Below are 57671 nucleotides of genomic sequence, written 5' to 3'. Positions count from 1 at the left end.
ACAAATGTCGGACTATGGAAAGACGGAAAAGTTTACAGTGTTCCTTATGAATCTGGAACTGGAAGTTGGGGACGAAACTCCGGAAAAGCTGTTGTACTTGACGACAAATATGTGTACCAACTAATGATTTTCAACGGAAATTCCGGAAATGACAACTTAAATGACAATGGGTTAAGACAATATCCTCCCAAAAATGAAGGAATAGAATGGCAATTAATTACTCGCTATTATGTCGAAACAGGGAATGCTGCTCCATTTAAGGAAGGCTATGGGCCATACGGGAATATGCTTATTGTTGCAAATCAGGAAGGAAGATACCTAAAAGGATTGGCTATCGCAGACAATAAACTAATTGTTGCCGTACCCGGTATCCCCGAATACAATATTCCAGATTCCATAAAAATTTATGATAAAAACGAAATGAGTACAAGTCACCCACTTGGAGGATTTAAAATATCAGAAGGTGGCGTAGGATACATAGCCGCAGATAAGCGAGGAATCGTTTGGATGTTACAAGAAGAAAACAATCAAATTGTCGGTATAGACTTAACAAATGGAGCTAAACGTTTTACCATCAACCTGCCCAGTGATGTTATTCCTAAATCTTTTTCTGTAGATACCCGTATAGGAGGACAAGAGCGAATTCTCGTCGCCAATAGTGGAAAAGATCTCAACGTGTTAATATATACAAATATATATTCAAAAAATCCAACTTTATCCGATACTTTTGGTGTCACAGGTGGAACCTTAGTAAAATCTCCCAAACCTGACGGAGGTGAATATCTCCAAGGAGAAATGGGTAACCTGCGTTTTCCCGGTCCTACAGGTGTAGGTATCGACGATAATGGTAATATATATGTTTCTAATATGTTTCCCGGCACCTCCACTTCAGTCTTATATTCTTACAACGAAAACACGAAAAAGTTAAACTGGAAACTGGAAGGGTTAGTATTTACCAGTACAGGAGATTTTGACCAAACTCAACATAATATCGTTTACGGAACGGATAAATTATATGAATTAGATTATTCAAAGCAAGGTAATCGAATGGATAAACTGATAGCTACAACTCATGACCCATTTACTTTTCCCTCTGATTTTCGGCAAGAAGAACCATCTCCTATAAAATGTGGTGTTTTCAAACGCAAAATTCAAGGAGAAGATTTCTTATTTGTAACTAATATGTACTCCAGTATATTAGGAGGATACCGTTTCGATAAAAAGACTCATGGTTACATTGCAATTCCCTGTATGGAACTCAGAGTAGACCAATTATGGGAAGATAAAAACGGTGATGGACAAAAAAATGACAATGAAATATCTCAATTTTCAAAAATAAATACATTTTCAATATTTCCAGATAAAAATGGTAATATTTGGATGACAGACCAAATAAGTACTCCTTCAAATATTCATTTCAAATATTTCAAACTGAAAGGTATAGACGATAATGGTGTTCTACAATACGAGTCACCTATCTCATATAAACTACCTGAATATATAATAGAGGTAACTCGGTTAATGTATGATGCGGAACGAGATGAAATGATTGTAGGATGTTATACTCAAGCGAATCCCAATCCTGCACCTTCCGTTTGGGGACAGGTCGGAACGACTGTATTAGTCTATAAAAACATAAAAGAAAAATTGGCAAATACCATCGCAAATCCAACTGAAAACTGGAAACATGATCAAGAATTAATCCTGCCTGCGAGTTCTAAATCAGGAACTGGTTCTGTCACCGACCCAGGAGTCGAGATCGGTACCAAATCAATTGCATTCGCCGGAGATTACTTTTTCATGTTCTTAGCTATGAACGGTAAAATAAATGTTTATAACAGAGAAACATGTGAATTTATTGGACAAATTACTCCAGGTACAGAAGTAGGAGAAAAAAGTGGTTGGACAGATTTTACTTATGCACTCAATGCTAGGAAAAACGACGATGGATCTTACGAGCTATTAGGTGAAGAAAATGGTTATGCTAAAATTATACATTATACGATCAAAGACTTTAACGCCAACATTAAAGTAGGAGGAGACTTAGCTCCAGAAAAAATTTGGGTTTTAGATGGAGCAAAAGGGAATATCGATGATATAAATATTCCAGAAAATCAACCTATTAGATTTAGAGTGAGAGTAAAAAATATAGAAAAAGGGATTGTATCTCCAACAAGACCATCAATCCCAGGTTGCTGTCTCGTTCAGTTTACTGTAACAGACTTAAAGACAGAGCAAATCGTATATGAAGCATTATCAAATGTACATGAAGAAAACATTTCCGGAGGTGAATATATCGATATGGATATAGATAATTCTGAGCCATTTTGGTTTTATACTCAAGGGACTTATCGTGTAGACGTAAATGTCAACTACGGTAAAAGAGGAAAAGAATGTACAGAAACAAACAATTACATGTCGTATACATTCGGTGGTGGGGATAATACCGGAGATATAAGCGGACCCACCGGCATATCTAAAACAGAGAAAAAAATAAGCCCTAAAATATTTCCAAATCCTGCAACAACAAAGTTTAAAGTTGTATTAGACGAAATAACAGAAAATCCATATATTTCTATTACTTCTATTGATGGGAAAAAGGTTTTTCAACAAAAAGTAAAAAACGGTTCACTAATTGATGTAACGACCTTTCCCCGAGGATGCTATATTCTAGAAATTATGACTTCAACAGAAAAACATTCTCAAAAAATCATTCTCAAATAATATTTACAACCTATAATTATATTATAAGTCAAACCGGGAATCAAAAATCAAGCTTGATTTTTGATTCCCGGTTTGACTTATATGGGTAACACACAACTTCATCAACAAACAGACAATATATAATAAACCAAGAAAACACAAAAACAGATTTATCTTTTTGTCTAAAAAACAATCTGTTTATATTTGCAAAAATATCATCTCTTTACTTTTATGAGAAAGCATTCATTTTTAATATTATCGGCTTTTATTCTTTTTTTAAATATAAGCTTTTCTTGTGGAGAATCGTTTAATGAAAAAGAGCCCGAAATTATAGATTTACAAAATATAGAAATCTATAATCTCAATAACGCCGGGGAAGAACCTGTCATCGTTGAAGATAATACTCCAATACCCCAAGAAGCATATGCCATACGTATAAAGCCCATCCCTCAACAAAAACTTTCAGAAAATGGATATTACCAATTATATGATAAAATAACTCGCATAGAAGTTATAGATATTTCCAACAATGTTGATATCTCTGAATATTTCCGTATTATACCCAACCAGTATAGTAGCGGAAATACAGAACTATCAAAGTATAATGTCTATATTTTTAATGGATTCCCTGCAGATATAGATATTGCATTATTAACTTTTCTTAAAACCGGCGAACAAAGATTTGCCATATCACTTATTCTCGAAAGTGGACGCAAATTATCCGCAGTAACCCCCATAACCACCTTATACTAAACATTATGCATATATATCATCATCCTAAATATACCGTTTGTTTACTCCTTATACTTTTCACCTCAAGAATTTATGCACAAGAAAATGCATCGAAACAACTTTCCCATCCTCGAGTCCTCCTCGATTTTAATGTCGGAAGCTGTATATACTTCTCCGATTTCAGTTCTGGAAATATTTCTGATTGTTTAATCGGTGACAAAAAATCTTCTTTATCAAGCCAATTACAGCTTACTTATTTTTTTAAAAAGGAATGGGGTATATTCGCAGGTTTGGGATTTACTTTCGGAAGTGGTTTCGATACAGAAAACTCAAATATGCTACAAACTGTATCTGCGCCATTCAAACAAAATTATTATATAACATCTAACTTGTACAATGAACGTGATAACATAGCTGAACCATACTTACAAGTCGGCTTCTGTTACCGTATCTCAAAAGGTAACTGGTTATTCTCTCCTCGCATTGCTGCTGGCATTACGACCATCAATATGTCACGCATTCTTCTTGATTTAAAAGGTATCGGTAACAACCAAATGGAAGAAGTTCAATATTTAATAAAACCAGGGACTTATACACCCTCAAGAGATATGGGCTATATAAGTCCAGGTATAGATATCAGCTACCGCATTGGCAAAATCTATTTGACTCTTGATATCAATTACCAACTGTTTCCAGGGAAATATCCTATATGGTATGGCCGTACTAACCGATACACCAATCAACTAATTGAAGAAAAAATGTTTTCGAACAATCATATTTCAGGTCGACTAATGGGTCAAATTGGTTTCGGAATACCTCTAAAATGGCAATAAAAGGCATCTGTACTTAAGTATAAATGCCTTTCATAAATTTTCTTCATATTCCCCTTTATTTTATCTCTTTCAAACGAATTATCATACTGGAATATTCTCTGTCCAGTGGTATATCAATGCCTTCTTCCATTAAATATTTACCACTTATTACATTCCCATGTTGCCGTAAATTAGTATTCACCTGATTTATTTCTTCCAATTTATACTTTTTCCCAGGATTCAGACCAGCCATGCGAAAACGGGGAATGGGTTGATTTCGAAAATGTTCAAGCTTGTACGCAAAGAATACGCTCTCACTTTTATCCGGAGTTACATACATCAAAGATGAAACACCTTTTTTATCATATGGAGAAATCAAACGGTACAGATCCCCTTGTTGTACAAGTGGGCGTATTTTTTTATATGTTGTAATTGCCTTTCGGGCAAACTCATATTCTTCTGGAGTCATATCTTTAGGTTGCATTTCCATCCCCAAACGAGCAGACATCGCAACATCAAATCTAAATTTTAATGGAGTAACCCTTCCAGTTTGATGATTGCGCCCTGCACTAACATGAGATGCCATTGTAGAAGCAGGGAAAAAATGGGATATCCCCCACTGCATATATATGCGCTGTAATGCATCGGTGTTATCACTCACCCAAAACTCGTCAAAATATGGGAGCAAACCATAATTTGCACGTCCTCCCCCACTTGCACAAGCCTGCATTACTAAATCGGGATATTTCTTTTGAATACGCTTCAAAACATTAATCAATCCTCTATGAAAATCTATATACAAATGTGATTGCTTATCCATAGGTAAATAATATGAACCATAATTGGCCAAAGTCATATTAGCATCCCACTTAATATAAGCAATATCCGGGTTTTCTGTCATTAAATTATCGACAACTCCAAAAACAAAATCTTGAACTTCTGGATTTGATAAATCAAGGACTAATTGTGCTCCTCCCCGACCTTTTTCTGGAATTCTGTTTTTCTGGCAAATAATCCAATCTGGATGTTTTTCATATAATTCACTGATATCATCAACCATTTCGGGTTCTATCCAAATACCAAATTTTATATGATTGTCCTGAGCAGATTTTACTAAACTGGTAATTCCATTAGGAAGCTTTTTCTTACACACAATCCAATCTCCTAAACTTGTTGAATCATTATCACGCGGATATTTCTCACCAAACCAGCCATCATCCATAACGAACAATTCTCCACCAAGGCCAGATATATCTTTCATCATTTGTTCCATCACCGGTTGATTGATACCAAAATAAACTCCTTCCCAACTGTTCAATAAAATATCTCGTAGCTGATTACCATGTGACACCTTATAATCTCGAGCCCAACGGTGGAAATTACGACTTACACCACCTTTTCCTTCCGTACTATATGTAAGGACCAGTTCCGGTGTTATAAATTCTTCTTTAGGCATAAGTATATAGTGAGATGCTTCTTCATTAATTCCTCCAAAAATACGTGTATTTCGATTATGATCTATATCAAATTTTAAAGCATAATTACCACTCCATGCCAGTGTTGCTCCTAATACAGTCCCGGTATTTTCCTCCGGAGATTTTCCGATGGACAACATGAATGATGGGTTGTCGGTCTGGGCATTTCTAACTCCGTCTTTATTCTTTATTACTTTCATTCCCGGTAATAGCAACTCTTCATCTAAATAAGATTCAGAAGCCCAGTTTCCATGCAGATGTGAAAGCCAATGTTCGCCTTGACGTATTGGAATATATCCAGATGCGAATTTATAAAGGATTACGGGTTTCTTTTCTTGATGAGAAATTTCCGTCCATGTTTCTATTACATCCACATCTTTGTACGCTTGATAACAAACTTTCACTTGAAACGGGTACACTGGATCATATAACACAAATTTCCAAGTGTTAGAAATTACATCGGAACTTTTTTCTACTCTGTCAAACAATAATTCCAATGACATATTCCCATCGTAATGGGTTACTTGTATAGCTGGTTCTGTAACACAATTTATACCAAACGCCGGATATACCGGCTCTCTCATTTCTGTTCCACTATTATAAACATCTTTTTCTGAATCAATATAGCTGCCATAATACTGGAAATACAACTTTTCACCCTTATTACCAGAAAGTAATAAAGACGTTTGTGGAGTAGAAATCAAATAATCTTCTGCTTTTACCGGTAAAGATAGAAACAAACTTATCGCTAATAATAAAAAAAAATAATGTTTCATGATGGTATTTTAATTTTTAGACTTATATCTTACTTTAGAACTATATCATTCTTTGCCGATAGCTCTTAATATGGCTTGTCCCCAATACTCAGCCAAACGAGACCCTCCCTTATCATTCGGATGCAAATAAAAAACTCCAGCATTTCCATCTTCAGCAACCATGTCTGTCCGATAATATTCTTTAAAATATTTATATGCTTCAGTATCTCCAGTTTTTACCTGTCCCGGAAATTTCTGCGCATACTCTCCAACTAATCGTCTTAATTCCGGTATATATTCCAACAATCGTTTTTGTCCAGCAACTAAATACATTGCTCCATTATAAGTATTAGGACTATACCAAAGCGGGTCATTTAAAACAATAATTGCTTTGGGATAAAGATCCAATAATTTATTTATTATTTTCCTCATATTTTCACGATATTGCCCAGCTTCGACCGGAGCCCCCTTAGTCCCGTTTATTGCACTATCATTCGTTCCCAGCATAATAGAGAACAATAAAACTCCCTTATTTTTAGCCAATTTGTCTGCCTCTATTTTCATCCAAGGAAACAGGCTGTTTGTTTCTGGAAGAAAATCTATTGTGGTACAACCACTCCGACCTGCATTGAAAAAAGAAATTTTTTCTACACCCAATTGAGTTTCAAGCCAGTTTACACATTTGACAGGAGGAGCCTGTTTTTCTGGATTTTCTAACAAGACACCTTGTGTAATACTATTTCCAATAAACATTATATTGAGTTTTTTCCCCTCATTATCACTCCATAATGTTAAACTAAAAAATGACAAACAAAGAATCAATGTCATACGCATAAAATAAAATCGTGCCTTCATTGTTATTAGCTTTTATCTTTTCAAATCATATATAGCAAATTTCCATTATTTTCTCTTTAACAGTGTAAATATAAATAATTCTTTACTTTTCCACCTTTCTTTTATAGATAAAATAAAAATCTTTCACAATATCTTATCAGACCCCTAATATGCTTAAAAATAACCGAAATAATTTACCGTACTTCAAATCGATATTTACCACCACAAACTTTATAAGACATTACATATCCTCCTGTAGTCCGTAACTGGATATCATTTGCTCCAATCCGATATTTTTTTCCTAAAGCTCTCACTTCCTGACCTATCTCAACAGGCAATTCGACATGTGCCGTTGTACCTTCTGGAACAACAATTTTCAGAACAAAAGTCTTTCCTTTTTTCTGAAAACTTGAACTTATTTTTCCCGAGATAGAAGGGACTTCAATAGAAGCAGAAGTAAAATGTACAGGATTAGGAGCAATCTTAAATTCTTTCCATCCTGCAGATAATGGAATAATGCCGCATAAATATTGGGCTATAACAATTAGTGGCCCCCCACTCCATGCATGATTTACCGTACCTCCGCCAAACCCTTTTAAACTAACATCCCAACCCTCAAATAAAGTAGTATAATTTTCATTATTTACCATCGGACCAAATCTTTTTTCTATCCGTCTCATTGCATACTCACCTTCTCCCATAATAAACAAAGCTTCCATAACGTATTTTTCCATATAAGGACTAGCATGGAAGTTTGCCTTAAGGAACTGAACTATTTTCTTATATTTAGATGAATCTGCTATTCCTGAAACTACGGCCAGAGCCTGCACTCTATCATCTGTTTTATCTTTATATTCAGGATGACGATATACTTCTCCATCCCAACAAGCATTATAGGCTACTTTAATTTTTTCCATAATTTGTTCATAACCTAGGGCATCCTGTTCCTTACCCAATAATTTAGCCATATTGGAAGCACCTTTTAATGCCAAATAATGCCAACCCGCTAAAATGAGGCGAATATCCTTGTTATCCCCCCAATCCCCCCAAGACCATCCACCAGAACGAAACCCTGTCAGACCGGTTTCATCTAAAGTCCACAAACCTAAATATTTTCTTACACCAGGATAAATATCACATATCGTCTGACGGTCACCCGTATTCATATAGTAATTCCAAAAACCATAAAAACCCACTGAAGCCAACATTTGCCCAGGCAATTCACTATCATAATTTCCTGCGGGTATCGGAGAAAACAAGCTACCATCTTTCTTTTGCCAAGCTATTAGTTCATGTATGCCTTTTTTCATTAACGCATGAACTGAACTCGAACACGTATAAAAAGATTCTCCCATCAAAATCACTTCATCACCCCACCATTGTGCACGTTCTCTTTCTGGACAATCAAAATATGTATCTCGCATGTTTACATACAAAGTTCTCAATGCTTTTGCCCAAAATTTATTATAAAACGTATCATCGCAAACAAAGCTTCTTGAAATTTCTGTATCATACCCCGTCTCCCTATACAAAAGCTGTTTCACCTCTAATGAATCCGGTAAAACAAAATAAACTTTATGTCCATTGAGCCACCCCAATGATTCATATTCTTGCTTCCCTTTTCTGCTAATATACTCTGCCCTTAAATTGATATCTCCCGCTGCATATGTATTATCTGTCCATATTTCAATTTTTGCCCCTCCATGTTTATCATTAATACTGAAATAAGGAGTCATTTGTGTATTATACGGCAAAACAGCAACAATTGTATCTCTTCCACTTCTCCCAGGAATACGCCTTACATCCTTAAACCTCTTCATCCCATAATCTTTCCATTGAGGTATCGGTCTTTCAAGTAATATATTCCATGGGGCATCACCCCATATACCCAACTCTTTTGCCGGTAAAAAATCACCTAAACCTATTTGCCATCCGGGGATATCTAATCTGGCATCGAAAAGAATATTTGACTCAGGCAATCTAAAATTTGGATAAGGGGCCGAAGCTGTACTGTAGGCTGGGTGTATCCTACACTTCCATGTATTATTGCTAATAATAGAAACATTGTTCCCCACGGCATTAAACAATAGTCCTGCCCTTCCACTACTTTTATGAGAAAAGCCGTCTTTCCCAAAATACCATAATAAAACTACTATCCGATTATTTCCTTTTTTTAAATAATGGGAAATGTCCACAACATCATAATACGTATCTTTAGGATTTGGTCCCCTTTTCAATCCTCCTTCAAAAACGACCAAATCACCATTAATCCATAGCCAATATTTACTATCAGCTGCTATTTGTGCAAATAATGTATCCGGTACGGATTTTAAATAAACCTCTTTTCTAAAGGCAATCCATGTATTTTGACTATCGACCCCTATTTCCGGTGACGTAATCCATCTAGCCGAAATTTGTCCGATTACTTCAACTGAAAAGAAAAAGGAAATCCAGAAAAAAAACAGTATATGCTTTCTCATGATATTATCGCTTATAAACTCGAAAACAAATCGTACCACACCTACCTCCGCCTAAAGACAGACAATAATAATACTATTTAAAATCAAAAACGATAATTGAATCCGAAGCTCAATAATTCTTTAAATTGCAAATATGTATCTTTATCTTTCTTAGGCTGCCTGTCATCATATCTCATATGCAAAAACAACCGAGTAGAAAAAAAACGATTCAAAATAAAATCAAAACTATTTTCAAAATCTATCTGAATACGATCATAATTGGTAAAATAGAAGAACCGAGAATTCCAAAGCATATTACGAATAAACTCCCACTTCACTGTCGTCTCAACAGAAGAACCATATTGACTAAGAGATTTTCCCTCTGTAATACTAAAACTGGCAGGATCTATACTTTTATCATCCAATACAAACCGGAGATTATACGAAAGTGGAGACAATATCGCAGACAATTCTAATTTACGTTTATCATTTTTGTATTGATACGACATACCAATACCTAAATTAAGCTCACCTGGAGAAAAGAATTCAGCTTGTTTATCATTTGAATTTGCTTTAAAACTATTTAGTAACTGAGTTTTAAAATACAAAGAAGCAGTATAATACCATCGGTTAAACGCTTTTACTCCAAATTTAGAATTAATCTGAAAAAGATCTTCACTCACCCTTATTGTATGTACTGTATCGTCAGGAGCACTACTCAAATTCAATTTCCATTGAATTGTATTCTCAAAAATTATTTTTTTGTAATCATCGTATTTCAAATTATAGACCTGATTACTTACCAAATTTAAATTACTTTCTCCTCCTTGATACCAATTTTCAGAGATATGCACCTGCGAAAACTGAATAGAACTCTGAAAACCCGAAATCCAATGTTTCAATTTTACTGTCCCCGTATTTATATTTCTGACCTTTTCTATCTTCGGAGATTCCAAGGTTATCAAATTTCGCAACGGATTCATTTTCAATTGTTCCACTTCAGGAATATCAGGTAGATTCTCATCATTATATTTTATCAAATCTGGGTGATTAACGATAAAATCCAATTGAGCCAGATTACCCAACGTTTCAAAATTCTCTGCAGATTTCAACCAATCTATACTATTTCCCAAAGATAATCCATAATCCATTTTCTTGCCTTTAACAAGATGTATAGTCGGAATCTTAACATCCTGATATTTAGAAAATATAATAGGCATAAATATTGGATTTATAGGTATTGTATCGGTATATATCATCAAGGAATCATAATCAACAACCATTTGTAATGCCCGTTCAACTTCAGGTGAAAATCTTGTAGTATCTGGTTCTATAAGACGCAATAGATAACTATTCAATATGCTATCATTTACCGGAGGAGTTACAGATTTCTTCAATTGCTTTTTCGTTTTACGAAGAGTATCTACACGCACAACAGTATCTTGTGGCTCAATTTTCTCTTGATAAATTAAAGAATCTACTACCACCCGCTGTATTTCAGGTATTGTGTCCGTTTGTGCAAAAGCCATAGAGAACCTGCACACAATAATAGAAATAAATAGGATAACTAAAAAAAAACACTTACTCTTCTTCATATTTTTTCACTCTGGTCATGCAAAGATAATTAAAAATAAATAACTTAATTCCCTTCAAAAGATATTACAAACAATATAATCAAATTTTTACAGGAAAATATACAAGTGTTAATTGATAATTAATCTAAGATGAATCTCCTAAAATTCTGAATATTTTTCATACTTTTGCAGTTTAAAAAATAATACACATATAATTAATGTATTAAATTATATATCATTGTGGATACAAAGTATATTTTTGTCACAGGCGGTGTGGTGTCATCTTTAGGAAAAGGTATTATTTCTGCATCACTGGCCAAATTGCTTCAAGCTAGAGGATATCATGTTACTATTCAAAAATTTGATCCTTACATCAATATTGACCCTGGCACACTTAACCCGTACGAACATGGTGAGTGTTACGTGACAGTCGACGGCCATGAAGCGGATCTTGATTTAGGTCACTACGAACGTTTTACTAATACACGTACAACCCGGGCTAACAATATTACTACCGGTCGTATCTATCAAAATGTAATTGATAAAGAACGTCGAGGAGATTATTTGGGAAAAACAGTTCAAATTATCCCACATATTACTGACGAAATAAAGAGAAATGTAAAATTATTAGGCAGTAAAAATGAATATGATTTTGTCATTACAGAGATAGGAGGAACTGTCGGTGACATAGAATCATTGCCATTTCTCGAAAGTGTACGTCAATTACGGTGGGAGCTGGGGAAAAACTGCCTTTGTATCCATCTAACTTATGTCCCATTTATTGCTGCAGCAAAAGAAGTAAAAACCAAACCAACTCAACACTCTGTCAAACAATTACAAGAAGTCGGAATACAACCCGATATACTGGTTCTACGCACAGAGCATGAGCTCAGTACCGACATCCGCCGAAAAGTGGCTTTATTTTGTAATGTAGAGCCTTCAGCTGTAATACAATCTATTGATGTACCGTCGATTTATGAAGTTCCGCTGAAGATGCAACAACAAAAATTGGATGAGATTGTATTGCAAAAAACAGGTATGCCTATAAAGTCAACGCCAGAACTAAAACCGTGGAAAGAATTCTTGGCACGCATGAAAAATGCAACAGAAAGTGTGCGCATTGGCCTTGTAGGTAAATATGTCGAGCTTCCAGATGCTTATAAGTCTATCAATGAGGCTCTTTTCCAAGCTGCAACATATAATGATCATAAACTCGATTTAAAACTGATACATTCAGAAAAAATAAACAAAGACAACGTTGAGGAAATGCTTGGATCAATGGATGGAATTATTATTGCTCCCGGATTCGGGCAAAGAGGCATAGAAGGTAAATTTATAGCTCTGAAATATGCCAGAGAACATGATGTCCCAACTTTTGGAATCTGTTTAGGGATGCAATGTATGGTTATAGAATTTGCCAGAGACGTATTAGGATATGCCGACGCCAACTCTACTGAAATGGAAGTAAGTACCAACCATAATGTTATCGACCTTATGGAAAGCCAAAAAAGCATTTCGAATATGGGGGGGACTATGCGACTGGGAGAATACGATTGTATCTTACAGGAAGGGTCAAAAGCTGCAAAAGCATACAATAGCACTCATATTAAAGAACGTCATCGTCATCGGTTCGAATTCAACAGTGATTACCGTGATGAATTTGAAAAAGCAGGAATGAAATGTGTCGGAGAAAATCCAGACACACATTTAGTCGAAGTCGTAGAAATACCCAATCTGAAATGGTTTGTCGGGGTACAATATCACCCAGAATATAATAGTACCGTACTAAAACCCAACCCGCTATTTGTTGACTTTGTCAAAGCTGCTATCGAAAACAAAAAGAAATAAAAACGGAATTAAAAGATTTAAACGAAAAATATGGATAAAAACACAATTATTGGTTTTATTCTCATTGGACTTTTGTTGTTTGGATACTCATGGATGAGCCGTCCAAGTCAAGAACAATTGGAACAGCAAAAAGCAATACAACGCTACAATGATTCTATCATGCAAGTCGAAAATGCCAAACTTTCGGCTGCACAAAATTCTCAATTTACAAAAAACTCACTATCAAATTCTAAGACTGACTCTTCGACATTGACAATAAATGAAGATTCATTACATCAACAACAACTTCAAGAAACATATGGTATTTTTTCCCGCTTTGCAGAAGGGCAAGAAAAAAAACTAAAACTGAAAAATGAATACATTACGCTTACTTTTGATAACAAAGGAGGTGTAATAAAAGAAGCTATTCTAAATAATTACAAAACATATGACTCTTTACCCCTGACTCTCTTCAATGGGGAAGAAAACAATTACGGTTTCATCTTCAAAGCTGGAGGGCGTATTGTAAAAACATCAGACCTTTATTTCGAACCTATAAAATCCGCCAATGGCAATTCAATAGCCATGCGTTTGAATTTTGGGAATAATCGATTCTTCGAGATAGCATATACTCTTGAACCCCAAAGTTATATGGTAAAAATGGATATTCATCAAAAAGGAATGGATAAAATATTACCTTTAAATACAACTAATTTAGATATGTATTGGGATCAAACCATGAGACGCCAAGAAAAAGGCCGCATGTTTGAAGAGAGAAACAGTGCTTTATATTATAAGTTTGTCGGCTCTGATGTAGATAATCTCAGTGAGTCAAAAGATGAACAGGAAAATATTAGTGTTGGAATAAAATGGTTCGGGTATAAAAACCAATTTTTTTCAACAGCAATCATTGCTGATAGTAAATTTAATGGTGGTCTAATAAAATCAAATATCGAACATTCCGATAAATATCTAAAACAATTCAGTACTGAAACAACTTTTGATTACAATCCTGCATCTGAGAAAGTTTCTGGATTCCGTATATTTATGGGGCCTAATTTATATCCTCTGCTTCATAGCTATGACAAGAAAGTCCCATCAAATGAACAACTTGATTTAGACAAATTGGTTCCACTTGGATATAAATTCTTCCGTTGGATAAATACATGGTTCATTATACCTATGTTCACCTTCTTTGGTAAATTTATTGATAATTATGGTATTATTATCCTTCTAATGACAATTGTCATCAAAATATTTTTGGCTCCATTAACATTTAAATCATACATGTCAACAGCTCGTATGCGCGTATTACGTCCTCAAATAGAAGAAATAAATGCTAAATACCCGGGGCAAGACAAAGCGATGGAACGTCAACGGGCAACAATGGATCTATATAGCAAAGCTGGAATCAATCCAATGAGTGGATGCCTCCCTATGTTATTACAAATGCCCATTTTATTAGCGATGTTTGCATTCTTCCCGTCATCCATTGAATTAAGGCAACAGTCTTTCCTTTGGGCCGACGACTTATCCTCATATGATGCGATATTCAGCTGGGATGCTTATATCCCCATCATTACTCCATATTTCGGCAATCACATAAGTCTATTCTGTTTATTAATGACTATAACGAACATTTTATATACCAAAATAAATATGGATAGTACAGCTGGGCAACAACAAATGCCTGGCATGAAAATGATGATGTATCTCATGCCTTTGATGTTCTTATTTATTTTCAATAATTATGCATCAGGATTGAGCTATTACTATTTTGTCTCTTTATTAATTACCATAATACAAACTTATGTATTTCGTAAGTGTATTAATGAAGAAAAGGTATTGGCCAAATTGAAAGAAAATCAGAAAAAACCACGCAAAAAATCAGGATTCATGGCCCGATTAGAAGAAGCTCAGCGGCAACAAGAAGCTGCATTACGACAACAACGAAAAAACCGTAGATAAAAAGAATTATATTTCCCATTGACGGGGCATCTCTTTTTAGAAATGCCCCGTTTATGCTAAAAATAAAAACAACATGAAGAAAAGTTTTCGTAATATGTCATTACTAAAAATAATAGGAATCGTAATATGCCTATTATATATCTTTCCTTCATACTCATATCACCACGGGAAATACTGGAATAATATAAAACTCGAAGGAAATCGTGCCGAACGTCATGAAAAAGCAGAGAACATATTCCTTGACTTTGCTAAGATGCTACAACAATTGCCTCTTGACTCAGGAAAAATACAAATACAACTAATGTTTAATGACTGGAACCGTAACAACAAGCACGATATAGACTTGCTAAGTAGTTTGTGTGAAGATATTTTAGGAGACCCGGATTCGCCTTTTTACAACGACGAACTTTATATCACATCATTAGAAGAAACATTAAAATCCGAAGCATTAAACGATGATGAAAAAATACGTCCCCAAATCTTACTCGAAACTGCATTAAAAAACCGGGTAGGAAGTCCAGCTCAAGATTTTCCCATTTACAAACGAAATGGAGAAAGAATATCTTTATATTCAATAGAAAGCCCCTATCTTATTCTTTTTTTTAACGATCCAGACTGCAATAGTTGTGAAAAAGCCAAAACAATATTGTCAGCAGATACAACACTAAGCTCTATGCTTAGCCAAAAGATGGTAGTAATTTTAGGAGTATATCCTTTTGGAGATATGGAATTATGGAAATCCCAAAAACTATATTTTCCTGAATCATGGATCGATGGATGTGATGAAAAACAATTGATAATGGAGAACTCATGGTATGACTTACGGACATCTCCGACATTATTTCTTTTGGATAAAAATAAGAAAGTAATTATAAAAAACGGTAAACCTGAAAATATCATCTCATATCTAAAAAACATATACCAAAAAATTTAAATTTAGAAAACTTTGCAATTTTAGATATTTATAAAGGCAATATTTGAAGTGCTAATAAATTTAAAATTTCGTATATAAAGATAATTTATTCTGTTTTTTATTACTAAAAATAAAGAATTAAGGATGATATGTATATGAAATAAACGCATTTATAATTATGTTTGTAATCTTAGAAAACCAAGCAGATGGAAGAAGCCTATTTAGAGATAGCTATCATTGCAGCCCTAAAAGCAGGGAATGATATTTTAAAGATATACAATGATCCTCAGTCAGATTTCGAAATCGAACGAAAAGCAGATAACTCTCCTTTAACGATTGCCGATAAGACTGCACACAAAACGATTATATCTTATCTGAGTCAAACTCCATTCCCGATATTGAGCGAAGAAGGACAAAATATCCCCTATCAAGAACGAAAAAACTGGGAAACTTTATGGATTGTAGATCCTCTTGACGGTACAAAAGAATTCATCAAACGTAATGGAGAATTTACTGTCAACATTGCACTAATCAACAACGGAACCCCAATATTAGGAGTTATATATATTCCCGTAAAAAAAAGTCTCTATTTCTCAACAGAGACAATCGGATCCTATAAAATTACAGGCATCGAATACAAAGAAAATTTTGACTGGCCCTCTATCCGTGCCCAAGGGGAAAAACTTCCTTTTTCAAATAAACACAAAAATACAATTATTGTAGCATCTCGATCTCATCTAAGTACCGAAACAGAGTCATTTATTGAGAATATTAAAAAGCAAAACAAAAATATAGAAATAATATCTAGTGGAAGTTCTATAAAAATATGTCTGGTAGCAGAAGGAACAGCTGATATATATCCGCGTTTTGCCCCAACAATGGAATGGGATACCGCTGCAGGACACGCAATTGCCAAAGGTGCTGGAAAAGAAATATATCAAGCAGGAGAAAATGATCCTCTAATATATAACAAGGAAAACTTGTTGAATCCATGGTTTATCGTCGAACAAAATAGAATTAAAATATAATATTATGACATTTGAAATAATATTCACCTTAATATTAATTGCAGGAATGATTACCGCATTAATTTATGATTTAATGCGGCCAGGAATGGTATTATTTTCAGTTGTCGTTCTGTTTCTTTGTGCAGGGATATTATCTCCTAAAGAACTTCTCGAAGGTTTCAGCAATAAAGGGATGATTACCGTTGCAATGCTATTCCTTGTTAGCGAAGGGATAAGACAGACTGGGGCGATAAGTCAATTAATAAAAAAACTATTGCCTGAGAAAAAAACAACTGTAACAAAAAGTCAATTACGAATGTTACCAGCAATAGCAGGTATCTCTGCATTTCTGAATAATACACCCGTTGTTGTTATATTCGCCCCAATCATAAAAAGATGGGCTAACAAAGTAAATCTGCCAGCTACACGTTTCCTTATTCCCCTATCTTATGCTACCATATTAGGAGGTGTATGCACTTTAATCGGAACATCTACCAATTTGGTTGTTCATGGTATGATTCTCGAAACCGGCCGTCCAGGGTTTTCCATGTTTGAATTAGGTAAAGTCGGCATATTTATAGCTATAGCAGGAATTACATATATCCTATGTTTCTCAAATAAACTACTACCTGCAAAACGCCCTGATGTTGTAAATGAGGAAGAAGAAGAGACTCCTGCAGAAGAACTACATCGAGTAGAAGCAGTTATTGGTCCCCGATTTCCCGGTATAAAGAAAACGGTAAAAGAATTTGGATTTGAACGACACTACGGAGCTACAGTTAAAGAAATAAAGCGAAGCGGTCAGAGTATCTCTAAAAACTTAGACAATGAGATTTTTAGGGAAGGTGATACACTCGTTTTGATGGCAAACGAGAACTTTATTCCCACCTGGGGAGAATCATCAGTCTTCCTCATGTTAGCAAATGGAAAGGAGCACGAAGAAGACGAAAAACAACGAAAGAAGCGCTGGTTAGCTCTCACTCTTTTAATTATAATGATTATAGGAGCGACCATCGGAGAACTCCCAAGTATGAAAAATATAATTCCCGGAGTTCAACTCGATATGTTTTTCTTTGTATCCATTACTACTATTATCATGGCGTGGACCAAACTTTTTCCACCCAAAAAATATACCAAATATATATCTTGGGATATATTAATTACAATAGCTTGTGCTTTTGCAATTAGCAAAGCTATGGAGAATTCCGGATTTGCAGATTTACTGGCATCTAAAATTATCTCTATGGCTGACAGCCTTGGGCCTCACGCTCTATTAGCTATTATATTTATTATCACAAATTTATTCACTGAGGTAATCACTAATAATGCAGCGGCAGCATTAGCATTTCCGATAGCATTGTCTGTAGCAACACAGTTAAATGTCAATCCTACACCTTTCTTCGTCGTGATTTGTATGGCAGCATCAGCAAGTTTCTCTACACCGATAGGTTACCAAACAAACTTAATTGTACAAGGTATCGGCAATTATAAATTTACAGATTTTGTCAGATTCGGATTACCCCTTAATTTTATAACATTTATATTATCAGTATTCTTAGTTCCCCTATTCTGGGAATTTTAAAAAAAGATATGGAAACGAAAAATAATATATATCCGATTTTCAATCGAATGTTACAACGCTCAGATAAAGAGAAGTTGCTTAAACAACGAAGTGTTATGATATGGTTTACTGGACTATCAGGTTCGGGCAAAAGTACTATCGCCATTGCTCTTGAACGCGAATTACACAAAAGAGGATTATTATGCCGTATCCTTGACGGAGATAATATCCGTTCAGGTATAAATAACAATTTAGGATTTTCGCCAGAAGACAGAATCGAAAATATTAGACGTATTGCAGAGGTAAGCAAATTATTCGTAGATAGCGGAATTATAACAATAGCTGCATTTATCAGTCCAAGTAATAGTATCAGAAAAATGGCCGCCGATATTATAGGCAAAGACGATTTTTTAGAAATATTTGTAAATACACCTCTTGCCATTTGTGAACAACGAGATGTCAAAGGCCTATATGCTAAAGCCCGGAAAGGAGAGATAAAAAATTTCACTGGAATATCTGCCCCATTCGAAGCACCAGAATGCCCAGCTTTAACACTAGATACTTCTGTCTTATCTATTGAAGAATCTATAAAACTACTTTTAGAGCTTATATTGCCTAAAATAAAATTAAATGAATAAATAAGATAATAATTAAAAATATATATAAGAATGGCAGAAAATTATAAATTAAGCCACCTACAGGAACTGGAAGCGGAATCGATACACATTATACGTGAAGTTGCCGCTGAATTTGAAAATCCTGTTATGCTTTATTCTATCGGAAAAGATTCGTCCGTTATGGTGCGCTTAGCCGAAAAAGCATTTGCTCCAGGAAAAGTACCGTTTCCTTTAATGCATATCGACAGTAAATGGAAATTCAAAGAAATGATTCAATTTAGAGATGAATATGCAAAAAAATACGGTTGGAATCTTATCGTAGAATCAAATATGGAAGCTTTCAAAGCTGGAGTAGGCCCATTTACACACGGCAGTAAAGTTCACACTGATTTGATGAAAACCCAAGCACTATTACACGCATTAGACAAATACAAGTTCGATGCAGCATTTGGCGGTGCTCGCCGAGACGAAGAAAAAAGCCGTGCCAAAGAACGTATATATTCTTTTCGAGATAAATTCCATCAATGGGATCCTAAAAATCAACGCCCCGAATTATGGGATATATACAATGGACGTGTTCACAAAGGAGAAAGTATACGTGTATTCCCCTTATCAAACTGGACAGAACTCGATATCTGGCAATATATCCGCCTCGAAAATATTCCTATTGTTCCTCTCTACTTTGCTAAAGAAAGGCCTATTGTAAATATCGACGGAAATCTAATAATGGTTGATGATGACCGAATGCCTGAAGAATATCGTAAAAAAGCAAAAAATATGATGGTACGTTTTCGCACCCTAGGCTGTTATCCACTAACCGGGGCTATAGAAAGTACTGCTGATACAATTGAGAAAATTGTAGAAGAAATGATGACAACTACAAAATCTGAACGAACTACCCGTGTAATTGATTTTGATCAAGAAGCCAGTATGGAACAGAAAAAACGGGAAGGTTACTTTTAATATATTGAACGACTATGGCAGACAAACTTAATATAAAAGAATTCCTCGATAAAGATGAACAGAAAGATTTACTTCGGTTTCTTACTGCAGGTTCTGTTGACGATGGTAAATCTACTCTTATCGGGCGCTTATTATTTGACAGCAAAAAAATATATGAAGACCAGCTCGACGCTCTTGAACGAGATAGTAAACGAATGGGAAATGCCGGAGAGCATATAGATTATGCTCTTTTGCTTGACGGCTTAAAAGCAGAGCGAGAACAAGGAATTACTATTGATGTAGCCTATCGGTACTTTTCTACTAATAACAGAAAATTTATCATTGCTGATACTCCGGGACACGAACAATACACACGAAATATGATTACCGGAGGTTCGACCGCAAACTTGGCAATTATATTGGTTGACGCGCGTACAGGCGTCATCACACAGACTCGCCGTCATACTTATCTGGTATCTTTACTCGGTATCAAACATGTCGTTTTAGCTGTCAATAAAATGGACTTAATACATTTCGATGAAAAACGATTCAATGATATTGTTACTGAATATAAGAATTTTATTACACCTTTAGGAATAAGTGACGTCACTTGTATCCCCCTATCTGCCCTCGATGGAGACAATGTTGTAGAAAAATCGGACAGAACACCATGGTATACAGGTCAGGCATTACTCGATTATTTAGAAACCGTCCCCATTGATCAAGATCGCAATTTCTCAGATTTTAGATATCCTGTTCAGTACGTTCTCCGCCCAAATCTTGACTTTCGAGGATTTAGTGGAAAAATAGCTTCTGGAATTGTTAGAAAAGGTGATGAAATTATAGCCCTTCCTTCAGGGAAAAAATCTCGTATTAAAAGCATTGTTACTTATGATGGAGAATTAGAATATGCTTTCCCTCCTCAATGCATCACAATCACCCTCGAAGATGAAATAGATGTTTCTCGAGGAGAAATGTTGGTACATCCCGACAATCTACCGATGATAGATCGAAATTTCGAGGCTATGCTAGTCTGGATGGACGAGGAAGATATGGATACTAACAAACAATTCTTCATCAAACAAACCACAAACGTAACACGTGCTCGAATCGACAAAATCAAATACAAGGTAAATATCAACACAATGGAACAATCTCCTTCTGAAAAACTTGTATTAAATGAAATAGGAAAAGTTGTTATTACTACAGGCAAAGAGATATTCTTTGACTCATACGAGAAAAATAAACATACTGGTGCATTTATCCTGATTGACCCGATTACCAACAACACAAGTGCTGTAGGTATGATTATTAATCGGGTCGATGCCAAAGATATGAGTATTGAAGAAAGTTTTGCAACATTAGACCTCCCGCAATTGGGTATAGGGCAAGAACACTACAATGCGATAATCAAAATTTGTAAAGAATTGGAAAGACAAGGAATTCCAGTAAAATGTATCACTGAAAAGAAATAAAATGGGACTACTTCAATTTGATAAACTACCCATTAATACTTTAGTGGGGGCTGACTGGAAAACGTTCAAGGCTATCACCGAGGGGCGAACAATAGACAAAAATTTTCAGCAAAAATTCCGATTGACAAAAGCTGTATGCCGGTTATTGAGTTCACTTACTCCGTTAGAAGAAAAAAAGTATAAAAAGATATTAGCAGACAAATCACTCGAAATGGATCCCGTCTTCATTCTGGGTCATTGGAGAAGTGGTACAACCTTTGTTCACAATGTATTTTCTTGCGATAAACATTTTGGTTATAACACGACTTATCAAACTGTTTTTCCACATCTGATGCTTTGGGGACAAAGTTTTTTCAAGAAGAATATGGCTTTCCTCATGCCAGACAAACGACCTACAGATAATATGGAGTTAAAAGTAGACCTTCCTCAAGAAGAAGAGTTTGCCTTGGCCAATATGATGCCATATACCTTTTACAATTTTTGGTTTCTGCCTAAACATACAATGGAGTATTGCGACAAATATTTATTGTTCAATAATATTACCGAAGAAGAAAAAAAAGTATTTAAAGAAACATTTCTAAAACTAATAAAAATATCACTATATAATACTCACGGACAACAGTTTTTAAGCAAAAATCCACCTCATACTGGACGTGTAAAAACTTTAGTGGAAATGTTTCCAAATGCAAAATTCATCTATTTAAAAAGAAATCCTTATACAGTATTCGAAAGTACCCGAAGCTTTTTCACAAATACGATACAACCACTACGATTACAAGATATAACCAATCAGCAAATAGAAGACAATTTAATCGAAGTATATCGCAAGCTTTTCTATAAATTTGAAGAAGAAAAACATCTCATACCTTCGAACAATTTAATTGAAGTAAAATTCGAAGATTTTGAATCCAATGCCTACGATATGACACAAGAAATATATAGGCACCTTAGTCTTCCTGGATTTGAAGAATCAAAAGTCGATATAGAAAAATATCTCAGCAAGAAAAAGGGGTATAAAAAGAACCAGTATAAATATGATGAGCGTACTATCAAAATTGTAGAAAAAAACTGGGGATTTGCTCTTGATCAATGGGGATATAGTTTGTAATTTGTAATTTGTAAAAAAATGGATCTTACTAAAAAGAGTTTATTGACTTGCGCCCTTATAGGCAGCTGTATTTCATTATCCTCTGCTCAAAAAAATGTACCTATAGCGTACGGAAACATGGATCAATGGGTTACCCGCCATATTCACGAATCAGGCATAATAGGTGGTAATACAAAATTACTATATGAATTAGGACCAACTGCTACAATAGATGGCAACACTCCTTATCATAACAGAGGCGGTTCTCCTTGGGCCAATTCAAATGTTATGGCAAAAGTAGCAGGAATCGTCAAAACGAATACTTCTGTTTTCCCTGAAAAAAGAGGGAATGGATACTGTGCACGTCTTGAGACTCGTATGGAATCGGTCAAAGTAATGGGAATTGTAGATATTACTGTCTTAGCCGCAGGCTCTGTATTTCTCGGTTCCGTATTAGAGCCTATCAAAAGTCCTAAAAATCCACAAAGCCTCCTCAATTCGGGAGTTGCTTTTACTCAAAAGCCCAAAGCTATCGAGTTCGATTATAAAGTAAAAATGGCTCCGGAAAAATATCGTGTCAAAGCTACCGGTTTCGGGAGGACTTCTAAAGTAGATGGTATGGATATGTCTGGCGTAATATTGCTATTACAAAAACGGTGGGAAGACAAAGACGGAAACATATATGCTAAACGAGTAGGAACAATGGTCACTTATTACACCAAAGATACAGATTGGATAAATAACGCTCAATATGAAATCTTATATGGAGATATAACAAAACATCCCCAATATAAAGACTATATGCGTATACAAGTAGAAGAGCGATATGCATTAAATAGCAAAGGTAAAAACGTTCCCATAAAAGAAGTCGGCTGGGCCGAAGCGGACGAAATACCAACCCATATGGTATTACAATTTACATCCAGCCATGGTGGGGCTTATATTGGAGCTCCCGGAAATATTTTATGGATAGATAATGTAAGCTTAATTTATTAAATTAATTGGATATAAATACAGGAATGGGGCTTTTATGCCCCATTCCTGTATTTATATCCAATTAAATCTTAACTATACAGCCGTGTACGTAATACAGCCACTTTTTCATCAGTAATATAATCATCATAATCCATCATTTTGTCAATAATGCCTTTTGGTGTAAGCTCTATCACACGATTGCATACAGTCTCTATAAACTCGTGGTCATGCGAAGATAACAAAATATTACCCTTAAATGTCCGCAACGTATTATTAAATGCTTGTATCGATTCTAAATCCAAATGATTGGTCGGTGAGTCAAGCACCATTGTATTAGCATTTTTCATCATCATCCGGGCAATCATACACCTCATCTTTTCACCCCCAGAAAGGACAGAAGCACTTTTTAATATTTCCTCACCAGAAAACAACATTTTTCCCAGAAAACCTTTCAAATATATTTCACTTGTATCCTCTGAAAATTGAGCCAACCAATCTACCAAATTCATATCCGTATTAAAAAATGAAGAATTGTCCAACGGCAAATAAGCAGTAGTAATAGTCTGTCCCCACTCATACGTACCATCATCAGCTTTAAGTTCTCCATTAATTATATCAAACAATGCTGTCATAGCCCGAGGATCACGAGAAATAAAAACAATTTTATCATCCTTCTCAACCGTGAAATTTACATCTTTGAATAGTAAAGTCCCTTCAATTGATTTTTCTAACCCTTTTACTTCTAATATTTTATTTCCCGGCTCACGATCTGGAGTAAAAATAATTCCCGGATAACGACGCGATGATGGTTTTATCTCCTCTACATTTAATTTTTCCAACATTTTTTTACGACTGGTTGTCTGTTTAGACTTTGCAACATTCGCACTAAAACGCTGGATAAATTCCATCAATTCTTTCTTCTTTTCTTCAGCTTTTTTGTTCTGCTGTTGTTGCTGGCGTAATGCCAACTGGCTCGATTCATACCAGAAACTATAATTTCCAGCGAATAATTCGACTTTGCCATAATCTATATCTACAGTATGGGTACACACCGAGTCAAGAAAATGCCGGTCATGAGAAACAACCAATACTGTATTTTCAAAATTAGACAAATAATTCTCCAGCCACATTACTGTCTCAAGGTCAAGGTCATTGGTTGGCTCATCGAGTAACAAATTATCTGGTTGTCCAAATAAAGCTTTAGCCAATAAAACACGGACTTTTTGTTTCCCACTGAGATCTTTCATCAACATATAATGTAAATCTTCTTTGATGCCTAGTCCACTCAACAGATTTGCCGCATCACTTTCGGCATTCCAGCCCTCAAGTTCCGCAAATTTTTCTTCCAACTCAGATACACGAATACCATCAGCATCACTAAAATCGGCTTTATTATACAATGCGTCTTTTTCCTTCATGATATCCCACAAAACTGTATGTCCCATCAATACTGTATCAATAACTGTAAAATCATCAAACGCAAAATGGTCCTGGCTCAAAACAGACAATCTTTCCCCTGCTCCCAAAGATATCGTTCCATGTGTAGGATCCATCTGTCCACTCAGAGCTTTAAGCAACGTCGATTTCCCGGCTCCATTAGCCCCTATTATTCCATAACAATTACCTGGTGTAAATTTCAAATTTACATCCTGAAAAAGTATTCGTTTACCAAACTGTATGGCTAAATTATTTACTGTAATCATATTTCCATTCTTAAATTCGAGCACAAAGGTAGTCATTTTTATGATAGAAAGAAACGATGTATAATACGCATCGATGTACTCATTATAATAGTCTGAATACCAATAATTAAAACCATTTGATAAAAACATTCGACCTAATGCGACAAAAGACAAAACTATATAATGTTAAAAAAACCAAACTCTCATTTCCCCTTATATAAGTAAATCAAAAAAATGTTCCATTTTTAAGAATAAGTGTTCTACTTTTAATAAAATCGACTGATTATTAACACATAAGGAAATCAAACATATTTATTTTTTCGCCGAATTCTCAACCTACTTAAAAAATAAAGATATACATTTGTAACGAAATTTGATTTTTATATGTATTAAAAATATTATAAACTTTTCTATATGATTAAATTATTACATTTTTTAAAGAAATATCTTTTACTTGCTTTATGCCTATTTACAAGCAATACTATTGACGCTCAAGTAGATTTAGTAAATGAAACCTCCGAAAGTACAAGTAACAGGACTATAAATATTCCGACTGAAATCGGGGAACCAGGAATATTGACTTTTAGCCATAAAAGGCAAACCGCAGGTTTAGGCAATATCGAAATTAAAGAAATCTTGAATGACGGAACCATAAATACATTAGGTAAAGTATCACCTGGGACCTCATATCAAACACAATCTTATAATTTAAATCGTAATGCAAAACAAATTACATTTACACTGAGCGGAACATTAAAAAAATACACTAAAGATATAAAAGTAACATTAGCTTATTATATAGAGCAAGGTTCGCAATTATCAGAATTTTCCGTAGGAACACCGCAACAAGAACAAAATCTCATAATCAATTATTCTGGATTGACTAATAATCTATCGGTATCATCTGACAACGAATTATTTTCCGTTACAGCTAAAGAAGAAAGTATGCAAGGTATTGGTCACGGTAGATGGAATATTACCGTCCGCTATAACCCGACTACAGAAGGCAGTCATTCTGCAAATATAAAAATTACTGATGGAAATACAGAACTTTCAATTCCTGTAACCGGATCTTATACCATAGCTCACGTTGAGGGATTGACATCCGGAATCACCAACTGCTCTCAGATACCCATCAGTTGGGACAGCTTAGGAGAAAATGCAACATATCATATAACAGTACTCGATGCAAATAATACGGAAATCGCTCATATAGAAAATATTCCCGACACGAACTATATAATCTCGAATTTAGCACCGAATACAAATTATACAATACAAGTCAGTGCTGTAATCGATGGCAAACAAACAGAAGCAAGCACCACAACAGCCAATACACAAAATATACCTATATCGACCGATATAAAAACAGAATCTGTCGATTCATATAATTTCACAGCCTCATGGGAAGTTATAGAAGGAGCCAATGCTTATCTCATCGAAACTTACACATCTGACGGTACTCTAATAAAATCTCAAGAATTCGAAACGACATCTGGTACAATAACCGAATTATCCCCTTACACAAACTACACATACACTGTTAAAGGTATTGTAAAAGCAAATGGGAATCTTTTTATCGGAAAAGCGTCGCAAACTCAGACATTAAAAACCCATATCGGAATTGCCGAAATTTTACCTAACACGAATTCAGATATTTATCCTGATGGATTTATGGCAAAATGGAATGCGGTAAATGGTGCTATTAAATATACACTAAACATATATGAGATCGGTGTATCCGAACCGATTAAAACTTCAGAAATAGAAGTTGGGAAAGACTTCTATCAAATATATACAAATGGCTTGATAAAGGATAGAACATATAACTATACTGTCACAGCTTATGAAGAAAATGGTTTCACAACTGTAGCGACATCCCCAAATATTACCGTAGAGAATATTGATATTTACATAATGAATGAAAATACTGAATATAACAAAAGCACAGTTTTTACTCTTACGATAAATATCCCTATAGAGAATGGAGAACCGGAACTTCTAACCTATGAACATTCAAAAAGTTGGGGAGGAATACAAAACGTAAAAGTCGCCGAAATCCTAAAAGACGGAACAGAAAATTATCTAGGATCTCCAGAGCAGTCTACCGATTGGCAAACTGCGAATTTCCAACTAAGCAGAAACGCTGTAAAACTAAAATTCTATACAACGACCGGAGCAACGATGAATAAATATATACGTAATATAAAAATAACGTTGGCTCATTATATTTCTAATGATAATGCACCTCAAGTATTCACAACGAACTCTTCCGAGCCGGACATAATAGAACAAACAGTAAATATCAATTATTCAAATGTAACTAAACTTATCGATGTTGAGTTGATATCCGATGACAAATCATTCTCTATGGAGATCAATGAAGAAACCAAATTGAAATCCGCTTATGGCATACTTCCGGTATTCATTAAATACAATCCTGTCTCTTCAGGAAAACACTCTGCCACTTTACGAGCTACCGACGGAAATGATACAATAAATATCCCACTGACAGGATATCGATTAGATATCAATAATTTACAGAGTAATAAAACTTCATATACAACAATTCCTTTAAGCTGGGATGTTATTGATTTGTCGGACATCATATATTCCATAACAGCCTCGAACGAAGAAGAAGGAATCGTTGTACAACAAGACAGCATAGTAAATTCTCAATATATAATAACAGGATTAAAGCCTGGTACAGAATATAAGGTAGAGGTATCAGCTCAAATAGATAAAATAAAATCGAAAGCAGAAACATTAACAATCAAGACAATGGCTCTCGCCTCTCCAGAAATAACAACTGTCGAAAATATAACTACCTCATCTTTTGAAATTCGATGGTCTGCTGTAGAAGGAGTCGATAGTTATAGAGGAATAATTTATAATGAAGATGGTTCTATCAAGGAAAGTTTTAATGTAAAAAATGGTATGACAGAGAATGTCGAATTAAAACATCTTGTCGAATCGGGACTTCCCAACACGACTTATTATTATACACTCGAATCGGTTGTTGAAGATCCAGTAAGCAAAGATACTTTATATAGTGCACCTCTTTTATCGACGACTTTTAATACAGAAACTTTATATGCTCCTACAACAATTATAGCAAATAACATAACGAACAATTCATTCGAAGCAAGATGGTCTGGAGTAGATTTCGCTTACAAATATTTTATACAATTATACATCGAGAAATTAAACGAAGATAATATAATGACATTCATTCCATTCGGAGATCCTATTGAAATTTACGCATCTTCTGAAAACACAATGTACAGCGAGACTATTCGAAATCTAGAAGCAAATACTCAATACTATTTTACAGTAAGTGTCAATGACAAAGCGGGAAATGAAGCAATATCTGATAAAGAATCTTTTACAACAGACGAAATAACGACTAAAATCGAAAATTTCGGTTCCATAGAAACATCGATTTATGCAACAAACGGAGAAATTCTCGTAAATACGACAAAAGATTCAATTATCTATATATTTACTTTAGATGGAAAGCTGACGAATACGATAAAAGCTCAGAATGGGTTGAACCATATACCTACAACTTTACAATCAGCTATCGTACGTGTCGGTCAAAAACAAATAAAACTGATCATTCGATAAAAAACTCAACAAATGAAAAATGCGTGTTTGGACAATAATATCCAACACGCATTCTTTATAACCGAAAATATATATCTCATCTGAATCCCCATTACACAACAGATTACCGAATATATCAAATATGCAACAAATAAGAAGCCTCATACCATTTCGGCACGAGGCTTCTTAAAATTATAAATAATAAAATTCTTTTAAATAATGTATTGAGAGCTAATAGACTCATTCTCATACACTCTTCGAATAGTATCCGCAAATATGTCAGCGATGCTTATAATATGCACTTTAGAACACCCTTTACAATAAGGAATGCTGTCAGTAAATACCATCTCTGTCATATTAGAAGACTCTATGCGCTGAGTAGCAGGATCCGACATTACAGCATGACTCGCAATTGCCCGTACAGACAATGCCCCTTTTGAAATCATCAAATCAGCAGCTTTCGTAATAGTACCTGCCGTATCTACCATATCATCTATCAATATTACATTCTTGCCTTCGACATCTCCAATTACAGTCATACTTTCTACCTCATTAGCCTTGGCTCTTGACTTATGGCAAAGAACCAAAGGAACTCCGAAATATTTCGCATAAGAATTGGCACGTTTAGATCCACCGACATCCGGAGTAGCAATAACCATATTCTCTAAATTCAAAGAAGAAATATAAGGACCAAATACAGACGACGCATATAAATGATCTACTGGAACATTAAAAAATCCTTGAATCTGGTCGGCATGTAAATCCATCGTTATCAAGCGACTGATACCAGCAACACTCAATAAATCGGCAATCAGTTTAGCTGCAATAGATACACGCGGCTTATCTTTTCTATCTTGACGCGCCCAACCAAAATAAGGAACAACTGCGATTATCGATGCTGCAGAGGCTCTCTTCGCTGCATCAATCATCAATAAAAGCTCCATTAAATTATCGGAATTAGGAAATGTTGACTGTACCAAATAAACTTGGCATCCTCTGATCGATTCTTCAAAAGAAACACCAAATTCTCCATCAGCAAAGTGCTGGATCTTCATGTTTCCTAATTCACAACCCAAACTATTACATATCTTTTCAGCAAGATAACGGGAGTTGGTTCCCGAGAAAATCTTAAAGGGGAGTTTCTGGCTCATTGTGCTTTTAGAATAAATTCTATTGGTTAATTTTCTGCAAAGGTATAATTTCTATTTTAAATCAAAGAACTAAATGTCTATTTTATTTGTTATTCTTTATCTTCGTCAAAAACTACTTTCCATATAACTGCTCCATGAGCTTTTATAGAAGTAGTAAACAGACTGTCAGGAGAAATATTATATAACAACGTTTCTTTGCTCAACAAATCTGTACATTTCCACTCTCCTTGAGGGATTTTCATGACATCAAATGCATGTTGAGGAATTCTTATTCCTACCGAAACATCAAACTCGTCAAAATTGGAAACAATAATCAACATTTCTTGCCCATATTTTCTTAAAAACGCATATTGTCGATTTGCATTAAAAGCAGGATTATCTAAATTTACATACATTAAATCAAAAAATGTCCCAGAGGAAATCGCAGATTCCTTATTGCATAATGTAAGGACTTTCTTATATAAAGCTCTTAATTCCTTCTGCTCTTTAGTCAACAATGCAGTATTACAATTCCCGCCATTATACCAGTTTCGGACAGATTCAATACTCCAATAATCAAATATTGTCGTACGTCCATCATGGCCACTGAAGCCCTCAGCATCAGCCCCCGGCTCTCCCAGTTCTTGTCCAAAATAAATCATCATTGGATTTACATTCATCATTGACGCAACAACTAATGCTGGAAAAGCCCTAAAAGGATCTTGTGCAAATTGGCTTGATGCAATACGTTGCTCATCATGATTTTCAAGAAAATTAAGCATATGCGTATTTATACCGTCAAGAGACTGCCAACACCGTGTAATCTGAGATGCTGATGCATGCCCACAAATAATACTCCTTAATAAATCATACAATCCAACTTTATCATACAAATAATCAAATTTTCCATCAAAAATATAGTATCTATATTCATGAGGATTATATATTTCCGCTATAAACTTCACATCCGGATATTTAACTTTTACTTGAGGTATCACCCACCCCCAAAACTCGACCGGAACCATCTCCGCCATATCACATCTGAAACCGTCGATTTTTTTTGAACACCAAAATAATAATATATCCAGCATCTTATTCCAAGTATTAGGTATAGGATCAAAATACTTTTTCCGCCCATGCATATAGTCTACACCATAATTTAATTTTACAGTTTCATACCAATCATTTCGGTTAGGGTACGCTCCAAAACAATCATTCCCTGTAGCTTTAGCCGGATATTCAACATAAGCATTCTGTCCTTCTCCGAGATAAAACTGGGCAGATAACTCCTGACGAGGAATATAATAAAAATTATTATTAGGCTTAAAATGTACCTGTGTATCATCATTTTCACCCAAATCTGATACTCCGTCAGGTTTAGCGTCAGAATGATAACGACGAGCAACATGATTGGGAACAAAATCTATTATTACTTTTAAACCCGCATCATGAGTACGAGAAACCAAATCTTCAAATTCTCGCATTCGATCAGGAACATTTACCGCCAAGTCAGGGGCTATATCGTAATAATCCTTGATCGCATATGGAGAACCGGCTGCTCCTTTCACAACATATACATTATCTTTTTCTATGCCATATTTCGAATAATCGGTCTGAGTAGCATGTTCAATAACCCCAGTATACCAAATATAGTTACAGCCTAACAACCTGATTTCCCTTAATACTTTAGATGTGAAATCGGCAAATTTCCCTACTCCGTTTTCCTTTAGAGTTCCTCGTACTTTACAAGTTTTGTTCTGATTTCCAAACAATCGTGGCATTACCTGATAGATAATAACCTTATTTTGTTTCTTCATATATTATAAAATTCAAACACAAAATAGGACACTTCCTATTCCATTTTTATTAATCTTTATTTTCTCTCTCTAATAATTTCAAGACTACGTGACTCCCTTTTCAGCAAAAGTGCTTCTTTAGTATCTTGATATCCGTATCTTGCGATCTCCCTCAATTTATCAATATCAAAAATATTATATTGAATTATCTCGTTGGTCTGGATAAGGATGTCACATAGTTTAGAATCGATAATACTATTGCTCTTAAATATAAAGCTATAGGAACGCTCAGCTATATCAATAATGCTTTGCTTATACTCTTTCGCAACCAATGGATTGACATTTACCCCAATAATTACATCACAGGAACTTCTTATCGGTGTTACCGGGAAATTACGAAAAACTCCTCCATCAACATAATGAACTCCTTCTATATTAACTGGAGAAAATAATACAGGAATACTACATGATGCACAAATCACATCCAATAAAGGCCCAGAAGAAAATGAGACACTTCGACCATTATCTAAATCTGTTGTGGTAATGACTAAAGGTATTGACAAATCCTCAAAATTGGTTGACCGAAGTACTTTTTTCAAAAAATTTCTAAACTTTGTTATCTTAAAAAAAGACGATCTCGGAACGGTTATTTCCGCTAAATCGCTCACGCTCAATCGCCCAAACATATCAATAATTTCATCCGGAGTATAGCCATCAGCATACAACGCCCCAATTACAGAGCCTGCACTCACTCCAGAAATCACATCTGGACGTAATTCCATCTCTTCAAGCGCTTTTATGGCCCCAGCATGAGCAAATCCCCGAGCACCTCCTCCACTCAACGCAAGCCCCAGACGATAGGGTTTTACTGTAGACGGAATTTCATTATTCTCAATCATATATCTCTAGAGCTATTTTATTTTTACAGGCTCTAAGGTATAAAAAAAGTATGTAAAACAAATGGCAATAATCATAAAATAAACATGTTATTGCCATTTTATGCAAAAGTTATATCAAAAAGTATAATCGACACAAGAACGAGATTCCTTGACATCCTTTATTATCTGTGTTACAGCAATATGTTCTGGATGCACAGCATAAGCCTTCATATCATCCATACTATCAAATTCCGTTATTAAAGATATATCAAAAGACTCCTCTGGATTCTCATTAATTCCGACTTCAATATATCTTAAGACCGATATCTTCGATTTTAATGATTCCAAACCCGATTTAAAATTCTTCATAATCTCCATCTTTACTACGGGAGAGTCCATTTCTTTCAATTTAAATAAAACAATGTGTTTAACCATATGACAATCAAAATTTACTATATTTGTATATTAATTCGGATAAATTATCCGGATACAAAAATAACTATATTTTCATCTTTATCTTTAAATATATGTTGATAATTGGTATTGCAGGAGGGACCGGGTCAGGAAAAACAACCGTTGTACGTAAAGTAATTCAAAGTTTACCCGAAGGTGAAGTCACGGTTATTCCCCAAGATTCATACTATAAAGACAACAGCCACCTTCCTCTTGAACAACGACTGACTCTAAATTTTGACGAACCAGCAGCAATAGAATTTTCCCTCTTGGTAAAACACCTAAAAGAATTAAAAGCCGGACATACGGTAGAGCAACCCATCTATTCTTATCTTTCCTGTACTCGTTCCAATGAAACAATTACCATATATCCACGAGATGTCGTCATCGTTGAAGGTATTCTTATCTTATGCGATAAAGAACTAAGAAATATGATGGATATGAAAGTATTTGTAGATGCGGATGGAGACGATCGACTAATACGGGTTATAAACCGAGATATTATAGAACGAGGACGCACCGTCGAAAAAGTCATAGATAGATATGAAAAAGTCCTGAAACCTATGCATTTACAACATATAGAACCAACAAAGCGATATGCAGATTTAATAATACCTCAAGGTGGAAACAACCATGTTGCGATAGATATTCTTACCAACTTTATCGCACATAAACTAAACGGATAATATAATCATCGTCAACATGAGATATAAGCTTTTTTTTATATTAATTCTACTAATCCCATGGGTAAGTTGCAAACAAAAGAAAGCAGAAAAAGAAACTTTGAAAGATGATTTCGAACTGATAAAAGAACGAAAAGAATTAACAATACTTACCTTATATAGTTCTACATCTTATTTCTTATATAAAGGAGAAGAAATGGGATATGAATATGAATTAATCAAACAGTTTGCAGAAGATAACGGACTAAAGCTAAAAGTCATAGTTGCTGAAAATATTGGGAAACTGATAGAAATGCTTAAAGCCGGCAAGGGAGATATTATTGCTTATGACATACCTATTACAGGAGATTTAAAAAAAGAAATATTACATTGTGGACGAGAAGTCATCACACACCAAGTACTAGTACAACCTCAAAAAAAAGGATATAAACCTCTACGTAATGTGACAGAACTCATTGGTAAAGACATATATGTGGAAAAAGATTCTAAATACGAAAACCGAATAAATAACCTGAACAATGAACTAGGAGGAGGAATCAACATCCATTTAATGAATCGAGACACCCTTGTTACAGAAGACCTCATCGAAATGGTCGCTGTTGGAGACCTTCCTTATACTTTAGCTGATAATAACATAGCGAAGCTCAATAAAACATACTATAATAATATAGATATCAATCTTGTTGTCAGCTTCCCCCAACGGTCATCATGGGCTGTTCGTGTAGATTCTCCATCGTTGGCTAAAGCTATAAATCAGTGGGTAAGAAAAAATAATAATACCCCTCAATACAAAAATATACAGAAACGATATTTCGAACTTAGTAAAAATCCTCCGGCTCCAGCTATTTTATCTCTAAAAAAAGGCCAAATTTCAATATACGATAACTTATTTAAAAAATATGCAAAAGAAATAAACTGGGATTGGAGACTAATAGCATCACAAGCTTATAAAGAATCAAGATTTGATACCTCCGCCGTATCTTGGGCCGGAGCCAGAGGAATAATGCAAATTATGCCTCGAACCGCCCATCAACATGGAATGACCGGAAATATACAAAATCCGGAAACCAATATTGCAACAGCTGTAGATATTCTCAAAGGACTAAATAAAAGCTTTTCAAAAATACAACCTGAAGAAGAACGCATTAAATTTATTTTAGCAGCTTATAATTCTGGAATAGGCCATATCTTAGATGCCATGGCATTAGCTAAAAAATATGGAAAAGACCCTCATAAATGGGATAAAAACGTATCAGAATACATTTTATTAAAAAGTAATCCTGAATATTTTAATGATGAAGTTTGCCGCTTCGGATATTTCAGAGGAAGAGAAACTTTCAACTATGTACAAGAAGTCCTTTCTCACTATGAAACATATAAAAAGAAAATACCTCATTAATACCCAAAAAATATAAAAACTATGAAATGGATAACTATGTTAGCTGTACTAACCATCACCGGATCTATAACCGCCGGTAACCCCATCAACATCAAAGTTTGGCCTAACGGTCCCAAAGAAAACAATGGCATAACCGAAGAAGAAAGAAACATTAGCGAAGGTAGAATTGAAAACTGCAAAGTTGCTGAGATGTACATTTATCTCCCTGAGAAAAGTCAGAATACCGGAGCTGCTGTTCTTATTTGCCCAGGAGGCGGATATGCTTTAGAAGCAATTCAACACGAAGGGCACCAATTTGCAGAGATTTTAAGACAAAAAGGTATAGCGGGTATTGTTCTGAAATACCGACTCCCAAACGGACACTATAATATACCTTTGGCCGATGCACAAGAAGCTATGAAAATAATCCGTTCACATGCCTCAGAATGGGGAATAGATCCCCAAAAGATAGGTGTAAGCGGCTTTTCTGCCGGTGGGCATTTAGCGTCAACATTAGGTACCCACTTTGATCAACAATCCCGTCCCAATTTTATGATATTATTCTATCCTGTGATTTCTCTAACAGAAATGTACACTCACCAAGGTTCAAAAATTAATTTATTGGGAGATAAATCTGAAGATGTAAATCTAATTAAATATTTTTCTAACGACAAACAAGTTTCTGCCCAAACTCCTCCTACCCTCTTATTATTGAGCGACGATGACAAATCCGTACCTACTGTCAATAGTACTCTTTTCTATAATCAATTAAAAAAATACAGCATTCCGGCGAGCATTTATATATTTCCAAGTGGCGGCCACGGTTGGGGTTGCAACAAAAGTTTTAAATATTATAATGAGTGGCAAACATTAATGTTTGACTGGTTAAGTTCACAAAAATTAGTTCCCTAAAACATACAAAAAACATATTGTAACTATAATAATAAAATAAATTGAATATATTTGTATATAAGATTATTTAATTTTTAATTTAATAGAAAATTATGAAAAGACGAAAATTAACCATGTTTGCTGTAGTACTACTTAGTGGTAGTCTCTTATTTTCCTCTTGTATTGGATCCTTTGCCTTAACTTCCAAATTACACAGATGGAATAACAATGTAGGTAATAAATTTGTAAACGAACTTGTATTCTTAGCATTTTGCATCATCCCTGTATATGAAATTTCGTTAGTAGCAGATTATCTTGTCATTAATTCTATCGAGTTCTGGTCAGGCTCAAATCCTGTAGCAGAAAATGTTCAACATATCAAAGGAGAAAACTCAAACTTTCTAGTAAAATCTCACAAAAATGGATATACTATTACCAATGAAGACACAAATACTGCGGTAGAATTAGTATTCAATAAGAACGATAAATCATGGTCTGCTATAAGTAATGGGAAAAATATAAAACTCATGACTTTCATAGATGACAATCACGTAGATATGTACAATGCCAATGGCGAAGCTGTTACAATTGAGCTATCTAAAGCCGGAATATTAACATACCAAGACATCATCAATCACAATACTTTATTCGCTTGTAAATAATAGAAATATCATCTATCAAATAAAAATCCTGTGAAGAGATAATCACAGGATTTTTATTTATCAAACGCCATCATCATTTCATCGTACGAACAGCAATTCCCGATATTTAGGTAATGGCCACATCTGATTATCTACCATCAACTCCAATTTATCTATATGATAACGAATCTCATCTATTTTAGGAGCTACCATATCATGATAAGCTATTGCTTTTTCTCGTTCATTCTCTATTTTATTTGCTAACTTGCGAGCATCAACCATCGCTTTTACCTTTTCTTGAATTTCAGACGAATGGTATGATATTTTTCGTATAATATCGATATCTTTAGCTGAAATTTTTGCAGCCTCATCTTCAGAAAATACAGTTTTTATCTTACATACCGTATCTAATAAAAGAGATTGATAACGAGTCGCCACAGGCAATATGTGATTCAATGCTAAATCACCCATTACACGAGCCTCTATTTGGATTTTTTTTGTATATGTTTCCCATTTCACCTCATTTCGTGCCGCTAATTCAACAGCATTCATCACACCTACAGAAGAAAACATCTCCACTGATGAGGGACGCATATATGCATCAAAAATAAGCGGAATGCTCGTTTCACAATCTAACCCTCTTTTGCAAGCTTCTTCTTTCCACTCCTCACTATACCCGTTACCATCAAAACGTATCGGCTTAGATTCCTTAATATACTCACGAATGACACTTACAATGGCTTTCTCTTTTTCCTGTCCTGAAGCTATTTTTTCATCAACAGATAATTTAAACTGTTTCAACTGAAAAGCAACTGCTGAATTAAGAGCAATCATTGCTGAAGCACAGTTAGCAGAAGAGCCTACAGCTCGAAACTCGAAACGATTCCCTGTAAATGCAAATGGAGATGTTCGGTTACGATCTGTATTATCCATCAATAACTCCGGTATCTGAGAAATATTCAGCTTGACCCCCATCTTATCACCGAATGAGATAATTGCATCTTCTGAGCTATTTTCCAAATCATCAAGAACCTTAGACATTTGAGAACCTAAAAAAATAGATATGATAGCAGGTGGAGCCTCATTAGCACCCAAGCGATGAGCATTAGTTGCCGAAGATATACTAGCCTTTAACAATCCATTATGTTTATATACGGCCATCATCACATTTACTAAAAAAGTAACAAATTGCAAATTTCCTTGAGGTGTTTTTGCCGGTGCCATTAAAGGAACTCCCATATTTGTTCCCAATGACCAATTATTATGTTTTCCAGAACCATTTACACCTTTAAAGGGTTTTTCATGCAACAAAACGCGAAAACCATGGCGACGCGCAACTCTTCTCATTAACTCCATAATTACTTGATTATGGTCGTTTGCCAAATTACACTCCTCATAAATAGGAGCCAACTCAAATTGATTCGGAGCCACTTCATTATGTCGGGTTTTAACCGGAATACCCAATTTAAGAGCTTCAATCTCAAGCTCCTGCATAAAGGCTGTAACCCGGATAGGTATCGCTCCGAAATAATGGTCTTCCAATTGCTGATTTTTAGAACTCTCATGCCCCATCAAAGTTCGACCAGTCAACAATAAGTCCGGTCGTGCAGCATATAAACCTTCATCTACCAGAAAATATTCTTGCTCCCAACCTAAATAAGGAATCACTTTTTTCACATTCGGATCAAAATAATGACAAACATCCAACGCCGCTTTCCCTACAGCATCAATAGACTTCAATAATGGAGCCTTATAGTCTAAGGATTCTCCCGTATATGAAATAAAAATTGTAGGTATACATAATGTATCACCCACTATAAATGCAGGAGAAGAAGGATCCCACGCACTATATCCTCGGGCCTCAAATGTATTACGAATACCTCCATTAGGGAAACTCGAAGCATCACCTTCTTGCTGTATCAATAACTTTCCCGAAAACTCTTCCACCATACCGCCTTTTCCATCATGTTCTACAAAAGCGTCATGTTTTTCTGCTGTACCATCAGTCAAAGGATGAAACCAATGTGTATAATGGGTAACTCCCATTTCAATAGCCCATTGTTTCATTCCTGCTGCTACAGTATCAGCAATTTCCCGATTCAGAGGTTTTCCATTATCTATCGCATCTACTAAAGAATTATATGTATCTCGAGGCAAATAGCGCAACATCTTCTCTCGATTAAATACATATTTGGCAAAATAATCTGATGGACGCTCTTCTGGACGTTCTACATAAACTGCCTTTTTTTTGAAAGCCTCCTCTACAACTCTAAAACGTAAAGATGACATAAGTTTTTGTTGTTTGTTGTTTCTGTTTCGTTGCAAATTTACAAAAAAAAATCCGCCTTGGTATATGATACTTTATTTTGTATACCAAGGCGGAACAACTCTTTTTACTTATCTAACTTTTATATTTATAATAATGGAATATTATGAGCTGCACACTCAGCCATTTGCTCTTCTGGCCAAATACTTGCTTGGACTTCACCAATATGGGCTTTTTGTAACAAAAACATACATAAGCGAGATTGCCCAATACCCCCACCAATAGATAACGGAATAGTCTCATTGAGCAATGACTTATGAAATTCCAGATTAGTCCTCTCCATACAGTCTCTCTTTTCCAACTGCTTCAATAAGGAATCTTTATCAACTCGAATACCCATAGAGGATAATTCGAATGGACATTCCAATACTTGATTCCATAAAATTATATCACCGTTCAATCCGTAATAACCATCAGAATTTTTCGTTATCCAATCATCATAATCCGGAGCTCGACCATCATGAGGCTTCCCATTCGATAACTCATTTCCGATACCGATTATGAAAATGGCACCATATTTCTTCGCAGCCTCAGTTTCTCTATCTTTTGGAGACAAACCGGGGTACATCTGCAATAATTCTTCAGAATGTATAAAAGTTATTTCATCCGGTAAAACTGGAGTAATATGTGGAAAACTATTATATACCATTAATTCCAATTCTCTAATCAAACCGTATATCTTTCGAACAACATCCTTCAAGTAATCTAAATTACGATCTTCTAATTTTATCGTCTGCTCCCAATCCCATTGATCGACATAAAGAGAATGCAAATTATCCAAATCTTCATCTGCACGAATAGCATTCATATCGGTATATAGTCCATACCCTGGAGCTATACCATAGTATCCCAACTTCATCCTCTTCCATTTTGCTAAAGAATGAACGACTTCAGCTTTCCTATCCCCCATACATTTTATAGGAAACGATACTGCACGTTCACTTCCGCTTAAATCATCATTTATACCTGTCCCAGCTAAAACAAAAAGAGGAGCAGTCACCCGACGTAAATTCAGAGCTTTCGATAGTTTATCTTGAAAGCACACCTTTAATGTCTTAATTGCCTGCTCTGTTGTTTCAGGCAAAAGTTTTAATTTATACTGTTTGGGTATTATCAATGCCATTTTATACAATATATTATTTTCTACTTATTTCACTGAAATACAAACTATTTCATATAAAAATACACAAAAAACAGCCTCTTCTGCAAAATAGCAGAATAATGCTCATTTTTTTATCATGCCACAAATATAGTATTTTTTGTTTGATTTTAGACAAATAGGCAGACTTTTTGCTATATATATATTTATTTTGATAACATTTAGCACACAAATATTTTCATAATAATAAATCATCTCATATCTGGATACAACAAATATTTTTTTCTCATTTCTCGATATTCCACTAATTCTTTATGCCAACGATTTCGAATAAAGGATTCATCTTCCCCATTTATAATATCAATACGCACTTGACTATTCCCCATCAACCTGTCAAAAAAAGAAGGGCTAGAAAAAAATTTGCGGCCTAAATCAGATTTATGATAAAAATATAATAAATATTTCAAAGAAAGTCCACAAGGAGGAACGGACTGTCTCAAATCAATACCATAACACCGCTGGTCTTTTTGCAAAGGGTTCCTATCAAAACCCGGTAATGAGTGAGGTACAAAACAGAAATTTCCATATTTTTTATCCGGATACCCAATAACCTGAAATGGAAATGTCGTACCTCGTCCTATACTAAACCGGGTAGCTTCAAAAAAGCAAAGCGACGGATAATATGCAATAGCAACATCATTCGGCAAATTGGGGGAGGGTTTTATGGGTAAACTATATTTATCTCCATGTTCCCACCCAAGTATAGGGATAACCATCATTTTTGGACCTTCAACACCGCACCAACGTTCCCCAACAATCATTTGAGCCAATTCTCCCACGGTCAATCCATGCAAAACCGGCAGGGGCAACAATCCTACAAAAGACTTCAAACCATCTTGCATTATGGGTCCATCTACATAATCATTCGGATTTGGACGGTCTAAGATAATTATGGGTTTATGTGACTCTGAACATGTTTGCATAACATAAAATAACGTACTGATATAAGTATAAAAACGAGCCCCCACATCTTGTATATCAAATACCAAAATATCTATGTTTGAAAATTGTTCAACTGTAGGTTTTTTATTGTTACCATACAACGAAATAACAGGTACTCCAGTTTTCACATCTCGGCTATTTTTCACAGACTCTCCAGCATCTGCTTCCCCCCTAAACCCGTGTTCTGGAGCAAAGATTGCTTGAACTTTTATCCCTTGATTTAATAATGTATCTAATAAATGAACTTTAGATATACTTAAAACAGAGGTATGATTTACCACTAATCCGACCCTTTTATTCCGTAGCAATGGCACTAACCTCTCCTGTTGATCTGCGCCTACCTTAATCTTTGCTGTAACACCAAAAGAGAAAGACAATAAAAGACAAATAATTATATATTTCATAACATTTCTATTGGAAAAGTAAAGATACAAAACAAACATTAAAAATTTTCTTTTAAATAATATTTTCACTTTCAATAATATAAACAATACAACATTTTTGTATTTTTGTGTATAATACTATTAAAGAATGAAATACAGCACATCTATCGTATTGATAATACTATTGTTTATTTTCCCCAGCTCTATTAACGCTTATATGCAAAGTGGCATAGAAGAGACTTCTACTATCCCATATAAGAATAACAATGTAAAAGATACGGTTTCAAATAGAGACCCCATTGAAATGATAGGATTTGAAAAACGAATCAATGACAAAACCGAGTCTTTTCTATTACGGAATAATACTTGTAATTTAATTACCCGTATTAGACTTAAAATTTATTATAAAACACCTAAAAATGAAATGATTGATTACAGAGAAGTAACAATCGATCAGGAAATTCATCCTCATATGACCAAGCAGATAGAAATAAATAGTTTCGACAAAAACAAACGTTATTATTATATTTTCAGCCCAAATAAAAACAATGAAGGATACCCTTTCAAAATAAGCTGGGTATTATTACGATATGATATCGCGATTATTCCCCAATAACGACTATTTTTCACTTTTTCCTAAAAGTATTATTCTCTAATTTTGATATTATATCGCCATTTTTAACATCCAATAGCCTGAACAAATAATGCTCATCCAACGTTTTTTATACTCAAAAGGAATTGTTATTACAATTCAAAATTATTGTATAATTTAACTTAGGAGGCACAATTATGACACCTGCAAAGAATTCTCAAAACTGGTTACCAGGCATTTTCAATGATTTTTTTGGAAATGAATGGATTACAAAAACCAACAGTTCGGCACCTGCAATTAACATCATCGAAGATGATAAGGAATATAAAGTAGAAGTAGCTGCACCCGGATTAACAAAAGATGACTTCAATGTACGTATAGATGATAATGACCATCTAATCATCAGCGTAGAAAACAAAAAGGAAAATAGTGAGAAAGACAAAAAAGGGAAATTTCTACGTCGCGAATTTTCCTATTCCCAATTCCAGCAAACGTTAGTCCTTCCTGATAATGTGGACAAAAACAACATTGAAGCGAAACAAGAAAATGGAGTTTTAACGGTAAATATTCCTAAAAAAGCTCTTCCTGAAACCAAAGAACCAAAAAAAATTGAAGTGAAATAACAGATGTAAAGAGTATACAAAGCATCGAAAATATTATATTCTCTCATAAGTCTTACAGAGACTTAAAAAAACATACCGGAAAGAATAGATATAAAATAATATATTTTCGATGCTTTACAATATTTCAAATCCAAGTAAAATTCTTTTTCTTACTAAAAAATCCAACAATCTGATACCATAAATTTACAGGAGTGTACATTATGTCCAATAGAGGATATAATAGATATAACGCCCGTCCCTTCAAAATATGTGCAGCTTTATTATAAATCATAATCTGAAATATATATCGTATCAAAAACATTATAAAAGCTATAATTGGAAATATTATATTATAAAAACCCATACAAGCTAAAGCTATAACACATATATAAAACAAATATGCCGTAATACGTTCTATGCCAAATATCATTTTATAATTACTTTTTATATAGTTTGCAGTAAACATATATTGCAACTTTTTTTCTTTCCATGCAATATAATCATTATCATAGATAACTGATATTTGACTTTCGGGAGACAACTCTACACGCGTATTTTGGGAAGTTGCAATTTCATTAATAAACAAATCGTCATCTCCATAATGTAGATTCAAATATTTAGAAAATCCCTTATTTTTAAAAAAAAGAGATTTCCGATAGGCAAGATTCGTTCCAATGCCCATATATGGATGGCCTTTTAAAGCATAAGAAATATAACGTAATGCAAACATTATCCTATCATAAGAACAATAACGACCTTCATTCTTAGGTGGGACAAAAGAATGTGCCAGTACAATATCTATCCCAGAAACAAAATTACGAACGATCGATTCTATCCAACTAACACTCTGTGGAACACAATTAGCATTTGTCAATAATACAATTTCATTTTTAGCAGCTTTCATCCCAACTGTTAAAGCCAACTTTTTCCGACTCAGGCTACGAGCCTCGTCCGGAATATATGTTTGATACAAATGCGAATATTTATATTCTAATTGAGATAATATATCTTTCGTTTCATCAGTCGACCCATCATTTACAACAATAACCTCATAATCAGGATATTGTTGTTCCAAAATTATCGGCAAATATTTAGTTAAATAATCTGCGTCATTTTTTGCATATACAATAACAGAAACAGGAGGCTTGTCATCAAGATATGCTATCTTACCATTCTCATTTGACTGTACATATCTAACGGGAAGATAATAATATGCCACATAATAGTATAACTGTATCAACATCAATATCGTTACAGACGATAATATCCAAATTTCAACGGGTGTCAGCAAAAAGTCAATATTCATAACTTTTACAAAATGTTATTTTCAATACAAACGTACACAAAGTTTTCATATTAACACAATTAAATTATTTCTTTTACAAAAAACTTTTTCCACGATATACCGTTTATATACTGACTATAAAGAGATTATTAATCCACCATCAAAAGACCACAACTTTTTTCTAAAATTGGAAACGATTTTTCACAATAAATACAAGACGTTAAACGTTATCATTAAAGAAATATTATTTTGTCCAAGGTAGATAAAATACTATCTTTGCCGGCTGAATCAAAACTATAATTTTATTGAAAAACAATACCAATAATGAGGACTAATATACTTTTACTTTTCGTTTTACCGATTATTGCGTTTTCATGCAAAACAAAATCTGAAGTTATTTACTTCAAAACAGTCGGAACAAACAACAATACAGAAATCTCTTCTGAGAAGATAATCAGTTACGAACCCAAAATCATTCCAGATGATATTTTATCAATTACAGTGACAGCTACAGATCCTGCTGCTGTAGCCATTTTCAATCTACCCACATCGAGTTTTCTTGCTCCAGGTGAAACACAAATGAATGTCACTCCAAGCTTACAAACTTATTTAGTCGATGCTAAAGGCAACATCGATTTTCCTGTTATTGGAAAAATCCATGTCGCAGGTCTTACACGAGGACAATTGGCTAACTTAATTAAAACTAAAATAGAGACTTATGTTGAAAACCCATTAGTTACAATACAAGTAATGAACTTTAAAGTTGTTGTCTTGGGTGAAGTCAACAAACCTGGTACTGTAAAGATTAATAATGAAAGAATTTCTATTCTCGATGCCATTGGCGAAGCTGGAGACTTAACAATATATGGAGAAAGGACCAATGTATTAATAATTCGTGAGAACAACGGCAAAAAGGAATTTGCCAGATTGGATTTGACACAACCAGATATCTTTACATCACCCTATTATTATCTACAAAAAAACGATGTAATATATATAGAGCCTAATAAAGCACGCCAAGGAAATGCGCTATATAGTTCAAACAAACAATACAATGTATCAGTCATATCAACAGTCATCAGTGCAGTTTCTGTTATAGCCTCTTTATGCATTGCCCTTTTTGTTAACCGATAATATTTGTTAAAACTAAAAGCATCTTTGAATATGAACACTATAGAACAACAAAATAAAGATAATGATTTTATTGACATTGTTGGAATAATAAAAAATTATATCAAGCATTGGTATCTTTTTGTCATATCAATTTTCATATGTGGTATGTTAGCTTATGGATATGCCAAAATATCCAAACCAATTTATCTGATAAAAGCAAACTTATTAATTAAACAAGATGACGGAAAATCTGGAGGAGGAATACAGTCGGCTATGCTGAAAAGTTTTTCCTTTGGGAATATGTTAGGAGGAGGAGAAGTTGACGACGAAGTTCATGTTGTTAGTTCCCATACCATATTTAAAGAAGCAATCAAACAACTAGGGCTCAATAAAGTACATATAATTAGAAAGAATTTTTTCAATAGGATTGACGCATATAAAGAGTTTCCTATTGATGTTTATACCCCTGAAGGGGTCGAAGATACCTTAAGTACAACTTTATTATTCAAAATACGTTCACAAAAAGACAAAAAAATTAAGGTTACAATATTTGATGGCAAGAATCAAAAAGTAGGAGCAATTCAAGCCTCAAATTTTCCAATAGACATAAAAACACAATATGGCATATTTACATTAAATAAAACACGACATTATCCTCAAAATTCCCATCTAGATATGAATATCTACTTAAGAGGTTATGATATGGTTGCTGAGAATTGGGATAAAAGTATCGATATAGGAAAAATTGATAAAAAATCAAATATGATAGGTTTAGTTCTAAAAGAGTCCAACATAGAACGAGGGAAAGATATACTAAACACAATTATCGACATTTATAATCAGAAAGGAATCATTGAAAAAAACTTAGAAGCTAAAAATACAGCTAATTTTATTAATGAACGTATCGAATTAATCACAAGAGAACTTTCTAAAGCGGAAAAAGAGGTTGAAGAATACAAAAAAGCAAATAATTTAACAGATATAGAAACTGAAGCAAAAATAATTTTAGAACAAAATGGCAACTTCAGAGCAAAATTAATTGAAACCGAAACCCAATATCAAATTATACAACTGATAGAAGACTTCTTACAAAAGCCCGAAAATAAATATTCCTTAATCCCTTTTACCAGTGGACTATCAGATAAATCATCTACTGAAGCTGTTCTAAAATATAATGAACTAATACTCGAACGATTAAGGTTATTAAGAACGGCTAAAGATAATAGTCCTACAATCCAATTAATAAATCAACAAATAGAAGCCACAAGGACAAATGTTCTTAATACCGTAAAAAATATAAAAAATAGTGTAGGTATTGCTCTTAAAGATCTGCGATTGCAAGAATCTCAATTTCTATCTCGCATAAAAGGAATGCCAACGCAAGAGAGAGAATTTATAAATATAAAAAGACAGCAGGTCATTAAAGAAGAGTTATACTTATTCTTACTACAAAAAAAAGAAGAAAATGCATTAGCTTTAGCTGTAACAACTCCTAAAGGTCAAATTATTGACGCTGCATATAATCAAAATAAGCCAGTAAGTACACCCAAAATAGTAATTTTACTTATTGGTATAGGTATTGGATTCATCTTACCTATTGTTTATCTTTTCTTCAAAGATTTACTACGTATAAAATTTTCGACAAAAGATGAACTACAAAAATTAACTACTCTTCCTATACTTGGAGAAGTTTGTGTCAACAAATCTGGGAAGAATATTGTTGTGAAAGAAGGAGAATCAACTTCTATTGCTGAATTATTTAGATTAATAAGAACCAATATTCAATTTATTTTAAATGGAAAAGACGAAAAAGTGATTTTAGTAACATCAAGCATAAGTGGAGAAGGAAAATCTTTTATCAGTAGTAACTTTTCTGCTTCATTAGCATTACTTGGGAAAAAAGTTATTTTAATTGGAATGGATATCAGGAGCCCCAAATTAGGAGAATATTTAGGTCAAAATTCTCCAATAGGACTGACAAATTATTTAGCATCATCAGAATTTAAATTAGATGATATTGTTATACCAAATGCTATCCAAAAAAATATGGATGTTATTTTAGCTGGTCCCATTCCACCCAATCCTGCAGAATTATTGCTCAGTGATAGAGTCGACAAATTATTCAACGAGTTAAAGGAAAAATATGACTACGTTATTGTTGACTCCGCCCCTGTGGGTATGGTTTCTGATACATTCAGTCTCTCTCGAATTTCAGACGCAACAATATACGTTTGTCGAGCAAATTATACAACAAAAGATAATATCAGATATATAAATGCTCTCGTATCAAATAATCGATTAAAAAAAGTAAGTTTGGTAATCAATGCGACTACAGCAAAACAAGGATATGGATATGGATATGGCCACGAAAAAAAGAAATTATAGCCACATAGAAATAATTTTTTAAATAAACCAATATGATCTTTATACCTGTATTATTATATGCGATAATAACATTTTTTCAAGGGAAAAAAATAATATCAATTTTGTTGTATTTTTTTTTCCTTACAAATGGATTTCAACTAATTCCGGAGATATTATTCGATACATATTTAGGTATAAACAAATCAATAGATTTTGCTGTAATATATACTTTATCTGTTTTTATAATTTTACTTCTAAAACATGGCTATAAAATTATAAAACCAAACAATAATGTTGAAAAAAGCCTATGCTTCTTTTTAATTTTTTATTTAATTGTTTTATTTGTTAACTTACTTCTATATAAAGTACCGATTGACTCTATTGTCAAAAATAGTCGTTACTATTTTTTATTACCAATATTTTTTATTTTCAACAGACTTGCAATTAATGAAATAAATAAAATAAAAAAGATACTATTTAAAATTTCAATCTTTTTATCTTCAATTTTTATTGTTCAAGTAGTTATCAGCACGCCTTTACTAACAGGACATGTAGGAGGGGAAATGTATTTAGGTGGATTGACATTATTACGATTTTATAATATTCCAATCCTAACTTACTATTTCCTATTTTACTCTATATTTAATAATCCATACACTGGTCGGAAAAAAATTATAAGTCAAATCATCCTAATCAGTTCTTTTATTTTACCTATGCACAGAGGTTTTATCGCCAGCTTTTTGGTAATTTTTCTAATAGGAACATATTATAAACAAAAGTCTGTATCCAAGACCTTTAAAACCATTACTATATTCAGCATTTTTTTACTTCCTTTCTCTGGAATTATAATTGATCGTTTTTCACAAAGTAAGGGTAGCCAAAATATTGACTTAATTCAGTTAATAAATAATGGCATCGATTCTTATGACTATGACAAAGCTGTAACTCAAACAATGTATTTCAGATTTGCTCATTCTATAGAAAGAGGTATGACCGCTGCAAGTAACAAAATGTACGCACTCTTTGGTATCGGTTTATGGACAGACAATGATAAAGCCGCTAAAGATTATTTTGACTTCACTGTACATAATGCTTTACTTGAGGGTGAAGATATAGACGATGGCGATGTTTTCTTTACCAATGATATCGCGTGGTCTGTCTTTTTCACCCAAATAGGTTTTCTAGGCATGATCGTATATCTGTTTTTTTATTTCTACATATTAATCTTTTTCTATAAAAGACGAAATATACCAATTGGAAATACAAACTTAATGGTTTTACTTCTTTTCTTATTCACTTCAATATCTAGTGTAGAAATGATTACCATATTGGGAATGACTCCGACATTTTTAGATTATACCAAAATTAAAAAAGAAGAAAAAATATTTCAAATTTCAGAAATGAATCAATCTCGATAATGAATTCAAAAATATTACAATTCATAATATATCCTTTTATAAAGAAGCCAGATACCAGAACAAATTTGGTAACAAAAAATATATTGTATTCTTTGTTACTAAAAGTTTCAAGTATTATTATTAGTTTCATGCTCGTTCCAATCACTATAGACTATTTAAATCCACTTAGATATGGGATCTGGCTAACATTAAGTTCAATTCTAAGTTGGATCAACTATTTTGATTTAGGTATCGGAAATGGGTTAAAAAACAAACTGACAGAAGCATTAGCACAAAACAACATAAATTTAGCCGCCATATACGTCAGTACAAGCTACGCCCTTATTTCGATTATAACTATTATCTTTGTATCAACCTTTTATATTATCTCACCCTTATTCCATTGGGATATCATATTAGGAGCTCCATTAGACTATAGATATGAATTACAGAAAGTAATATTAATCGTTACCTTATTCTTTGGTCTCAATTTTATATTTAAACTAATAAATACTATATTACATTCTTTTCAAAAAATAGCACTCAGTGAAACATTTAATGTCATCGCAAATCTCATATCTCTTATTGCTATTTTTATTTTAGTAAAAACTCAAAAAGAAGAAAGTTTTACCCTTATATGCATAATATTTTCCGGTACTCCAGTTATTGTTTTATTAGTAGCTTCAATAATTCTATTCTTAAGAAAACTACACAATATACGACCACAATTAAAATATATAAATCTCAAATATTCAAAAGATTTATTAAGCTTAGGAATACAGTTCTTCTTTATTCAATTATCTTGTCTTATCGTCTTCTCTTCTTCTAATGTCTTAATATCTTATCTATTCAGTCCAATAGACGTAACAACGTATAATATTGCTTATAAATATTTTAGTTTTATAACAATGTTCTTTCAAATTCTCATTACACCATTATGGCCCGCCTATACAGACGCTTATACGAAAAAAGACATAAGGTGGATAAAAAATAGTACAAAAAAATTAATATATCTCTGGGGAATTATTTCCGCTTGTACTATTATAATGCTAATTTTCTCTAAATACTTTTATTATATATGGATAGGCAAAGATATTAATATTCCATGGGCAATATCTATCTCATGTGCAATATATGTTATTCTATTTACTTGGTATAACATATTTATCTACCTTATCAATGCAACTGGAAAAATACGATTACAAACATACTATACTTTTATTTCTATCATACTGGCCATCCCAACTGCAATTTGGCTTTCCAAATACTGGGGTGTAACCGGTATAATTCTAAGTAATATTATAAGTATACTACCAGCCACCATTTTAGGGCCATTACAATATTATTATTTAGTTATAAAAAAAAGTAAAATTCAAATATGGTATAAATAACTTTTACTTCATAAATATATGGACGTATATTTCAGCATAATTACTATTAATAAAAATAATGCTTTTGGTTTGGAACAAACATTACAAAGTATTATTGTACAAGAAAAATATTTATACGAATTAATTATTATTGACGGAAAATCTGAAGATAATAGTTTAGATATAATAAACAAATACCAAAAATATATAACATATTCCATTTCCGAACTTGATACAGGTGTATATAACGCAATGAATAAAGGTATAAAAAAAGCCAAAGGGAAATATGTTATTTTCATGAATTCAGGAGATAAGTTTGCCAATCCCGATATTTTAAAAACGATAAAAAAAATGTCTTTTAATTCAGACTTTATATTTGGTGCCACAAACTATAAAAAAGGTAAAAGTTGTCTAAAAATAGAATTACCACAAAAAATTTCTTTCAGCTTATTTGTTTCTAATGGTATATGCCATCAATCATCGTTTATCAAACGATATCTTTTTGATGAAATAGGGTACTATGATGAAAATGAAAAAATATTATCTGATTGGATGTTTTTTATTACTGCCTTAGGAAAGTATAATAAAAACTATTCCATCGTAAGGTTTCCAATATCAGAATATGACATGAATGGCATAAGTAGTTTTGACCCCAATATATCTTACAAAAAAGAATATTTCTTGAAAAATGAATTTGGCTTTTTTTATGACGATTATAGAAAATTTTCGTACTTTGAGAAATTTTCGTACTACAATTTGAAAACTAAGCTAAAATGGACATTATATAACTTCAAATACAAATTAAATTTATAGAATATCAATGAAAAAAATACTTATCGCTTTTGGAACACGACCTGAAGCCATAAAAATGGCTCCACTATATAATTCATTCCGATTAGAAAAAGAATTATTTGAAACTAAACTTTGTATCACATCCCAGCACAAAGAAATGTTGACTCAAGTACTCTCTTTTTTTCAAATTAAGCCTGATTATGATTTAGACGTAATGCAACCAAATCAAAATCTTTTCAGCCTTACTGCAAACATTTTAAACAAAATAAAAAATGTATTTGAAGATTTTAAACCCGATTATGTATTTGTGCACGGAGATACAACCACATCTATGGCCGTAGCGCTCGGTGCATTTTATGCAGGAATTAAAATCTGCCATATAGAAGCCGGATTAAGGACTTACAATAAACTATCTCCATTCCCAGAAGAAATAAACAGGCAACTAACAGGAAGAATTGCAGACTTTCATTTTGCTCCAACAGAACAAGCAAAACAAAATCTATTATCAGAACATATAAATTCCAACAATATCATAGTCACAGGAAATACAGTTATAGACGCATTACTCGAAAGTAAAAAAATACTCAATAACGTTTATACAAACAGTGAAATCCAGTTTCTTGATTCTTTGTTAACCCCGAACAAAAAAATAATTCTAGTAACCGGCCACCGTCGAGAAAATCAAGGAGATGGCTTTATTCATATTTGTGAAGCATTAAAAAAAATAGCAAATCTCCCTGACGTGGAAATAGTATATCCTGTACATCTCAATCCCAATGTAAAAGATATCGTATATCAAAAACTTAATAATATTGAAAATATACATCTCATTTCTCCGCTAAGTTATCCAGCATTTATATGGCTAATGCAAAAATCTTATATTATATTAACAGATAGTGGAGGTATTCAAGAAGAAGCTCCCAGTTTAGGAAAACCCGTATTAGTCATGAGAAACACAACCGAACGACCTGAGGCGGTAAAGGCAGGAACTGTAATTATGGTAGGAACTGATACTCACAAAATCTTTTCAACTGCCCAATCTTTGCTTTACAATAGCTCTTCATACTCTCAAATGAGCACTGCAATCAACCCATACGGAGATGGATTTGCTTGTAAACGCATTATTTCATTCATGAAAAATTTAGACCATTATGAAAAAGACAATCAAGTTTCTAGCATACTCTGATGAATTAAGTAATGTAACTCAATTCTATATTAATATCATTATTCAGGCTTTAAAAGATATTCAGTCGGATATCATCATAACAGATAATGTTAAAAACATCAATAAAAATGACATAGTATTTGTCATAACTTTAAAAGCTGCATTAAAGTTATGGATAAAACATCCTCACCAGAAAATTATGATTTGGATACAAGGAGCTTTACCTGAAGAACTTAAATTTGCAGAAAAAGGGCTATGGAATTTTTGTAAAAGAATAACATACAATTATTTAGAAAAAATAGTTTTAAAAAAAAGTCTATTGACATTTTTCGTATCTCAGTCAATGGTAGAACATCAAAAAGAAAAGTGGCATTATAATTCAAACCAATACATTATAATGCCATGCTTCAATACAACATTAGAAGAACAAAGTTTTTTTTATCCACACAAATACGAAAACCTATCTTTTGTTTTTGCTGGCGGGATAGGTCCTTGGCATTGCTTGGAACAATGTGTTATCCTATTTTCCAAAATAAAAAAAGAAAAACCACAAGCTACATTAACAATATTATCCAAAGAAAAAGATGCTGCAAGAAAAATATTATCTAAATACAACGTTGACGCAAAAATTGATTTTTTTGACTTAAAAGACTTAAATTCCGAGCTGGCAAAATACAAATATGGCTTCCTTCTAAGAGAAGAGCTTCTACTCAATCACGTAGCTACACCTACTAAACTCAGCACATATCTTTCAAACGGTATTATACCTATCTTTTCCAATGTAATTGGGGATTTTAAAAACATGTTTTCTGAAAGTAAATATAAAATTCAAGGTGATGTATCAAACTTAGATCTTATAATAGAAAATATTTATAAATTTGAGCAAGAACCTGTTGAGATACAAGAAATACTCAAGGATTACAAAAATATTTTCTTGAAATACTATAATATTGAAATATATTCAAAAGAAATTGTGAAAAAATTAGGACCTTTGTTACAATAAGCTTAATATTAGAAACAACTTAAAATGAATATACTAATTATTAATACAATTTTGTACTCTGGAAAAGGGAGATTTATTCCTAAAGTAAAAAGTATAAAAGATACAATGATCTATAATCTTGGACTTGGATTCGTTCACGAAGGCCACAATATTACTCTTATTGCCGGAGCAGAATTCATTCCAACAGAACAGGAAGTATATGATTTCAAGATTTTGTTTTTTAAATCTGGATTAAAAAATATACTATATCCATCTGTAATACCTTTCACACCTCGACTCTTTTCATATTTACTGTCCAATCATAAAAAATATGATTTTATAATAAGCAGTGAAGTTGTTTCTATAAACACTCTTATAGCAACTATAATATGCCCCCAAAAGACTATTATATGGCAAGAATTAGGAGATCACCAACGTTTGTTGAAAAAAATGCCATCTAAAATCTGGTACAATATTATAGCACCATTATTCATGAGAAAAGCAATTATTGTTCCTCGATCTAATATATCCCAACAATTTATAAAAAAATATTTACCTCAAATCTCTAATACTATAATAGGACATGGAGTAAATCAAAGCCGCCTAATATCTTCCAAAAAGAAAAAAAAACAATTTATAATTATAGCACGATTAATTCCGACAAAAAATATCGCTAATATTATTAAAAAATTTGATCGTTTTCTATCAAAATATAATGAAACTGACTATATCCTTTATATTGCAGGAAAAGGTGAATTAGAACAAGATCTAAAAAAATTTGTAAAAGCATTAAATCGAGAAAAAAACATAATATTTTTAGGACATATAGATCACCAAACCCTTGGTGAAAAGAAATATTTAGCTGAGGCAACAGCAAGTTTTGCTGACACTCTACAAGATCTGAACATGATCAGTCTTTTTGAATCAATATCTTCAGGAACTCCAGTTATCACGAATCGAATTCCTTATAATAGTGTTGAAATAGAACAAAATGGCCTAGGTATCGTAAAAGATAATTGGAATGAAGATGACATTAAAGCTATTATAGACAATAATAACGAATATACAGACCGATGTTTACAATACAAAAATAATTTATCTATTGAATCTACTGCAAAAAAATTCATTCAAGTCTATAAAGATTATATAGAAAATAAACTTTTACAAAGATAGTTTATGATTATATTTGAAAAGATAAAATATTATTTAAGGCAAAAGAAGTTCTATACGAAATATTTACAAACTTCTATAAATGATTGCAGGTACTTTGCCCGTAATTGTAAATATTACTGTCAAAAATATACTTACAAAAAAGATAAAGTTGTAACCGGAAACACAGTATTCTTTATAATTGACCCTCAAATCTCTCATCCAGGTTTAGTTGATAGATTTAAAGCAATTATCGGCTCTTACTATATTGCAAAACAAAGTGGTTTTAACTTTAAAATTATATTTGATTATCCTTTCTCTCTTCACAAATATTTAAATACGAACAAACATAATTGGGTTGGATCTACTGAAGAATTGAGTTATAGTATTCGAAATTCAAGAATTATTTCATATAATGGAAGTGGGAAAATACCCACATTAAATAAAAAAATAAATCAATATCATATATATTGCTACATAGGATATGACATTCTCCTAACCAATCATGTTCATAACTACACAGATCTTTGGAGTGAACTATTCCAAGAATTATTCCGTCCCCAAAAAATATTACAAAAACGTTTAGAAGAATTAAAACTACCGCAAAAATATATTGCAGTTCATCTCCGATTTGTTAATGCATTAGAAAATTTTGAAGAAAACCAATTCAATTTTTTATCAGAAGAGAAAAAACAGAAATTAATTGAACGATGTTTAAATGCCATATCTTCTATTATCAACAAAAATCCTAATAAGAAAATATATATATTTTCAGATAGTCAAACTTTCCTTGACATCATTCAGAAGTTACCCATCTATACAATCAAAGGACCAGTTGGTCATATTTCATTCCATGGAGAAAATGACGCTATCATTATGAAAACATTTATAGATTTTTATGCCATATCTCAAGCAGAAAAAGTAATTCAAATTTTAGCACCAGAAATGTATAATACGGTTTTTTCATATTATGCTGCTATTTTAGGGAAAATTCCATGCGAACAATATTACATTTGAAAATAAATCTGCTCTGATTACAAAATTAGAGTTATCAACATTACAAATATGAAAATATTACAAATAAATAAATATTTCTTTATCAAAGGTGGTGCAGAAACTGTATTTTTCAATACCATTGAACTTTTAGAAAAAAATGGCCATGAAGTTATCCCCTTTTCGACAAATTCTCTTCAAAACAAGGACTGTAAATACAGTAAATATTTTGTAAACTTTCCTGAACTTCGTAATACTTCAATAAAAAATAAAATAAAACATTCCTTTGCTTTTTTTTACAATCGAGAAGCTGCACGAAATTTGGAACAATTAATTTTAAAGGAGAAACCCGAAATTGCTCATATTCATCTAATGTTCAATAGTCTATCTATTTCTATTCTTCCCGTTTTGAAAAAGCACAATATTCCTATTATAATGTCCGTTCACGACTANATGTAAATCAGGTTTTTTTTTACATTGCATATTAAATAAATGTTCAGGAAACCGGATAAACAGTGTTATGCTTTGTCTGGATAGTTATTTCAGGAAATATACATTTCCTCCTATCAAATACATTGACAAATTTATATTTGTCAGTAAATTTTCGCAGCTCAAACACACTCAAATACAACCATTGTATAAAGATAAATCTGTACAATTATATAACTTTACACCCAACATATCAGAACCCAAAAATCGAAAGGGAAACTATTTTGTATATGTAGGGCGATTATCTTATGAAAAGGGGATTGAAACTCTAATCTCCGCAATGGAATATTTTCCAAATACTCAATTAAAAATTATTGGTAATGGACCACTATTAAATACATTAAAGCAAAAAGCATCCCCTAATATTACATTCGAAGGGTTTAAAGAAGGAGAAGAACTGAAAAAATATATCTATAACTCTAGTTTCTCTATTATTCCATCAGAATGGTACGAGAATAATCCACTGTCTGTCATTGAGTCTATGGCATTAGGGACCCCTGTTATTGGAAGTAATATTGGAGGTATACCTGAACTGATACATGATTCTATTTCTGGATATCTTTTTAGAGCTGGTGACATTCAGAGCTTAAAACAAATATTGAATAAAGCTATAAATTTAGACAACAAAGATTACTCCAAAATGTCTCAGGCTGCCATTCTTTTCGCCAAACGCAATTTCTCGAGTAATTTACATTATCAAAAACTTATTTCGTTATACCAATCGACTATTAATTTTAAACATTAAAAAAATATTTATTATTGACAAATAGCAGAATTTGATCCAATGAAAAAAATAATTGTTACCGGCACTCGTGGAATTCCTTATATCTTAGGAGGGGTAGAAACTCATTGTGAAAATTTGTATCCATATCTTGTTCAAATGGGATATGATATAACAATTGTTAGGCGTTCATGTTACATCAATAATCATAATAATAAAATTAAATCTTATAAAGGAATAAAAATCAAAGATATCTACGCTCCCAAGATAAAAAGCCTAGAAGCAATTATACATACATTCTTAGCAATACTATATGCTCGATATATCCATGCTGACATAGTACATATACACGCTATCGGTCCAGCCATTATGGTCCCCCTAGCAAAAATTTTAGGATTAAAAGTTATCATGACCCATCATGGACCCGATTATGATAGAAAAAAATGGGGAAATGTAGCTAAATATATTTTAAAAATAGGAGAAAAATGGGGTATTAAATACGCAAATGAAGTTATTGTTATTTCAGATACAATAAACAAACTTATTCAAGAAAAATACAATAGATATAATGCCCATTTAATATTCAACGGGGTAAATACCCCACAAAAGATTCAAACAACAGAATATATAGAATCACTAGGTCTTATACCTAACCAGTACATTATAGCAGTTGGCCGCTTTGTTGAAGAAAAAGGTTTCGATTTATTGATCCAATCATATCTCCTTTTACAACAGAATAATTACAAATTAGTTATTGTTGGAGACGCTGACCATGAATCTGAATATTCAAAAAAAATAAAAAAACTGGCATTTGATAATAATATTATATTAACAGGATTTATAAAGGGAAAAAAACTCAATGAAATTCTTTCCCATGCAAGATTATTTGTATTACCATCTTACCATGAAGGATTACCAATAGCCCTATTAGAGGCCATGAGTTATAACTTAGATATCCTAGTAAGTAATATTCCTGCAAACAAATTGTCACAA

At 33.4% G+C, this 57671-nt stretch carries 45 protein-coding genes (2 of these 45 running past the window's edge); 32 read left to right on the top strand and 13 right to left on the bottom strand.

Annotated elements, in window-relative coordinates; translation table 11 throughout:
- The 3 genes from BN2628_RS13985 to BN2628_RS13975 form a co-directional block, all read left to right on the top strand.
- Positions 1-2724: the 3' portion of a T9SS type A sorting domain-containing protein gene (locus BN2628_RS13985; protein WP_044228415.1), read on the top strand. The gene continues 228 nt to the left of window position 1, outside the view; the window shows 2724 of its 2952 coding nt (coding positions 229-2952); the start codon falls outside the window, past its left edge; it ends in the stop codon at positions 2722-2724.
- Positions 2725-2934: 210 nt separating this feature from the next.
- The gene (locus BN2628_RS13980; RefSeq protein WP_044228418.1) at positions 2935-3456 is read left to right on the top strand and encodes a hypothetical protein; all 522 of its coding nucleotides are present in this window, start codon (positions 2935-2937) and stop codon (positions 3454-3456) included.
- Between the two features lie 5 nt (positions 3457-3461).
- Complete coding sequence (locus BN2628_RS13975) at positions 3462-4268, top strand: hypothetical protein (RefSeq protein WP_044228421.1); 807 nt, start codon at positions 3462-3464, stop codon at positions 4266-4268.
- Positions 4269-4323: 55 nt separating this feature from the next.
- Here BN2628_RS13975 and BN2628_RS13970 read toward each other — a convergent pair whose 3' ends face one another.
- From BN2628_RS13970 to BN2628_RS13955, 4 genes are all read right to left on the bottom strand, one after another.
- A complete protein-coding gene (locus tag BN2628_RS13970; protein WP_044228424.1) occupies positions 4324-6498 on the bottom strand; it encodes an alpha-galactosidase in 2175 nt (724 codons plus the stop codon).
- Between the two features lie 45 nt (positions 6499-6543).
- Positions 6544-7332, bottom strand: coding sequence for a GDSL-type esterase/lipase family protein (locus BN2628_RS13965; protein ID WP_257606494.1), 789 nt, complete (start codon positions 7330-7332; stop codon positions 6544-6546).
- Between the two features lie 173 nt (positions 7333-7505).
- On the bottom strand, positions 7506-9791 hold the full coding sequence (locus BN2628_RS13960) for an alpha-L-rhamnosidase-related protein (protein ID WP_052431513.1): 2286 nt from the start codon (positions 9789-9791) through the stop codon (positions 7506-7508).
- Positions 9792-9874: 83 nt separating this feature from the next.
- The gene (locus tag BN2628_RS13955) at positions 9875-11365 is read right to left on the bottom strand and encodes a DUF3078 domain-containing protein (RefSeq protein ID WP_082430179.1); all 1491 of its coding nucleotides are present in this window, start codon (positions 11363-11365) and stop codon (positions 9875-9877) included.
- Positions 11366-11581: 216 nt separating this feature from the next.
- Between BN2628_RS13955 and BN2628_RS13950 the strand changes: the two genes are divergently transcribed.
- From BN2628_RS13950 to BN2628_RS13905, 10 genes are all read left to right on the top strand, one after another.
- Positions 11582-13192 (top strand): CTP synthase, encoded by a 1611-nt coding sequence (locus BN2628_RS13950; protein ID WP_044228430.1) that lies wholly within the window; start codon positions 11582-11584, stop codon positions 13190-13192.
- Between the two features lie 30 nt (positions 13193-13222).
- The gene (yidC, locus tag BN2628_RS13945; RefSeq protein ID WP_055097826.1) at positions 13223-15139 is read left to right on the top strand and encodes a membrane protein insertase YidC; all 1917 of its coding nucleotides are present in this window, start codon (positions 13223-13225) and stop codon (positions 15137-15139) included.
- A 73-nt stretch (positions 15140-15212) separates the two neighbouring features.
- Positions 15213-16073 (top strand): DUF5106 domain-containing protein, encoded by an 861-nt coding sequence (locus tag BN2628_RS13940; RefSeq protein ID WP_055097823.1) that lies wholly within the window; start codon positions 15213-15215, stop codon positions 16071-16073.
- A 185-nt stretch (positions 16074-16258) separates the two neighbouring features.
- A complete protein-coding gene (gene cysQ, locus BN2628_RS13935) occupies positions 16259-17080 on the top strand; it encodes a 3'(2'),5'-bisphosphate nucleotidase CysQ (protein WP_055097820.1) in 822 nt (273 codons plus the stop codon).
- 4 nt (positions 17081-17084) lie between these two features.
- The gene (locus tag BN2628_RS13930) at positions 17085-18641 is read left to right on the top strand and encodes an SLC13 family permease (protein WP_055097819.1); all 1557 of its coding nucleotides are present in this window, start codon (positions 17085-17087) and stop codon (positions 18639-18641) included.
- An 8-nt stretch (positions 18642-18649) separates the two neighbouring features.
- Entirely contained in the window at positions 18650-19258 is a 609-nt protein-coding gene (cysC, locus tag BN2628_RS13925) for an adenylyl-sulfate kinase (RefSeq protein WP_055097815.1), read from the top strand.
- A 30-nt stretch (positions 19259-19288) separates the two neighbouring features.
- Positions 19289-20200, top strand: coding sequence for a sulfate adenylyltransferase subunit CysD (gene cysD / locus BN2628_RS13920; protein WP_021929668.1), 912 nt, complete (start codon positions 19289-19291; stop codon positions 20198-20200).
- A gap of 14 nt (positions 20201-20214) precedes the next feature.
- Complete coding sequence (gene cysN / locus BN2628_RS13915; protein ID WP_055097801.1) at positions 20215-21654, top strand: sulfate adenylyltransferase subunit CysN; 1440 nt, start codon at positions 20215-20217, stop codon at positions 21652-21654.
- Between the two features lies 1 nt (position 21655).
- Positions 21656-22762 (top strand): sulfotransferase family protein, encoded by a 1107-nt coding sequence (locus BN2628_RS13910; protein WP_055097799.1) that lies wholly within the window; start codon positions 21656-21658, stop codon positions 22760-22762.
- Between the two features lie 18 nt (positions 22763-22780).
- Positions 22781-23737, top strand: coding sequence for a PCMD domain-containing protein (locus BN2628_RS13905; RefSeq protein WP_055097794.1), 957 nt, complete (start codon positions 22781-22783; stop codon positions 23735-23737).
- A gap of 68 nt (positions 23738-23805) precedes the next feature.
- Here the strand turns inward: BN2628_RS13905 and BN2628_RS13900 are convergent, their stop codons facing one another.
- Entirely contained in the window at positions 23806-25419 is a 1614-nt protein-coding gene (locus BN2628_RS13900) for an ABC-F family ATP-binding cassette domain-containing protein (protein WP_021929672.1), read from the bottom strand.
- 393 nt (positions 25420-25812) lie between these two features.
- Between BN2628_RS13900 and BN2628_RS13895 the strand changes: the two genes are divergently transcribed.
- Positions 25813-29025, top strand: coding sequence for a fibronectin type III domain-containing protein (locus BN2628_RS13895; protein WP_055097792.1), 3213 nt, complete (start codon positions 25813-25815; stop codon positions 29023-29025).
- Between the two features lie 191 nt (positions 29026-29216).
- On the opposite strand, the gene BN2628_RS13890 is transcribed toward BN2628_RS13895, so the two are convergent.
- The 4 genes from BN2628_RS13890 to BN2628_RS13875 all read right to left on the bottom strand — a co-directional run bounded on the left by BN2628_RS13890 (position 29217) and on the right by BN2628_RS13875 (position 33243).
- Positions 29217-30155 (bottom strand): ribose-phosphate pyrophosphokinase, encoded by a 939-nt coding sequence (locus BN2628_RS13890; RefSeq protein WP_021929673.1) that lies wholly within the window; start codon positions 30153-30155, stop codon positions 29217-29219.
- 89 nt (positions 30156-30244) lie between these two features.
- Positions 30245-31951 carry an alpha-amylase family glycosyl hydrolase gene (locus BN2628_RS13885; protein WP_044228456.1) on the bottom strand — a complete coding sequence of 569 codons (1707 nt, stop codon included), beginning with the start codon at positions 31949-31951 and terminating at the stop codon, positions 30245-30247.
- Between the two features lie 56 nt (positions 31952-32007).
- The gene (locus tag BN2628_RS13880; protein ID WP_044228460.1) at positions 32008-32829 is read right to left on the bottom strand and encodes a patatin-like phospholipase family protein; all 822 of its coding nucleotides are present in this window, start codon (positions 32827-32829) and stop codon (positions 32008-32010) included.
- 114 nt (positions 32830-32943) lie between these two features.
- Entirely contained in the window at positions 32944-33243 is a 300-nt protein-coding gene (locus BN2628_RS13875) for a Dabb family protein (protein WP_044228463.1), read from the bottom strand.
- 92 nt (positions 33244-33335) lie between these two features.
- On the opposite strand from BN2628_RS13875, the gene udk reads away from it, so the two are divergent.
- The 4 genes from udk to BN2628_RS13855 all read left to right on the top strand — a co-directional run bounded on the left by udk (position 33336) and on the right by BN2628_RS13855 (position 36875).
- Positions 33336-33947 carry a uridine kinase gene (gene udk / locus BN2628_RS13870; protein ID WP_021929677.1) on the top strand — a complete coding sequence of 204 codons (612 nt, stop codon included), beginning with the start codon at positions 33336-33338 and terminating at the stop codon, positions 33945-33947.
- A gap of 16 nt (positions 33948-33963) precedes the next feature.
- The gene (locus BN2628_RS13865; protein ID WP_044228467.1) at positions 33964-35343 is read left to right on the top strand and encodes an MltF family protein; all 1380 of its coding nucleotides are present in this window, start codon (positions 33964-33966) and stop codon (positions 35341-35343) included.
- Positions 35344-35364: 21 nt separating this feature from the next.
- A complete protein-coding gene (locus tag BN2628_RS13860; RefSeq protein ID WP_044228470.1) occupies positions 35365-36234 on the top strand; it encodes an alpha/beta hydrolase in 870 nt (289 codons plus the stop codon).
- A 92-nt stretch (positions 36235-36326) separates the two neighbouring features.
- On the top strand, positions 36327-36875 hold the full coding sequence (locus tag BN2628_RS13855; RefSeq protein WP_044228473.1) for a DUF3332 domain-containing protein: 549 nt from the start codon (positions 36327-36329) through the stop codon (positions 36873-36875).
- Positions 36876-36953: 78 nt separating this feature from the next.
- Here the strand turns inward: BN2628_RS13855 and BN2628_RS13850 are convergent, their stop codons facing one another.
- The 3 genes from BN2628_RS13850 to BN2628_RS13840 form a co-directional block, all read right to left on the bottom strand.
- On the bottom strand, positions 36954-39143 hold the full coding sequence (locus BN2628_RS13850) for a glutamine synthetase III family protein (RefSeq protein WP_044228476.1): 2190 nt from the start codon (positions 39141-39143) through the stop codon (positions 36954-36956).
- A 125-nt stretch (positions 39144-39268) separates the two neighbouring features.
- Entirely contained in the window at positions 39269-40303 is a 1035-nt protein-coding gene (asnA, locus tag BN2628_RS13845) for an aspartate--ammonia ligase (RefSeq protein ID WP_055097772.1), read from the bottom strand.
- 227 nt (positions 40304-40530) lie between these two features.
- Positions 40531-41685, bottom strand: a complete 1155-nt coding sequence (locus BN2628_RS13840; RefSeq protein ID WP_055097770.1) for an exo-beta-N-acetylmuramidase NamZ family protein — start codon at positions 41683-41685, stop codon at positions 40531-40533.
- Positions 41686-41812: 127 nt separating this feature from the next.
- Between BN2628_RS13840 and BN2628_RS13835 the strand changes: the two genes are divergently transcribed.
- On the top strand, positions 41813-42280 hold the full coding sequence (locus BN2628_RS13835; protein WP_055097768.1) for a hypothetical protein: 468 nt from the start codon (positions 41813-41815) through the stop codon (positions 42278-42280).
- Positions 42281-42453: 173 nt separating this feature from the next.
- Positions 42454-42879, top strand: a complete 426-nt coding sequence (locus BN2628_RS13830) for an Hsp20/alpha crystallin family protein (RefSeq protein WP_021931779.1) — start codon at positions 42454-42456, stop codon at positions 42877-42879.
- 124 nt (positions 42880-43003) lie between these two features.
- On the opposite strand, the gene BN2628_RS13825 is transcribed toward BN2628_RS13830, so the two are convergent.
- Positions 43004-44164: a glycosyltransferase gene (locus BN2628_RS13825; RefSeq protein WP_055097766.1), complete on the bottom strand. Its 1161-nt coding sequence runs from the start codon at positions 44162-44164 to the stop codon at positions 43004-43006.
- 303 nt (positions 44165-44467) lie between these two features.
- Between BN2628_RS13825 and BN2628_RS13820 the strand changes: the two genes are divergently transcribed.
- The 12 genes from BN2628_RS13820 to BN2628_RS13770 form a co-directional block, all read left to right on the top strand.
- Positions 44468-45277: a polysaccharide biosynthesis/export family protein gene (locus BN2628_RS13820; protein ID WP_021931781.1), complete on the top strand. Its 810-nt coding sequence runs from the start codon at positions 44468-44470 to the stop codon at positions 45275-45277.
- Positions 45278-45307: 30 nt separating this feature from the next.
- Positions 45308-47641: an exopolysaccharide transport family protein gene (locus tag BN2628_RS13815; protein ID WP_055097764.1), complete on the top strand. Its 2334-nt coding sequence runs from the start codon at positions 45308-45310 to the stop codon at positions 47639-47641.
- A 32-nt stretch (positions 47642-47673) separates the two neighbouring features.
- Positions 47674-49038, top strand: a complete 1365-nt coding sequence (locus BN2628_RS13810; RefSeq protein ID WP_055097761.1) for a hypothetical protein — start codon at positions 47674-47676, stop codon at positions 49036-49038.
- Positions 49038-50408, top strand: a complete 1371-nt coding sequence (locus tag BN2628_RS13805) for a lipopolysaccharide biosynthesis protein (protein WP_082430178.1) — start codon at positions 49038-49040, stop codon at positions 50406-50408. The genes BN2628_RS13810 and BN2628_RS13805 overlap by 1 nt, the downstream gene beginning before the upstream one ends.
- Before the next feature lie 18 nt (positions 50409-50426).
- Complete coding sequence (locus BN2628_RS13800; RefSeq protein WP_055097752.1) at positions 50427-51200, top strand: glycosyltransferase family 2 protein; 774 nt, start codon at positions 50427-50429, stop codon at positions 51198-51200.
- Between the two features lie 7 nt (positions 51201-51207).
- Positions 51208-52365: a non-hydrolyzing UDP-N-acetylglucosamine 2-epimerase gene (wecB, locus tag BN2628_RS13795; RefSeq protein WP_055097751.1), complete on the top strand. Its 1158-nt coding sequence runs from the start codon at positions 51208-51210 to the stop codon at positions 52363-52365.
- Complete coding sequence (locus BN2628_RS13790; protein ID WP_055097747.1) at positions 52331-53347, top strand: hypothetical protein; 1017 nt, start codon at positions 52331-52333, stop codon at positions 53345-53347. The genes wecB and BN2628_RS13790 overlap by 35 nt, the downstream gene beginning before the upstream one ends.
- A 24-nt stretch (positions 53348-53371) precedes the next feature.
- Positions 53372-54499 carry a glycosyltransferase family 4 protein gene (locus BN2628_RS13785; RefSeq protein ID WP_055097745.1) on the top strand — a complete coding sequence of 376 codons (1128 nt, stop codon included), beginning with the start codon at positions 53372-53374 and terminating at the stop codon, positions 54497-54499.
- A 3-nt stretch (positions 54500-54502) separates the two neighbouring features.
- Positions 54503-55492, top strand: coding sequence for a hypothetical protein (locus BN2628_RS17655; RefSeq protein WP_257606493.1), 990 nt, complete (start codon positions 54503-54505; stop codon positions 55490-55492).
- Positions 55493-55540: 48 nt separating this feature from the next.
- On the top strand, positions 55541-55927 hold the full coding sequence (locus BN2628_RS17650; RefSeq protein WP_257606492.1) for a glycosyltransferase: 387 nt from the start codon (positions 55541-55543) through the stop codon (positions 55925-55927).
- 61 nt (positions 55928-55988) lie between these two features.
- Positions 55989-56702, top strand: coding sequence for a glycosyltransferase family 4 protein (locus BN2628_RS17645; protein ID WP_257606491.1), 714 nt, complete (start codon positions 55989-55991; stop codon positions 56700-56702).
- Positions 56703-56741: 39 nt separating this feature from the next.
- Positions 56742-57671: the 5' portion of a glycosyltransferase family 4 protein gene (locus BN2628_RS13770; protein WP_055097743.1), read on the top strand. 165 nt of this gene lie beyond the right edge of the window; the window shows 930 of its 1095 coding nt (coding positions 1-930); it begins with the start codon at positions 56742-56744; its stop codon lies off the right edge, out of view.

It is taken from the genome of Gabonia massiliensis (assembly GCF_001403595.1).
Taxonomy (GTDB): Bacteria; Bacteroidota; Bacteroidia; order Bacteroidales; family Coprobacteraceae; genus Coprobacter; species Coprobacter secundus.
The sequence above is the reverse complement of the archived record's forward strand: the minus strand, read 5'-3'. Positions and strand labels throughout refer to the sequence as shown.

Bases quoted from the DNA above. Each gene is read 5' to 3' on its own strand.
- BN2628_RS13980 (WP_044228418.1), top strand. From the start codon at position 2,935: ATGAGAAAGCATTCATTTTTAATATTATCGGCTTTTATTCTTTTTTTA.
- BN2628_RS13975 (WP_044228421.1), top strand. From the start codon at position 3,462: ATGCATATATATCATCATCCTAAATATACCGTTTGTTTACTCCTTATA.
- BN2628_RS13970 (WP_044228424.1), bottom strand. From the start codon at position 6,498: ATGAAACATTATTTTTTTTTATTATTAGCGATAAGTTTGTTTCTATCT.
- BN2628_RS13965 (WP_257606494.1), bottom strand. From the start codon at position 7,332: ATGAAGGCACGATTTTATTTTATGCGTATGACATTGATTCTTTGTTTG.
- BN2628_RS13960 (WP_052431513.1), bottom strand. From the start codon at position 9,791: ATGAGAAAGCATATACTGTTTTTTTTCTGGATTTCCTTTTTCTTTTCA.
- BN2628_RS13955 (WP_082430179.1), bottom strand. From the start codon at position 11,365: ATGAAGAAGAGTAAGTGTTTTTTTTTAGTTATCCTATTTATTTCTATT.
- yidC (WP_055097826.1), top strand. From the start codon at position 13,223: ATGGATAAAAACACAATTATTGGTTTTATTCTCATTGGACTTTTGTTG.
- BN2628_RS13940 (WP_055097823.1), top strand. From the start codon at position 15,213: ATGAAGAAAAGTTTTCGTAATATGTCATTACTAAAAATAATAGGAATC.
- cysQ (WP_055097820.1), top strand. From the start codon at position 16,259: ATGGAAGAAGCCTATTTAGAGATAGCTATCATTGCAGCCCTAAAAGCA.
- BN2628_RS13930 (WP_055097819.1), top strand. From the start codon at position 17,085: ATGACATTTGAAATAATATTCACCTTAATATTAATTGCAGGAATGATT.
- cysC (WP_055097815.1), top strand. From the start codon at position 18,650: ATGGAAACGAAAAATAATATATATCCGATTTTCAATCGAATGTTACAA.
- cysD (WP_021929668.1), top strand. From the start codon at position 19,289: ATGGCAGAAAATTATAAATTAAGCCACCTACAGGAACTGGAAGCGGAA.
- cysN (WP_055097801.1), top strand. From the start codon at position 20,215: ATGGCAGACAAACTTAATATAAAAGAATTCCTCGATAAAGATGAACAG.
- BN2628_RS13910 (WP_055097799.1), top strand. From the start codon at position 21,656: ATGGGACTACTTCAATTTGATAAACTACCCATTAATACTTTAGTGGGG.
- BN2628_RS13905 (WP_055097794.1), top strand. From the start codon at position 22,781: ATGGATCTTACTAAAAAGAGTTTATTGACTTGCGCCCTTATAGGCAGC.
- BN2628_RS13900 (WP_021929672.1), bottom strand. From the start codon at position 25,419: ATGATTACAGTAAATAATTTAGCCATACAGTTTGGTAAACGAATACTT.
- BN2628_RS13895 (WP_055097792.1), top strand. From the start codon at position 25,813: ATGATTAAATTATTACATTTTTTAAAGAAATATCTTTTACTTGCTTTA.
- BN2628_RS13890 (WP_021929673.1), bottom strand. From the start codon at position 30,155: ATGAGCCAGAAACTCCCCTTTAAGATTTTCTCGGGAACCAACTCCCGT.
- BN2628_RS13885 (WP_044228456.1), bottom strand. From the start codon at position 31,951: ATGAAGAAACAAAATAAGGTTATTATCTATCAGGTAATGCCACGATTG.
- BN2628_RS13880 (WP_044228460.1), bottom strand. From the start codon at position 32,829: ATGATTGAGAATAATGAAATTCCGTCTACAGTAAAACCCTATCGTCTG.
- BN2628_RS13875 (WP_044228463.1), bottom strand. From the start codon at position 33,243: ATGGTTAAACACATTGTTTTATTTAAATTGAAAGAAATGGACTCTCCC.
- udk (WP_021929677.1), top strand. From the start codon at position 33,336: ATGTTGATAATTGGTATTGCAGGAGGGACCGGGTCAGGAAAAACAACC.
- BN2628_RS13865 (WP_044228467.1), top strand. From the start codon at position 33,964: ATGAGATATAAGCTTTTTTTTATATTAATTCTACTAATCCCATGGGTA.
- BN2628_RS13860 (WP_044228470.1), top strand. From the start codon at position 35,365: ATGAAATGGATAACTATGTTAGCTGTACTAACCATCACCGGATCTATA.
- BN2628_RS13855 (WP_044228473.1), top strand. From the start codon at position 36,327: ATGAAAAGACGAAAATTAACCATGTTTGCTGTAGTACTACTTAGTGGT.
- BN2628_RS13850 (WP_044228476.1), bottom strand. From the start codon at position 39,143: ATGTCATCTTTACGTTTTAGAGTTGTAGAGGAGGCTTTCAAAAAAAAG.
- asnA (WP_055097772.1), bottom strand. From the start codon at position 40,303: ATGGCATTGATAATACCCAAACAGTATAAATTAAAACTTTTGCCTGAA.
- BN2628_RS13840 (WP_055097770.1), bottom strand. From the start codon at position 41,685: ATGAAATATATAATTATTTGTCTTTTATTGTCTTTCTCTTTTGGTGTT.
- BN2628_RS13835 (WP_055097768.1), top strand. From the start codon at position 41,813: ATGAAATACAGCACATCTATCGTATTGATAATACTATTGTTTATTTTC.
- BN2628_RS13830 (WP_021931779.1), top strand. From the start codon at position 42,454: ATGACACCTGCAAAGAATTCTCAAAACTGGTTACCAGGCATTTTCAAT.
- BN2628_RS13825 (WP_055097766.1), bottom strand. From the start codon at position 44,164: ATGAATATTGACTTTTTGCTGACACCCGTTGAAATTTGGATATTATCG.
- BN2628_RS13820 (WP_021931781.1), top strand. From the start codon at position 44,468: ATGAGGACTAATATACTTTTACTTTTCGTTTTACCGATTATTGCGTTT.
- BN2628_RS13815 (WP_055097764.1), top strand. From the start codon at position 45,308: ATGAACACTATAGAACAACAAAATAAAGATAATGATTTTATTGACATT.
- BN2628_RS13810 (WP_055097761.1), top strand. From the start codon at position 47,674: ATGATCTTTATACCTGTATTATTATATGCGATAATAACATTTTTTCAA.
- BN2628_RS13805 (WP_082430178.1), top strand. From the start codon at position 49,038: ATGAATTCAAAAATATTACAATTCATAATATATCCTTTTATAAAGAAG.
- BN2628_RS13800 (WP_055097752.1), top strand. From the start codon at position 50,427: ATGGACGTATATTTCAGCATAATTACTATTAATAAAAATAATGCTTTT.
- wecB (WP_055097751.1), top strand. From the start codon at position 51,208: ATGAAAAAAATACTTATCGCTTTTGGAACACGACCTGAAGCCATAAAA.
- BN2628_RS13790 (WP_055097747.1), top strand. From the start codon at position 52,331: ATGAAAAAGACAATCAAGTTTCTAGCATACTCTGATGAATTAAGTAAT.
- BN2628_RS13785 (WP_055097745.1), top strand. From the start codon at position 53,372: ATGAATATACTAATTATTAATACAATTTTGTACTCTGGAAAAGGGAGA.
- BN2628_RS17655 (WP_257606493.1), top strand. From the start codon at position 54,503: ATGATTATATTTGAAAAGATAAAATATTATTTAAGGCAAAAGAAGTTC.
- BN2628_RS17645 (WP_257606491.1), top strand. From the start codon at position 55,989: ATGCTTTGTCTGGATAGTTATTTCAGGAAATATACATTTCCTCCTATC.